General features: G+C 36.7%; 59 protein-coding genes and 1 riboswitch (2 of these 60 cut by a window edge). Of the genes, 12 read left to right on the top strand and 47 right to left on the bottom strand.

The genetic code is table 11. From position 1 onward, the window contains the following. From DF281_RS02010 to DF281_RS02050, 9 genes are all read right to left on the bottom strand, one after another. Nucleotides 1–197, bottom strand: partial view of a methionine ABC transporter ATP-binding protein gene (locus tag DF281_RS02010; RefSeq protein ID WP_109348568.1) — the 5' portion only. Its footprint begins 829 nt before the window's first position; only the first 197 of its 1026 coding nucleotides appear in the window; it begins with the start codon at nucleotides 195–197; its stop codon lies off the left edge, out of view. A gap of 92 nt (nucleotides 198–289) precedes the next feature. Further along, nucleotides 290–396: riboswitch (SAM riboswitch) on the bottom strand. Between the two features lie 57 nt (nucleotides 397–453). Further along, nucleotides 454–762, bottom strand: a complete 309-nt coding sequence (locus DF281_RS02015; RefSeq protein WP_109348569.1) for a thioredoxin family protein — start codon at nucleotides 760–762, stop codon at nucleotides 454–456. A 5-nt stretch (nucleotides 763–767) separates the two neighbouring features. After that, nucleotides 768–1118, bottom strand: coding sequence for a toprim domain-containing protein (locus tag DF281_RS02020; protein WP_109348570.1), 351 nt, complete (start codon nucleotides 1116–1118; stop codon nucleotides 768–770). A gap of 135 nt (nucleotides 1119–1253) precedes the next feature. Further along, complete coding sequence (gcvH, locus tag DF281_RS02025) at nucleotides 1254–1634, bottom strand: glycine cleavage system protein GcvH (protein ID WP_109348571.1); 381 nt, start codon at nucleotides 1632–1634, stop codon at nucleotides 1254–1256. Nucleotides 1635–1713: 79 nt separating this feature from the next. Next, the gene (locus tag DF281_RS02030) at nucleotides 1714–2076 is read right to left on the bottom strand and encodes an arsenate reductase family protein (protein WP_109348572.1); all 363 of its coding nucleotides are present in this window, start codon (nucleotides 2074–2076) and stop codon (nucleotides 1714–1716) included. A gap of 170 nt (nucleotides 2077–2246) precedes the next feature. Then, the gene (locus DF281_RS14935) at nucleotides 2247–3164 is read right to left on the bottom strand and encodes a methyl-accepting chemotaxis protein (protein ID WP_109348573.1); all 918 of its coding nucleotides are present in this window, start codon (nucleotides 3162–3164) and stop codon (nucleotides 2247–2249) included. Between the two features lie 306 nt (nucleotides 3165–3470). After that, nucleotides 3471–5255 (bottom strand): acyl-CoA dehydrogenase family protein, encoded by a 1785-nt coding sequence (locus DF281_RS02040; protein WP_109348574.1) that lies wholly within the window; start codon nucleotides 5253–5255, stop codon nucleotides 3471–3473. Nucleotides 5256–5280: 25 nt separating this feature from the next. Further along, nucleotides 5281–6453, bottom strand: coding sequence for an acetyl-CoA C-acetyltransferase (locus DF281_RS02045; protein WP_109348575.1), 1173 nt, complete (start codon nucleotides 6451–6453; stop codon nucleotides 5281–5283). Nucleotides 6454–6468: 15 nt separating this feature from the next. Then, nucleotides 6469–8859 (bottom strand): 3-hydroxyacyl-CoA dehydrogenase/enoyl-CoA hydratase family protein, encoded by a 2391-nt coding sequence (locus DF281_RS02050; RefSeq protein ID WP_109348576.1) that lies wholly within the window; start codon nucleotides 8857–8859, stop codon nucleotides 6469–6471. A gap of 250 nt (nucleotides 8860–9109) precedes the next feature. Here DF281_RS02050 and DF281_RS02055 point away from each other — a divergent pair, with 250 nt between their 5' ends. From DF281_RS02055 to DF281_RS02075, 5 genes are all read left to right on the top strand, one after another. Continuing rightward, nucleotides 9110–9427 (top strand): thioredoxin family protein, encoded by a 318-nt coding sequence (locus DF281_RS02055; protein ID WP_109348577.1) that lies wholly within the window; start codon nucleotides 9110–9112, stop codon nucleotides 9425–9427. A gap of 88 nt (nucleotides 9428–9515) precedes the next feature. Continuing rightward, nucleotides 9516–9974 carry an STAS domain-containing protein gene (locus DF281_RS02060; protein ID WP_109348578.1) on the top strand — a complete coding sequence of 153 codons (459 nt, stop codon included), beginning with the start codon at nucleotides 9516–9518 and terminating at the stop codon, nucleotides 9972–9974. Next, complete coding sequence (locus DF281_RS02065) at nucleotides 9967–10482, top strand: cysteine peptidase family C39 domain-containing protein (RefSeq protein ID WP_109348579.1); 516 nt, start codon at nucleotides 9967–9969, stop codon at nucleotides 10480–10482. Before DF281_RS02060 ends, DF281_RS02065 begins: the two co-directional genes overlap by 8 nt. A gap of 50 nt (nucleotides 10483–10532) precedes the next feature. Further along, complete coding sequence (locus DF281_RS02070) at nucleotides 10533–10907, top strand: hypothetical protein (RefSeq protein WP_109348580.1); 375 nt, start codon at nucleotides 10533–10535, stop codon at nucleotides 10905–10907. Nucleotides 10908–10990: 83 nt separating this feature from the next. Further along, nucleotides 10991–11326, top strand: coding sequence for a PH domain-containing protein (locus DF281_RS02075; protein WP_109348581.1), 336 nt, complete (start codon nucleotides 10991–10993; stop codon nucleotides 11324–11326). Nucleotides 11327–11377: 51 nt separating this feature from the next. On the opposite strand, the gene DF281_RS02080 is transcribed toward DF281_RS02075, so the two are convergent. The 4 genes from DF281_RS02080 to DF281_RS02095 form a co-directional block, all read right to left on the bottom strand. Then, a complete protein-coding gene (locus DF281_RS02080; RefSeq protein ID WP_109348582.1) occupies nucleotides 11378–11608 on the bottom strand; it encodes a hypothetical protein in 231 nt (76 codons plus the stop codon). An 11-nt stretch (nucleotides 11609–11619) separates the two neighbouring features. After that, on the bottom strand, nucleotides 11620–12498 hold the full coding sequence (locus DF281_RS02085) for a 5'-3' exonuclease (RefSeq protein ID WP_109348583.1): 879 nt from the start codon (nucleotides 12496–12498) through the stop codon (nucleotides 11620–11622). 78 nt (nucleotides 12499–12576) lie between these two features. Then, entirely contained in the window at nucleotides 12577–13017 is a 441-nt protein-coding gene (locus DF281_RS02090; RefSeq protein ID WP_109348584.1) for an OsmC family protein, read from the bottom strand. 11 nt (nucleotides 13018–13028) lie between these two features. Continuing rightward, nucleotides 13029–13499, bottom strand: coding sequence for a hypothetical protein (locus DF281_RS02095; protein ID WP_243735824.1), 471 nt, complete (start codon nucleotides 13497–13499; stop codon nucleotides 13029–13031). A 92-nt stretch (nucleotides 13500–13591) separates the two neighbouring features. On the opposite strand from DF281_RS02095, the gene DF281_RS02100 reads away from it, so the two are divergent. Further along, complete coding sequence (locus tag DF281_RS02100) at nucleotides 13592–14581, top strand: alpha/beta hydrolase (protein WP_109348585.1); 990 nt, start codon at nucleotides 13592–13594, stop codon at nucleotides 14579–14581. Nucleotides 14582–14623: 42 nt separating this feature from the next. Here the strand turns inward: DF281_RS02100 and DF281_RS02105 are convergent, their stop codons facing one another. Then, the gene (locus DF281_RS02105; RefSeq protein ID WP_109348586.1) at nucleotides 14624–15094 is read right to left on the bottom strand and encodes a DinB family protein; all 471 of its coding nucleotides are present in this window, start codon (nucleotides 15092–15094) and stop codon (nucleotides 14624–14626) included. Nucleotides 15095–15275: 181 nt separating this feature from the next. On the opposite strand from DF281_RS02105, the gene DF281_RS02110 reads away from it, so the two are divergent. Both DF281_RS02110 and DF281_RS02115 read left to right on the top strand, forming a co-directional pair. Then, nucleotides 15276–16943: an FAD-dependent oxidoreductase gene (locus DF281_RS02110; protein WP_109348587.1), complete on the top strand. Its 1668-nt coding sequence runs from the start codon at nucleotides 15276–15278 to the stop codon at nucleotides 16941–16943. A gap of 90 nt (nucleotides 16944–17033) precedes the next feature. After that, on the top strand, nucleotides 17034–17339 hold the full coding sequence (locus DF281_RS02115; RefSeq protein ID WP_256595762.1) for a DUF3817 domain-containing protein: 306 nt from the start codon (nucleotides 17034–17036) through the stop codon (nucleotides 17337–17339). A 45-nt stretch (nucleotides 17340–17384) separates the two neighbouring features. On the opposite strand, the gene DF281_RS02120 is transcribed toward DF281_RS02115, so the two are convergent. The 9 genes from DF281_RS02120 to DF281_RS02160 all read right to left on the bottom strand — a co-directional run bounded on the left by DF281_RS02120 (nucleotide 17385) and on the right by DF281_RS02160 (nucleotide 26930). Then, on the bottom strand, nucleotides 17385–18239 hold the full coding sequence (locus DF281_RS02120; protein ID WP_109348588.1) for an alpha/beta hydrolase: 855 nt from the start codon (nucleotides 18237–18239) through the stop codon (nucleotides 17385–17387). Nucleotides 18240–18285: 46 nt separating this feature from the next. Further along, nucleotides 18286–18732 carry a MepB family protein gene (locus DF281_RS02125; protein WP_240605499.1) on the bottom strand — a complete coding sequence of 149 codons (447 nt, stop codon included), beginning with the start codon at nucleotides 18730–18732 and terminating at the stop codon, nucleotides 18286–18288. Beyond that, complete coding sequence (locus tag DF281_RS02130; protein WP_109348589.1) at nucleotides 18716–19306, bottom strand: DUF1643 domain-containing protein; 591 nt, start codon at nucleotides 19304–19306, stop codon at nucleotides 18716–18718. The genes DF281_RS02125 and DF281_RS02130 overlap by 17 nt, the downstream gene beginning before the upstream one ends. A 91-nt stretch (nucleotides 19307–19397) precedes the next feature. Continuing rightward, nucleotides 19398–20033 carry an aggregation-promoting factor gene (gene apf, locus DF281_RS02135; protein WP_109348590.1) on the bottom strand — a complete coding sequence of 212 codons (636 nt, stop codon included), beginning with the start codon at nucleotides 20031–20033 and terminating at the stop codon, nucleotides 19398–19400. Between the two features lie 582 nt (nucleotides 20034–20615). Then, entirely contained in the window at nucleotides 20616–21254 is a 639-nt protein-coding gene (gene apf, locus DF281_RS02140) for an aggregation-promoting factor (protein ID WP_109348591.1), read from the bottom strand. 389 nt (nucleotides 21255–21643) lie between these two features. Then, the gene (locus DF281_RS02145; protein ID WP_109348592.1) at nucleotides 21644–22522 is read right to left on the bottom strand and encodes an HNH endonuclease; all 879 of its coding nucleotides are present in this window, start codon (nucleotides 22520–22522) and stop codon (nucleotides 21644–21646) included. Nucleotides 22523–22627: 105 nt separating this feature from the next. Further along, nucleotides 22628–23896: an imidazolonepropionase gene (gene hutI / locus DF281_RS02150; protein ID WP_109348593.1), complete on the bottom strand. Its 1269-nt coding sequence runs from the start codon at nucleotides 23894–23896 to the stop codon at nucleotides 22628–22630. 11 nt (nucleotides 23897–23907) lie between these two features. Further along, nucleotides 23908–25572 (bottom strand): urocanate hydratase, encoded by a 1665-nt coding sequence (gene hutU / locus DF281_RS02155; protein ID WP_166636052.1) that lies wholly within the window; start codon nucleotides 25570–25572, stop codon nucleotides 23908–23910. An 8-nt stretch (nucleotides 25573–25580) separates the two neighbouring features. After that, nucleotides 25581–26930 carry a YjiH family protein gene (locus DF281_RS02160; RefSeq protein ID WP_109348595.1) on the bottom strand — a complete coding sequence of 450 codons (1350 nt, stop codon included), beginning with the start codon at nucleotides 26928–26930 and terminating at the stop codon, nucleotides 25581–25583. Between the two features lie 155 nt (nucleotides 26931–27085). Here DF281_RS02160 and DF281_RS02165 point away from each other — a divergent pair, with 155 nt between their 5' ends. Beyond that, entirely contained in the window at nucleotides 27086–28537 is a 1452-nt protein-coding gene (locus DF281_RS02165; protein WP_109348596.1) for a helix-turn-helix domain-containing protein, read from the top strand. Between the two features lie 6 nt (nucleotides 28538–28543). Here DF281_RS02165 and DF281_RS02170 read toward each other — a convergent pair whose 3' ends face one another. The 9 genes from DF281_RS02170 to DF281_RS02210 all read right to left on the bottom strand — a co-directional run bounded on the left by DF281_RS02170 (nucleotide 28544) and on the right by DF281_RS02210 (nucleotide 40801). Next, entirely contained in the window at nucleotides 28544–29938 is a 1395-nt protein-coding gene (locus DF281_RS02170) for a right-handed parallel beta-helix repeat-containing protein (protein WP_109348597.1), read from the bottom strand. Nucleotide 29939: 1 nt separating this feature from the next. Then, nucleotides 29940–31373, bottom strand: coding sequence for a transglutaminase domain-containing protein (locus DF281_RS02175; protein WP_109348598.1), 1434 nt, complete (start codon nucleotides 31371–31373; stop codon nucleotides 29940–29942). Nucleotides 31374–31490: 117 nt separating this feature from the next. Beyond that, the gene (locus DF281_RS02180) at nucleotides 31491–32933 is read right to left on the bottom strand and encodes a hypothetical protein (protein ID WP_109348599.1); all 1443 of its coding nucleotides are present in this window, start codon (nucleotides 32931–32933) and stop codon (nucleotides 31491–31493) included. Continuing rightward, nucleotides 32930–33448, bottom strand: coding sequence for a GtrA family protein (locus DF281_RS02185; RefSeq protein ID WP_109348600.1), 519 nt, complete (start codon nucleotides 33446–33448; stop codon nucleotides 32930–32932). Before DF281_RS02185 ends, DF281_RS02180 begins: the two co-directional genes overlap by 4 nt. Nucleotides 33449–33453: 5 nt before the next feature. Beyond that, nucleotides 33454–34446 (bottom strand): glycosyltransferase family 2 protein, encoded by a 993-nt coding sequence (locus DF281_RS02190; protein ID WP_256595763.1) that lies wholly within the window; start codon nucleotides 34444–34446, stop codon nucleotides 33454–33456. A 136-nt stretch (nucleotides 34447–34582) separates the two neighbouring features. Further along, a complete protein-coding gene (locus DF281_RS02195; RefSeq protein ID WP_109348601.1) occupies nucleotides 34583–35647 on the bottom strand; it encodes a DmpA family aminopeptidase in 1065 nt (354 codons plus the stop codon). 67 nt (nucleotides 35648–35714) lie between these two features. Further along, nucleotides 35715–36704, bottom strand: a complete 990-nt coding sequence (locus tag DF281_RS02200) for a DNA/RNA non-specific endonuclease (protein WP_240605500.1) — start codon at nucleotides 36702–36704, stop codon at nucleotides 35715–35717. A gap of 95 nt (nucleotides 36705–36799) precedes the next feature. Beyond that, nucleotides 36800–37768: a DUF1835 domain-containing protein gene (locus tag DF281_RS02205; protein ID WP_109348602.1), complete on the bottom strand. Its 969-nt coding sequence runs from the start codon at nucleotides 37766–37768 to the stop codon at nucleotides 36800–36802. A gap of 15 nt (nucleotides 37769–37783) precedes the next feature. Then, nucleotides 37784–40801, bottom strand: coding sequence for a DEAD/DEAH box helicase (locus tag DF281_RS02210; RefSeq protein ID WP_109348603.1), 3018 nt, complete (start codon nucleotides 40799–40801; stop codon nucleotides 37784–37786). Nucleotides 40802–41018: 217 nt separating this feature from the next. On the opposite strand from DF281_RS02210, the gene DF281_RS02215 reads away from it, so the two are divergent. Genes DF281_RS02215 through DF281_RS14870 form a run of 3 tightly spaced genes read left to right on the top strand, consistent with a single transcriptional unit; the run spans nucleotide 41019 to nucleotide 42226 of the window. Beyond that, nucleotides 41019–41333, top strand: a complete 315-nt coding sequence (locus DF281_RS02215; RefSeq protein WP_109348604.1) for a PadR family transcriptional regulator — start codon at nucleotides 41019–41021, stop codon at nucleotides 41331–41333. Then, complete coding sequence (locus DF281_RS02220; protein ID WP_109348605.1) at nucleotides 41330–42034, top strand: DUF2812 domain-containing protein; 705 nt, start codon at nucleotides 41330–41332, stop codon at nucleotides 42032–42034. The genes DF281_RS02215 and DF281_RS02220 overlap by 4 nt, the downstream gene beginning before the upstream one ends. 15 nt (nucleotides 42035–42049) lie before the next feature. Continuing rightward, on the top strand, nucleotides 42050–42226 hold the full coding sequence (locus DF281_RS14870; RefSeq protein ID WP_109348630.1) for a Fe3+ hydroxamate ABC transporter substrate-binding protein: 177 nt from the start codon (nucleotides 42050–42052) through the stop codon (nucleotides 42224–42226). A gap of 39 nt (nucleotides 42227–42265) precedes the next feature. On the opposite strand, the gene DF281_RS02230 is transcribed toward DF281_RS14870, so the two are convergent. From DF281_RS02230 to DF281_RS02300, 15 genes are all read right to left on the bottom strand, one after another. Next, nucleotides 42266–42742, bottom strand: coding sequence for a hypothetical protein (locus DF281_RS02230; RefSeq protein WP_109348606.1), 477 nt, complete (start codon nucleotides 42740–42742; stop codon nucleotides 42266–42268). Between the two features lie 13 nt (nucleotides 42743–42755). Further along, nucleotides 42756–43037: a hypothetical protein gene (locus tag DF281_RS02235; RefSeq protein WP_109348607.1), complete on the bottom strand. Its 282-nt coding sequence runs from the start codon at nucleotides 43035–43037 to the stop codon at nucleotides 42756–42758. Nucleotides 43038–43052: 15 nt separating this feature from the next. Beyond that, entirely contained in the window at nucleotides 43053–43598 is a 546-nt protein-coding gene (locus DF281_RS02240) for a hypothetical protein (protein ID WP_109348608.1), read from the bottom strand. 3 nt (nucleotides 43599–43601) lie between these two features. Beyond that, complete coding sequence (locus DF281_RS02245; protein WP_109348609.1) at nucleotides 43602–44795, bottom strand: AAA family ATPase; 1194 nt, start codon at nucleotides 44793–44795, stop codon at nucleotides 43602–43604. 111 nt (nucleotides 44796–44906) lie between these two features. Beyond that, nucleotides 44907–46082, bottom strand: a complete 1176-nt coding sequence (locus tag DF281_RS02250; protein WP_109348610.1) for an iron-containing alcohol dehydrogenase — start codon at nucleotides 46080–46082, stop codon at nucleotides 44907–44909. 11 nt (nucleotides 46083–46093) lie between these two features. Next, nucleotides 46094–47515: an aldehyde dehydrogenase family protein gene (locus DF281_RS02255; protein WP_109348611.1), complete on the bottom strand. Its 1422-nt coding sequence runs from the start codon at nucleotides 47513–47515 to the stop codon at nucleotides 46094–46096. Nucleotides 47516–47517: 2 nt separating this feature from the next. Further along, a complete protein-coding gene (locus DF281_RS02260; RefSeq protein WP_109348612.1) occupies nucleotides 47518–48918 on the bottom strand; it encodes a hypothetical protein in 1401 nt (466 codons plus the stop codon). Nucleotides 48919–49055: 137 nt separating this feature from the next. Next, nucleotides 49056–50057 carry a LacI family DNA-binding transcriptional regulator gene (locus DF281_RS02265; protein WP_109348613.1) on the bottom strand — a complete coding sequence of 334 codons (1002 nt, stop codon included), beginning with the start codon at nucleotides 50055–50057 and terminating at the stop codon, nucleotides 49056–49058. Nucleotides 50058–50221: 164 nt separating this feature from the next. Continuing rightward, a complete protein-coding gene (locus DF281_RS02270) occupies nucleotides 50222–51265 on the bottom strand; it encodes an NAD(P)/FAD-dependent oxidoreductase (protein WP_109348614.1) in 1044 nt (347 codons plus the stop codon). A 12-nt stretch (nucleotides 51266–51277) separates the two neighbouring features. Beyond that, nucleotides 51278–52225: an ABC transporter substrate-binding protein gene (locus DF281_RS02275; protein WP_109348615.1), complete on the bottom strand. Its 948-nt coding sequence runs from the start codon at nucleotides 52223–52225 to the stop codon at nucleotides 51278–51280. A 19-nt stretch (nucleotides 52226–52244) separates the two neighbouring features. Next, nucleotides 52245–53171: an ABC transporter substrate-binding protein gene (locus tag DF281_RS02280; RefSeq protein ID WP_240605501.1), complete on the bottom strand. Its 927-nt coding sequence runs from the start codon at nucleotides 53169–53171 to the stop codon at nucleotides 52245–52247. 18 nt (nucleotides 53172–53189) lie between these two features. Next, nucleotides 53190–54113 (bottom strand): ABC transporter substrate-binding protein, encoded by a 924-nt coding sequence (locus DF281_RS02285; protein ID WP_146983578.1) that lies wholly within the window; start codon nucleotides 54111–54113, stop codon nucleotides 53190–53192. Beyond that, complete coding sequence (locus tag DF281_RS02290) at nucleotides 54113–54928, bottom strand: ABC transporter ATP-binding protein (protein WP_109348617.1); 816 nt, start codon at nucleotides 54926–54928, stop codon at nucleotides 54113–54115. The genes DF281_RS02285 and DF281_RS02290 overlap by 1 nt, the downstream gene beginning before the upstream one ends. 11 nt (nucleotides 54929–54939) lie before the next feature. Then, the gene (locus DF281_RS02295) at nucleotides 54940–56655 is read right to left on the bottom strand and encodes an ABC transporter ATP-binding protein (protein WP_109348618.1); all 1716 of its coding nucleotides are present in this window, start codon (nucleotides 56653–56655) and stop codon (nucleotides 54940–54942) included. 22 nt (nucleotides 56656–56677) lie between these two features. After that, nucleotides 56678–57671, bottom strand: the 3' portion of a protein-coding gene (locus DF281_RS02300) for a FecCD family ABC transporter permease (protein WP_109348619.1). It continues 38 nt past the right edge of the window; only the last 994 of its 1032 coding nucleotides appear in the window; its start codon lies off the right edge, out of view; its stop codon occupies nucleotides 56678–56680.

A 57671-nucleotide genomic window follows, 5' to 3' on the forward strand; every position in this document is an offset into this window, starting at 1 on the left:
CCGTTCACAATTACTGAACCTGAAGTTGGTTTTTCTAGTCCGTTGAATAAACGGATCATCGTACTTTTACCTGCTCCACTGTATCCGATAATGCCAAAGATTTCTCCATCTTGGATTTTCAGATTTACCTGATCTACGGCTGTTAGTGGACCATTTGAAGTTTTGTATTGCTTCGTTACATCGTTTAATTGAATCAAAATTATCCCACCTTACCGTATTTTAATAACAAAAAACCCTTCTACAAAGATAAGTAGAAGGGTTTAATCATACACAAATATGCTAAACCGTTCTCTCATCTTTCAAGATATAAAATCTTGAGTGACTTGGCACCATTTCACATACGTGACGGTTGCCGGGCTTCATAGGGCACTATCCCTCCACCTCTCTAAATAAGAGTAACGACATCAGTTCATTTAGTTATTGAAGCAACTTTACCATTGAAGACTTAAACAGTCAATACTTTTTAGATAACTTTTCAAATATATTTGGTACAGATTGGAAAGCATACACTTTTTCAACAACTTCTCCATCTTGTGAGATTAGTAAACACGGTACACTTTCAACTTCATACTCTACCGCTAACTGCTCCATATAATTGAGGTTCGCCTTCCCCATCGGAATATTTGTAACTACTTGTTCCGTCACATCCATCAATCTCGAAGCGACTTGGCAAGTACCGCACATCGGCGTATATAAATAAAATGCAGTTTTGCCATTCGCCGATTTCTGTTCTTCCCATTGTTCTTTTGACCATTCTTGCATTGAACTCATCCTTTACTTAATAAAAATCCACGTTTCACCGCGAAGCCAGCATCTTGTAAAACTCTCGCCAAATGTTTTCTCGGCGTTTGTTCTACACCGCCATATACTGACCGCGTATATAAATGATTTGATTCAGGATAGACACTATTGAAAAGTTTTCGATGTTTTTTCCCCATCTCATCTTCGTCGAAAAAAGCATAAAATTCGCAGCACTCAAATGGTTCAAGCATTTGCTCTATTCTATTTCGACTAAAAGTGCCATTTGTACAAATGATTTCAACATACTCATCTAAAATTGGTTGAAGCTTTAACTTATCTTGCCTACCTTCAACAATAATCACTTGATCCGTTACCATCTGACATCCCTCCAGCAATCATTTATCCCTATCTTATTTATAGCATAATTTGAACAATAGATTAAATGAATCGATTGTAAATTTTTCGCAAATAAAAAAAGCCACTCTTGAAAGAATGACTTTTTCAAAAAGAAATTATTCTCCAATAACTTCTTCGTATTGTTCAGCAGTTAATAATGCTTCTAAGTGTGCTGCATCTGAAGGTTTAACAACAACCATCCAAGCTTTTTCGTATGGTGATTCATTTACGAATTCTGGGCTATCTTCTAAATCTTCGTTTGATTCAACAACAGTACCTGAAAGTGGTGCATATAATTCAGAAACAGTTTTTACTGATTCAACACTACCGAATGGTTGATCAATTGTAATTTCGTCGCCTACAGCTGGTAGTTCAACGAATACGATATCTCCTAATTCAGATTGTGCGAATTCTGTAATACCAATACGAACATTACCGTCTTCTTGTAAAACCCACTCATGCTCTTTTGTGTAACGTAAATTAGTTGGAATACTCATTTTTATTAACCCCTCCATGAATTATGTATAGTAATTTTATCTATATTGTTACATATATTGTGCATAAAAACAAGTCTTTCTAGTCGTTTTTCCAATTTTCTACAAAATCAGATTCTTTAAAGCCAAGTGTGATTTGTTTTCCGTTAAAAGAAATCGGACGCTTAATAAGCATACCATCTGACGCTAAAAGCTCAAATTGTTCGGATTCTGGCATATTTGGTAATGAATCTTTCAATTCTAACTCTCGATACTTCATGCCAGAAGTATTAAATAATTTCTTTAAAGGAATGCCAGTCGCATCTACCATTTCTTTTAATTGAGCTGCGCTAGGTGTTTCTAAAACAATATCCTTCGCCTCAACATCGATTCCTTCATTTTTAAACCAAGCCAATGCTTTTCTACATGACGTGCATTTTGGATAGTGGTAAACCGTAATTGTCATAACCGCGCTCCTCTGCTTATTGATACCTTCATTGTATGAAAAATTTCCACATTAAGCAATTCGTTTCCATTCAAAAAGACAAAAGAAATACCCAGCATATTTCCACTGAAAATACCCGGGTTTCTACCTATTATAATATATGCACTTACGCTGTACTTTTGAGAAAGACGTTAATCCATAAATTGATTGAATAACTTCGTTTGGTCATCAAGATGCTCTGAACATTTCTCAATTGCATTATAATCACCGACTACTTCTTCGATGAATTGTTGGTTTGAATCGACTTTTTCAGAGATGGCATCACCAGCATTTTCAATCACTGTAATCTGTTCAGTAAGATCTTCAATCATCGTGCGGATATCAATAATCGAGTGATCCACATGCTGTGATAAACGTCGCACTTCAGTCGCTACTACATTGAATCCACGCCCGAATTCACCTGCTCTAGCTGCTTCAATACCTGCATTTAGCGCTAATAAATTCGTCTGTTTTGAAATATGACGGATTGTTTTAACAATATCTTGGATCGCATCTGTTTTTTCGATTAATGTGTGAATTGATTTTTGATTCTGACTTGAAATTTCAATTACTTCATGGAAATTAGTATCTAAATTTGCAGCATTCGTCTTACCCATTTTTGAAAGACCATTCAATTCATGTGACATATTTTGTAGTTCATTGGCGATCGAAATCATATCATTATTGCGGTTTGTAATATCAAATGCGATTTTCATCACACCTGTTACAACGCCTCTACCATCACGAATCGGTAAATAGGTTGCTTCTAACCAAATACTACTACCATCCGCATGCTTACGTTCAATTTTATCTTGATAACTATTCCCCAATAATAATTGACGCCAAAACTGTTCATACTCTAAGCTGTTTGCAAAAGCACTGAAGCATAATGCCGCGTGTTTTTTGCCGATCAATTGCGAAGGTGTATAACCTACTGTTTTTGCGAATTGCTCACTTGCATATGTGACAGTACGATTCGTATCAAAACGAATGACTGCTAAATCTTTCTCTAAAGCTTGGATCAATAAATCATTAGAAGTTTTTTCACTTTTTTCTAATACGCCTAACATTTCCTAACTTACCCCCAAAATCGATACTTTTTAACTGTTATATTTATATATTCGGTTCGATTTCGAGATTTTTTAGAACTATATTCCTAAAATTATTTTCCACCATGTAATATCATAAGGTATTTATACCCTTTATTGAATAAAAATCAATGATAAAAGAGTTTTTTGAGTAGAGGGTTTCTATAAAATAGTGAATACTAACTTATTGAATCGCGTAAAAAAGGTAGAAAATCGCATTAAATCACGATTCTCTACCTTTCTTATTCTCTGTCATGAAATTATTAAACTTCTTACGTACTTATGCAATTAAACTGTATATTTTTCTGCAGCAATTAATTGTACAGATGCTTCACGTTTTTTCGCAATAAGATTATATGGATTATTGCGCGTTAATTTACGTAATGCAGATAACATCATACGTTGGTTATCGCCTTCAGCTGCAGCAAGTAATGTATCTTTCGCTTCTTTTTCAATTTCTGCAAATGCTTCTTGAACGAAGATTTCTGTATACAATACTTTTTGCGAAGCTTTATCTAAACCGCTACGCTCGATCGCTTTCTCAGTACGTAATACAACTGATTCCATCGCGAATAATTGGTTAGCAATATTTGCGATGTTTACAAGCACTTCTTGTTCATCTTCAAGTTTCGTGCCATATGTCATCGCGGCTGTCCCTGCTGATAGTAAAGCAATTTTCTTCGCCATCTTCACAAGATATTTCTCTTGCGCTAGTGGCTCAGTCCCGATTTCCTCAGGCATCATCGATAACAACTCACCTTGTAATGCTTGCGCTTGTTGTAATAGCGGTAATTCGCCTTTCATAGCTTTCTTCATAAATGTACCTGGCACGATTAATCGGTTAATTTCATTTGTTCCTTCGAAAATACGGTTAATACGAGAATCGCGGTAAATTCGCTCTACTTCATATTCTTGCATAAAGCCGTAACCACCGTGTAATTGAACCGCTTCATCTACAATGTAATCTAAAGTTTCTGAACCGACAACTTTGTTAATTGAACATTCGATTGCATATTCTGCAATTGATGCTGCAACTGCTTTTCCGTCTTTCGCTTCTTCTGGGCTTAATTGACTTGTACGATCTTCAAAGTAGCCAACTGTACGGTAAATTAATGATTCAGCTGCATATAGACGAGCTGCCATCGTTGATAATTTCTCCTTCGTTAAGTTGAATGAAGAAATCGGTGTGTCAAATTGTTTACGACCATTTGAATATGAAATCGCTAATTCTAATGCACGTTTAGAAGCTCCGACTGTACCTACCCCTAATTTATAACGACCGATATTTAAAATATTGAATGCGATGATATGGCCACGGCCTGCTTCACCTAGAAGGTTTTCTACCGGAACTTTCGCATCTTCTAAAATCAATGTACGCGTTGAAGATGATTTAATCCCCATTTTCTTCTCTTCTGCACCTGTTGATACGCCATCATAGTTGCGTTCTACGATGAATGCTGAGAATTGATCACCATCAATTTTCGCATATACTACGAATACATCCGCAAATGCTGAGTTAGTAATCCACTGTTTTTCACCGTTTAAAATATAGTGCGTACCTTCAGCATTTAATTTCGCTACTGTACGAGCGCCTAATGCATCCGACCCAGAGCCTGGTTCAGTTAATGCGTAGGCAGCTAATAGTTCACCTGACGCTAGTTTTGGAAGGTATTTTGCCTTTTGATCATGATTACCGAATAGTACGATTGGAAGTGAACCAATCCCTACGTGAGCACCGTGAGTGATTGAGAAACCACCTGCTGGTGACATTTTTTCAGCGATTAAAGCTGAAGAAATTTTATCTAAACCAAGACCTTCATATTCTTCCGGAACATCTGCTGCTAATAAGCCTAGTTCCCCTGCTTTTTTCAATAATGTTACTGAGTGTTCAAATTCATGATTTTCTAAGTTTGGCACTAATGGAATTACTTCATTTTGAACATAATCATCCGTTGTTTTTGCGATCATTAACTGCTCATCTGTGAAGTCCTCTGGTGTAAATACATTTTCGAATGCTACATCCTCTGTTAAAAAACTGCCGCCTTTTACTAATTTCACTGTGTTTTCTGTCATGATAATTCCTCCTCAATAATTTTTATTAAAGCATTTCGAATACGCCTGCTGCGCCCATTCCGCCGCCGATACACATCGTTACGACACCATACTTTTTGCCTTGTCTTTTTAATTCATGTAGAAGTTTTAAAGTTAATACTGTTCCTGTTGCGCCAAGTGGATGTCCTAGTGCGATTGCGCCACCATTTACATTCACTTTATTTAGATCGATGCCAAGCTCTTTGACAACTTGAATCGATTGCGATGCGAAAGCTTCATTAATCTCCCATAAATCAATATCTTCAATTGATAAACCAGCAATTTTTAATGCTTTTGGAACAGCTACAATCGGGCCAATCCCCATAATTTCTGGAGGTACGCCACCTACTGCAAATCCTAAGAATTTCGCCATCGGTTTTAACCCTTGTGCTTCGGCTTCTTCTCGGTCCATTACTAATACTGCTGCTGCACCGTCTGAAGTTTGCGAAGCATTACCTGCTGTTACACTACCTTTAACATTAAAGGCTGGACGTAATTTCGCTAATGTTTCGACAGTTGTTCCTACACGAACCCCTTCATCCATTGCGAATGTAGATTTCTTCTCCTGCAGTTGATTTTGATCATCTACGAAGCGATCTACGACTTCAACTGGCACGATTTCATCGACGAACTTACCTTCTTGAATCGCTTTCGCAGCAAGTTCATGTGAGCGAACCGCAAATGCATCTTGCTCTTCACGTGTCACTTCATATTTCACCGCTACTGCTTCAGCTGTATGACCCATTCCGATATAGTACTGCGGCGCTTCTTCTGCTAATTTCGCATTCGGTCGCACGACATTCCCCATCATCGGCACCATACTCATCGACTCGACGCCACCTGCAATAATTGCAGTAGCATGACCTAGCATGATTTTCTCAGCTGCATAGGCAATTGATTGTAAACCTGATGAACAGAATCGATTGACTGTTACTGCTGCAGTTGTATCTGGAAGTCCTGCAATAGCACCGATATTACGTGCCACGTTCAAACCTTGCTCCGCTTCAGGCATTGCGCAACCGATAATTAGATCCTCCACATCACCTGAGTAGTTCGCTCGTTTTAATGTTTCTTTTACTACTAGTCCAGCTAAATCATCTGGACGAACATTTCTTAATGAACCTTTTTTTGCTTTGCCGACAGGCGTTCTCGCACCTGCTACAATAACTGCTTCACGCATGATGTTTCCCCCCTATTAGTTACGCAATGGCTTCCCTTTAACAAGCATATGTTGCATACGCGCTTGTGTATTTGGTTGAGCTACTAATTCTAAAAACGCTTTTCTCTCTAAATCTAATAAATATTGTTCATCAACTAGCGTACCGTACGGAATTTTACCACCTGATAGTACCGTTGCAATTTTCTTCGCAATTTCTACATCGTATGGCGATGCAAATCCTGATTTCATCAAGCCGTCCGCACCTAGTAATAATGCCGCGTAGCCTGGTTCACCTGACATCGGTACTTTTTCACGCATTGGCGCTTTGTACCCTGCATCATGTAAACCGATTACTGCTTGTTTCGCATCATATAATTGGTGATCCGGGTTAACGCTTACGCTATCCGTGAAGTTTAAGAAGTTTAAATCTCTAGCTTCTTCACCAGATGTCGATGTTTGAGCTGTTGCGATTTTTTCGAAAACAGCGATTGCCACTTTGATTAAATCGATTTCGACACCTTTTGGCATACCTTTAAGATGCTTCATATAAAGCTCTTTATTCCCGCCACCACCAGGTAGTAATCCGACACCCGCTTCTACTAATCCCATATACGTTTCAGTAGTTGCTTGAATATGAGCAGCTGGTAAGCAAACTTCTGTCCCGCCACCTAAAGTCATTCCGAATGGTGCTGCTACGACTGGCTTTTGACTATATTTAATACGAAGCATACCTTGTTGGAATTGCTTAATAATATAATCCAGTTCAAAAATATTATCATCCTGCGCTTCCATGAGAATCATCGCTAGATTGGCACCTACAGAGAAGTTCTTCCCTTGGTTTCCGATGACAAGACCTTTATATTCATCTGAAGAATCAATTAAATCTAAGGCATGTGTCAGCATTTGCATAATATCAAGTCCGAGTGCATTTGATTTTGAGTGGAATTCTAATAGTAGAACACCATCACCAAAGTCGATGACACTCGCGCCTGAATTCGACTTCAAGACGCCTTGTTTTTTCTTATATTGTTTTAAGTCGATTTCCTTTTCATTTTTAGGAATCGCTACATAGCCAGTGCCATTGTAGTAAGATGGAACGCCTTCGAATTCTTGATAGAATGAAGTGAAACCTTGATCTAGTAGACCTTGAACGAATGCAGGGATTTCAATTCCTTCTGCTTTCATTCGTTCCACCGATTTCTCTACACCAATCGCATCCCAGATTTCAAATGGCCCTTGTGACCAGCCGAATCCCCAACGCATCGCTTCATCCATCGCTACGATGTCATCCGCAATTTCTCCGTACATTTCAGCTGAATAAACGATTGTTGGAACGAGAATGCTCCATAGCAATTCGCCTACGCGATCATCCGCATATACAAGTGTTTTCACACGATTTGCTAGACCTTTTTGCTGCTTCGCCATTTCCATTGAAGGCGTTTTCAATTTCTTCGTCGGCTCGTATTCAAATGTTTCTAAATTCAACTCAAGAATTTCTTTGCCCTTTTTAACGAAGTATCCTTGACCTGATTTAGCTCCTAGCCAACCTTGATCTACCATCTTTTGCATATGTTCTGGTACTGCAAATACCGCTTGTTCTTCACCAGTTGTTTGGTGATAAACCGTATTCGCTACATGGATGAAAGTATCTAACCCTACTACATCAAGCGTTCTTAATGTCGCTGATTTAGGTCTGCCGATTGCTGGTCCTGTAACAGAATCTACTTCCCCTACAGAGAAACCTTTTTGCTTCATTACTTGCAATGTTTTAAGTAAACCGTAAGTGCCGATTCGATTCGCGATAAAGTTCGGTGTATCCTTTGCAATAACTACGCCTTTACCTAATGAATCTTCACCGAATTGCTTCATGAAAGCTAGCACTTCAGGATTTGTTTTTTCTGATGGAATTACTTCTAGTAACTTCAAGTAACGTGGAGGATTAAAGAAGTGAGTTCCTAAGAAATGCTCTTGGAAATCTTCTGATCGTCCTTCCGCCATTGCATTAATGCTAATGCCTGAAGTGTTCGACGTAATAATTGAACCTTGTTTTCGTACATTGTCTATTTTTTCATATAATGATTTTTTAATCTCAAGATTTTCAGTTACTACTTCAATAATCCAATCTACATCAGATAGTTTTTCTAAATCATCCTCTAAATTACCTGTTTGAATTAAATTAAGACTTCTCTTTGTAGCTAGCGGTGCTGGTTTCTGTTTAAGTAACTTTTGAACTGCACTATTTGCAAATTTATTGCGAATCATCGGATGTTCTATTGATAATCCCTTCGCTTTTTCTGCATCAGTAAGCGTTGGCGGTACAATATCTAATAAATACGTATTAATTCCACAGTTTGCTAAGTGTGCTGCAATTCCTGAACCCATAACGCCCGACCCTAAAACTGCGGCTTTCTGTATATGTCTTACCATGAACAACTCGCCCCTTCCACCTTGAATGAATAATCATTCATTTTTGATTTAAAAAAAATAGCCATTGGCTTATAAACCCATTCTATTCCAATTCAAATATGATTGCAATGAAAAAATACGTTTTTTCTAATAAAAGTATCAATACGCTTACTAATACAGATTTTTTGTTTATCGATTGTTTTCGAATCGTCTTACTACCCCTTTTTATGAAAAGAATGTAAACTGAAGTTATATAGGAGGGATTTCTATTATGAAACCAATTACAACAGTTGAACAATTCAACGAACTTATCTCTACAGATCAAAAAGTATTAGTGAAATTTTACGCAGGATGGTGCCCAGATTGTACACGTATGAACATGTTCATCGATCCAATCATCGAAGAGTACACTCAATTCGATTGGTATGAACTAAATCGTGATGAGCTTCCAGAACTTGCTGAAAAATATGATGTTATGGGGATCCCAAGCTTACTTATTTTCCAAAACGGCGAGAAATTAGCACACTTACACAGTGCAAACGCGAAATCTCCTGAACAAGTTACTGACTTCTTAAAAACACAAATTTAATAGCACTCACAACTTAGAAAAAGCGAAATTCATGCGTGGCATGGTTTCGCTTTTTTAATGAGTAAATTATTTTATTGGAGGTTCGTTTATGGATGAAAAAGATTTATTAATCGCTGAATTAGAGAACAAGCTAAAGTATATGGAAGAAATCATCCGGACGATGGATGTGCCAATTATAGAATCCGTCTTAACGCGGACGATTTTAATGCCGATTACGGGGCACCTATTTCCAACACGAATTGAAATGATTGATCAACATCTCTATAAATATTTAGATGAACATCGATTAGTTCAAATAATCATTATTGATTTCACAGCAATTTCGCAACGCTATATCGCCTTAATTGATGGTGATACACTCTCTGCTGCGTTGGCCAACTTGAATCAAACCCTTCAAGTAATTGGCATTCGAACAATCTACACAGGTTTTCAACCAGAAGTTGCCTACACTTTTATTAATTCTGGATTTTCTCAAAAACTCGAAACTTATCCAACGTATCGCAACGCAGTTCTGAAGTTAGTAGCCGAGGGTCAAGGCATTGAGTGAATTGCGATTAACCGCAAGAAATCAGCATGATTCAACAGTACGCCAAAGTTACAGAGCTTCTGCTTGTGGCCCGACAGCTGTGGCAACGATCCTTGATTACTATGAAATCCAAAACATCTCCATTAATCAGTTATACAATGAATTACACTGTACGTCCATTGGACTTCCAAGTCGTTTTCTAATTCATTTTTCAAAAAGGATTTTAGGATTTCCATGGCAAATTCAGCGCATCAAATTATTTCAAGCCTTACATGAAATACAATGTAAACGCCCAGTACTGCTGAAGTTCGATCGCTATTTCACGTTCAAATTTTGGCGAAAGTCCTATTTTTCATATCATTGGACTGTTCTCGTTGGCTATGAATGGCAGCGGGACTCCCTACATTTAATTGTGGAGGATTTAGGTACACCATCCAGAGCGAGTCGCCGCCACATAATCCCTTATAAACCGCATGAGCATGCACTTACTTTTGTACAATTCACACCTCTCCTAGTTTCAAAAAAGTGATTTTTAGGTATATTACTTAAAAAAATTTTTAATTAGGAGAGGTGTTCCCTATGGGTTCCATGCAGGATGCCGAGAGGGCGATTTTACTGGAGTTTCCTCAAGAAGAATTGCTACAACAAACACTGTACGATCTTCATATGAATGACCATACGACAAATGTTTTCAAATCTGAAACGATGTTTGCCTTAACGAATCTACACTTGTATATTTGTACAATTGAAGATGAAAAGACCGTGATTGAATCATTTCCATTCAATGAAATTCAAGCTGTATTTCGAAGAACACGTATTTTGAGTGGTGAAGAAATCATTTTCTTTACGGATCAAGGCCGTCAATCGCTTTCGCATATTGAGGAAGGTTGCCCGATTTCCTTTATGCATGCTGTTCAGCAAAAGCTTGGTCGTTCATTTTCTTCGCCAGCATAATTTACTTTTTCTCATAAAAATGTTTACTTATGTCATTTTAAAGGTATATGAATATACAAAACAAAACGACGAGGTGAACATCTATGGAAAATTTAAAAATTGCGTTAGACCGAATGAATCCCTATTTGAACAGGGGTGAACGTATTCAAAGTAGCTTATTAGGCATGTTTAATTTTGCTACTTCAACTCCACAAAAAGGTATTCTCTACGCTACAAATGAACGAATTTGCTTATTCTCTGAGGAGAATTTTTCTGTACTCGATTACTACAAAATTGACGCCATTGAATCCGACGAAATGATTTCAAATGAATTAACACTTCATTACGGCGGTCAAATTCATAAAATTTCATTGATTGAAGAAGGCGATACTTTAGCTTTCAACCACTTTGTACTAGATCGTATGGAAATTAAATCATAAGAAAAACTGTTCTCCTTCAAATCAAAACTTTGAGGAAGAACAGTTTTTTTGTTATAGAAATACGCCAATTGCAGTGAAAATAGCAATGATGACTGCTGCAAAAACGAGGATTAGTACATTCGTTTTATCTTTCTTCAATTTATATTCTCTATAAGCAATCAGTAAGAAAGCGACGCACATAATAATATTAATAATCGGTAATAGTTCAAACTGCTTTGTAACTAATGTGTAGACACTTAATAGCGCACTAATTACACATAATCCAATGTATGTGGCTTTCATGTTGCCCCTCCTTATTTCATCAACGAGGTAGCGTGGCGAACAACTAATGAATACTCCTGTTCTGTTAATCTGTTTAAACACGCATGATCCCAAGTAGGTAATGCTAAATCTGAAATTTCCGTATCAATTTCGATATCTGTTTTAATACGTGCTAACTCTAAAGATAGTTTCAACATTTCATAATCTGTTTCGATTTTTTTACGTTGACCAGCAGTTAAAAGTTCAATTGATTCTACAACACCTTGTACAGTTCCGTATTTTTGGATTAACTGTAGTGCCGTTTTTTCTCCGATTCCTTTTACCCCAGGGTAGCCATCGCTCGAATCACCCATGAATGCTTTTACATCCGCAAAACGTGAAGGTTCAATGCCGTATTCTTCTGTAAATCGCTCCACCGTATACGGATTGTATTCTGAATAACCTTTTTTCGTAAGCGCGATTGTTGTATTCGGATTTAATAATTGAAGCAAGTCACGATCTCCACTAATGACAGTGATTTTCGCTTCATCCTTCCACTTCTCTACTAATGAACCGATTGTGTCATCCGCTTCCATGCCTACTTGGCCAAAGTTTTTCCAGCCAATCATTTCCGAAATCTCTCTCGCCAAATCGAATTGCGGCTTCATCTCTTCTGGTGGCTCTGGTCGATTTGCTTTATAGCCATCGTACAATTCATTTCTAAAAGTTTGTGAGCCCATATCCCAGCAAACGGCTAAGTGAGTTGGCTTCATGATCGATTGCGCACTTAATACGTGACGCGCGAATCCTTGTACACCATTCGTCGGCGTTCCGTCTGATTTTCTGAAAAATTGATTAAATACTGCTGTCGCATGGTATGAACGGAATAAAAGCGCCATGCCATCAACAAGCATAATATGTGGTTGTGTCATTGTAATCTCCTCAAGTCTTTTTCTATAGTATAGCAAATATAAAACAGGATGCCCCATTAAGTGAGTCACCCTGTCGATTTAATAAATAGTTGTTTGTAATTCAATTTCAACATTGCCACGAATCGCCTTAGAAATCATACACGTTTTTTCTGCTTTTTGTGCTAACTTTTCAGCCATCGCAAATTCACGTTCTGTAGCTTCTTTGGACAATTCAATTTCAGGTTGATGAATGATTTTTTCGTACGTGAAAACACCATTCGTCACATCGACAATCCCTTGAGATTTCAGTGAAAGTTGAGCAGGAATTATTTTTGCTCGCTCCAACATTGCTGCTAGTGAGATTAAATAACACGTCGCTGCTGCTCCAAGTAACATCTCATCTGGATTCGTCCCAATTCCAGGACCATCCATCTCTTTCGGAATCGAAATTTCAGTTTTCAACTGCCCTGCATCAATTGTCCCAACTGTATTTCTTCCTCCTGGCCAAGTTGCTGATAAATTAAAAATATGCGCTGTCATAAGTTTGCTCCTTAATTTGAGAATGGATAGTATCTTTGATTTTCGGGATCAAAAGCATAGCGATACGTTTTATTTCCTTTTTCCAAAGCGACTAAATAAACTTCCTTCCCTTCATACGTACGAATCATCGAATCATAATCGCGATCTTTAATGACTTTTCCACCTTCAGTTCGAATAATTAATTTTTGAGCATCCTCATATTTTGTACTTGGGATTTTACTATGGAAAACAAATGGTGCTGCCACTAATAATATGAATCCAATAATAATTATTGCATATTTTTTTCTAAAATTACTTGATTCAAGTAACACAAAATACGCGATAAAAAATGCGATATTGCCAATAATAATGTATTGAATTAGATCATCCAGTCCATTGATATAATTATATGGTTTCCCCATAAAGTAAAAATAAATAATTTCGATTAATGAAAGTAAGATGATGCCAAGTAATAATTTATTCCTCTTAGTCAAATTCTTCACCTCTACAGTTTTTTGCAAAATTCTAATTCGCTCCTCTAATAGAATTATGTCATAATAAAACAAACAATCCAATTATAGAGAGTTGGTTTTACATGAACATATTCAAAAAAATAATAATTGTTATAGCAATCTGTTTAGTAATTGGTAGTGGGTATATTTATTTTTCACCAGTTCCAACAGCAGCACTCGTTCATCAACTATTTAAAAATGGTGTTGCCGTCCCTCCAAAACATTATACTTCAATTGAAGCCCAAACAAAGCGATTTAATCATATTGATTACGCGTCTGAATATGATGACGGTCAACTCGACATAGTTGTTCCCAAAAACGTTGATACGCCTTTACCTACAATTTTATGGGTGCATGGTGGCGCATATGTTGGTGGTGACAAAAAGGATGTTACCGAATATGCTGTGCAACTCGCGGCAAAAGGTTATGCTGTCATCAATATGAACTATGAATTAGCGCCATCTGCTAAGTACCCTACTCCTCTCAAACAGATGGATGAGGTATATGCATTTTTAATTGCTAATAGTCAGAAGTACAATTTGGATTTGAACAATTTATTCATTGCAGGTGATTCTGCAGGCGCTCAAATTGCGAGTCAGTATATTAATATTCAAGTGGATCACGACTACGCCAAAAAAGTAGGATTCCAACAAGTGATTGAGCCTTCGACAATCCGAGGAGCTTTACTATTTTGTGGCCCTTATGATTTAGCCGCTTTTGCAAATACGGGCAGTAGTAAGACATTAAATTTCATTTTTGACCGGATCGCATGGGCTTATATTGGTGAAAAAGATTGGCGAAATGCCGAAGCTACAAAGCTCGCTTCATTGACAGATACCGTTTCAAAAAATTATGTACCTTCTTTTATTACGGATGGCAATAGTGGCTCATTTGAAGATCATGGTAAAAAACTTGGAGCGATTTTAAAATCTTATGCGATTCCAGTTGAAGAAGTTTACTATCCATTGGATGAAGCAAAATTGGAGCATGAATATCAATTTAAGATGGATACGAAGCAAGCACAAGCTACTTTTGATTCCTTACTAAAATTCACGAAAGAACAATCATCATAATAAAAAGCTGCAACTCATTAAGAGTTTGCAGCTTGTTTTTTGTTAGCTCATTTCTTTCGTTGGGCCCATTACTGGCGGAACTGGTAATGCCGCTTGACGAATCAACACAGTCATTTGACCTCGGTGATGTGTTTGATGGTCAATCATATTACGTAAAATACTGCCGATTGCTTCAGGACCTACGAAGCCATCTACTACTTTTTCTAAATCTGCATCTGTTAATTTTGTCGCTTGTTCAGCTACACCTGCCGCACATTTCTCATATGCCGCTTTTAATTCCGCTACTGTTTTAGGCGCAGCATCGTGCTGACCTGGAGCTGGAAGTGAAAAACCTACTAAATGGCCATAAGCACCCATTGCTCCTACTAAATGCCATGATAACCAACCTAACGTATTATGACCTTCAACGATTGCTTGATCCAACTTCTCATCTTTCAAAGACTCGATTACCTTCATAGTCCCAGCTGATGATACGTTCCAATCCTTAATAAAATCATCTACTTTACGATACATAGTTGCTCACTCCTTCTCATTTCTACTATCTATTCTACCGAAAAATGAATGAAAAATCGACTTTTATCATCTTGACAAAATATTTTTTTGGAGGCGTTTACATTTTAAGGATTGTCTAGTAGATTTTTTCAATAATTAGGGTATTATTTTATATAACGTAAAATAGAAGGGGTGTTCAAATATGACAAATTGGGATTTTGAATATGATGTAATTGTCGTTGGTTCGGGAGCTTCTGGCTTTGCTGCAGCCATTACTGCAAAAAATGAAGGACTGAAAACATTATTAATCGAGAAAGAGAAAGTTTTCGGCGGTGCATCTGCTCTTTCTGGTGGTGGCGTATGGGTGCCGAATAACCGCTACTTACAAGAAGCTGGTGTGGCAGATTCATATGAAGAAGCGAAAACTTATTTGGATTCAACTGTTGGTGATCGCGTTTCAGATGAGATGAAAGAAACCTATTTAAAACGCGGCATTGAAATGCTCGATTACTTACATGGCGCAAGCAAACATTTGCGCTATTCCTATGCGAATAACTATTCCGATTACTATCCACATCGCGATGGCGGTAAAGGTCACGGCCGATCAATTGAACCACTTATTTTCGATTTGAATGAATTGAAAGATTGGAAAATGATTATGCGCCCTCCTGCAATGGATACAAAAGGCTTTGTCATGAACGGCCAAGATTTCCATAAAGTCAATATGATTACACGTACTTGGGCTGGTAAATTCCGCTCACTAACACTCGGTTGGCGTTTAATTCAACATAAGGTTTTCAAAAAAGAATTAGCGGCACTTGGCCAAGCATTGATCGGGCGACTTGCGCTTGCATATAAGGAGCTTGATGGAGAACTTTGGGTAAATTCCGCATTCAAAGATTTCATTTATGAAAATGATCGCGTAATCGGTATTATGATTGAAAAACATGGCAAACCATTTACTATTAAGGCGAATCGCGGTGTCATTTTAGGATCTGGTGGCTTCTCTCGCAATCAACAATTCCGCGAGCGTTTCCTACCTGCTCCGACAAAAATGGAATGGTCTTCTTCTCCAGAAGGTCAAACAGGTGATATTATTACACCCGCAGAAAAACTTGGCGCTAAATTTGATTTAATGAATCGCGTTTGGGGCGCCCCTTCATTCTTAGATCACAATGGGAATCCGTTCTTCTTAGTAGCAGACCGTGGGATTCCAAGCATGATCATCGTCGATCAAGAAGGAAATCGTTTCGTAGATGAGCCGACTCCTTACCATGAATTTGTCGATGTCATGTATGAGCATAATGCCGAAAAACCTGGAAAAGCAATTCATTCATGGCTGATTCTCGATAAACGTACGAAGAAACGCTATATTTTTGCTGGCCAATTCCCTGGTCAAGATTTCCCGAAAGAATACTATGATGCTGGTGTTGTGTTGGCTGGCGATTCGATTGCAGAACTTGAGAAGAAGATGGACGTCCCAGTAGGGAATCTAACCGCAACAGTGGATCGATTCAACGGATTTGCTCGTGAAGGTGTCGATTTAGACTTTGGGCGAGGCGAGAATGCGCATGACCGCTACTATGGTGACCCCACTTTGAAAAATCCGAACTTGGATACAATCGAGCATGGTCCTTACTATGCTGTGCGTGTATTCCCTGGCGATATCGGTACGAAAGGCGGCGTAGTTATTGATCGATTCGGTCGTATTATGAAAGAAGACGATACACCAATTGCTGGAGTTTATGCGATTGGTAACTGCTCTGCTTCTGTAATGGGCGAATCTTATCCTGGCCCTGGCGCTACATTAGGCCCTGGTATGACGTTCGGGTACATTGCTGCGAAACATTGTTTAGAACAAATTAATTAACTTCCATTAATTTCATAATTCTGTTCATATTCAGTTCACAAACCTCCTTCATAATAGGAGTAGTCTTATTTTGAAAGGGGTTTGTTTTTCTTGAAATCAAAAGAACTTAAGTTTTTACATATCATGGGTATATTAGATGGTATTTCACTATTAGTATTATTAGGCCTTGCAATGCCATTAAAATATTTTGCTGATTTTCCAATTGCAGTACGTATTACAGGTAGTATCCACGGTGCGATTTTCGTCACTTACTGTGTAGCCATTTTAATCGTTCAATTAAAAATTCGTTGGAAATTCCGTTATAGTTTAATTTCCGGTGCAATTGCATTCATTCCTTTTGGAAACTTTGTATTTGACCGCTTCATTAAACAATACGACCGCGATTTACAAAAATAAATATGAAAAGCTGAAGCTATGATTTTACTCGTAGCTTCAGCTTTTTTAGTTATACTTCTTTAAAAACGATGCGACTTTCCCTGTCAGTTGCTGTGCTTCCACTTGTTTTGTCGTTCCAATCAATTTCGTTAAATCGGTATGCGACAAGGTTGACGCAGAAAATAACTCTACTTCATTCCCAGCACTCTCCACTTCATTCATAAACGAAGTAGTTGATTCATCTGGGCGTGTAATAAATAACATCGGGGGCATTTTTTTATTTTGAATATAGTGAGAAGGTGAAGCCAGTTTCCACTTCTCCTTATTTCGACTAAATACTGTTTTATACATTTTATTTTCTTGAACAAATTGAGGTATATTCAATGGTCCTTCGATTTCAATGATCGAATGAATATCTTTTAACTCAAGATTTTCTTTTTCTAAATAGCTTTCATCTGAAGCAATTAAAGTCACGAGATGCCCTCCAGCTGAATGGCCCATTAAAGTGATTTTTTCAGCGTCGAACTGATATTCATCAGCATAGTCTTTCACCCATTTTAGCGCTGCGGCAATATCTTCTCCCATATCACGATAATTGGCTTTCGGGGCAAGGCGATAGTTTACAGAAATAAATGTATAGCCCATATCATTGAAAAATTTCGGCTTATCTGCCACATTTTCTTTATCTCCAGCCATCCAGCTTCCACCATGAACATACAAAATAACAGGTGTTTGATCACCCTTTTTAATGGATGGCTTATATACTTCTAAGTTTTGTTTTGACTGTGGTCCATATTGAAAAGTTGTCTGCTCTGCTGCTTTTGGCTTGTTTGGTAATACTAAATAATAATACATTGCACCACTACCAATTGTAATAACTCCTAAAATCGATACGACTTTTCTCCAAAGCTTTTTCTTCATAGATGCACCTCACAAATTAGTCTCCTCAAAACTATTCCCCATTAAATCAATTTAAGTCATAAAAATATTCATTCTGCCATTTCTGTGTTTTTGTAGCTGTTGGATTCAGCTCAGATTCCCAACTTGGGTAGACCCGAATAGCCATTTTCCCTTTTTGAACATCATTTCTTAAAATACCTTGTTTTTCTAGTCGTGCAATCGGAAAAACAAACATGCCTTTCTTTCCTTCATCATCGACAAAAATCAAATAATGCTGTGGTTCATCGTCAACATGAAATGCCTGATTTTTATTGTGAGCATCTTTCTCCCAAAATGCGACGAAATAGCCCTTTTTCTTAGGTGTTTTCTTTGCTAACCTCGAACGTAAAACACCTTCATTACTTTTGATTAGTAATCCTTCATATTCTTCATTTTGAATTTCTTCTTTTAAGACTGTATATGTTGCGAATGTAAATTGCTTCATCAGTTCAATGGATTTATACAAAAAGCTCACCTAATTCTTCCTTTGTTAATATGCGAGATTTTTGATCAATATATTTTTTATAATGCCCTTTCACTCGTGGAATCGGCACATATGTAAAATTAATTTTGGGTTCTTTAATCACTTCGTAAGCCATTAATTTTTCTTTATTTTTCAGTAGCGTCTCTTTTAGTTCAGGCATCTGTTGTGCTGCGAGCTGTCCCTGTTGTCCCCATCCTAAAAAGATCATGTCACTATTATTAATTGCGGTTTCGATAAACGTTCGATTTCTTCCTTGATATGATTTATTCGCATTCGTAAAATCATCTTCAATAATACTTGAAAGGTTAATAACATGTAATGCATCACAGTCATGCAATTTCGCAAGTTCAATTAATTGGGTAACTGTTCGATCTGTTGCGATATGTGAAGCTTTGCTTGGTGCTTGTAAAAATGCGAGCAAAGTCTTTTCGCCTCTTGCCCATCTTTTTTCTAACATATAGCGCTCATTTTTTTCTTCATTGAAAACAGCTAAACCTGCAACACTATTGTAAGCGCCTAGCTCAACTTGCAAACCGAATTCTTCTGCTAATTGATCAATCCACATATTAACCCCTCCTATTTCGTTCTTATTCTTATTTTAGCACAGAAAAAAAGACGAGGACTAATCCCCGCCTTGATCTTTTAACTATTTAAGCTTAGTACCAGCCTTTTTGTTGCCAAGCTGATTTAGCGTTATCCCATGAACCGTAACGATCTTTAACATATTTATCAGCTACGCGTTCTTGGTTTGCTGGCGAGTAGTCACCGTTTAAATAAGAGCGGTCTAATTGGTATTTACCAATGTATTTACCTGTTGCGCTACGTGCATTGTAGTTATTCGTTGATTCTTTGTGTGCGATCCAGCTTTTTGCTGAAGATGAAGAACCTTGATAATTTGAAGAAGTCGAAGCTTTCTTCACTGGTGCTTTGTAAACCGGTTGTTGTTTCACTGGAGCTTGTTGTACCGGTGCTACTTGTTTTTGCTGTACTGGAGCTGGTGCTTTATACGTTGTTTGAGTTTGAACTTGTTTCACTGGCGCTTGGTAAACTGGCTTTTGTTGAATTGGAGCTACGCCGTTTCCGCCTACTTCTAATAATTCACCTGCATATATTAAGTCTGTTGATAGACCGTTTAGTTGTTTTAAGTTTGATACGGTTGTACCGTGTGTTGCTGCTAATTTTGATAGAGTATCACCTGATTGGATTTTCACTTCTTTTGCTGAAGCTGAACCTGCGAATGCGACTGTTGAAAGTGCGACTGCACCTGTAATTGCGATTAGTTGGTTTTTCATAATGTTGAATTTCCTCCTCGGTTTTTCTAACTGACACAACTATACCAAGGCCAAATTTCACTTCAATGACAAAACGATTGCTCGAATGTTACAGCAGTATTACAAGAGGGTGGAAAATCCTACTAAACTGAGCGTTTCATTTCGAGGTAAAAACAGAAAAACCTCTACGACGGGTTATAATGGAAGGATGATTTTTCCAAAAAATCGACTGAAATTGAAATTTCAACGCTCAATTTTCATCAAAATTCTTCATTTTTTCTTTAAAACCTTCGAATATACCCCTTATTTTTATCTTTAAACCCCTCGAATATTACAAAGCACATCCATTTAATTGTTTATTCAACCTTTTATTTCCTGAAAAACGCGGTTAATTCACATCAAACTAAATAGAACTAGCCAGCGTTTCTCTAGGAAATCTAAAATCGATCTAATTTTCTTCTTTCTTGAAATCAAACTTACGATTAAATCACTAATATTAATTCCACTTTTATCATTCTCATTTTTAAGCTTAGAAGAAACTCAAAAAATCGCACAAAAAAAGACGAGGAAGATCCTCGTCTTAAATTTCTAACTATTTAAATCTTAGTACCAACCTTTTTGCATCCAAGCTGTTTTCGCATTTTCCCATGAACCGTAACGTTCTTTAACGTATTTGTCAGCTACGCGCTCTTGGTTTGCTGGTGAATAGTCACCGTTTAAATAAGAACGGTCTAATTGATATTTACCAATGTATTTACCTGTTGCACTACGTGCATTATAGTTGTTTGTTGATTCTTTCATTGCGATCCAGCTTTTTGCTGAAGATGAAGAACCTTGGTAGTTTGATGATGTTGAAGCTTTTTTCACTGGTGCTTGTTTAACAGGCGCTTGTTGTACTGGTGCTGCTTTTTGTACTGGAGCCGCTTGTTTTTGTTGTACTGGAGCTTTATAAGTTGTTTGAGTTTGAACTTGTTTTACTGGTGCTTGGTAAGTTGTGTTTTGAACAGGAGCTTGTGTCACTACGCCGTTTCCGCCAACTTCTAGTTGTGCACCTGCAAAGATTAGGTCAGATGTAAGACCGTTTAATTGTTGTAAAGTTGATACTGTTGTGTTGTGCGTTAATGCTAATTCAGATAAAGTATCACCTGATTGAATTGTAATTTCTTTTGCAGAAGCAGCTCCTGCGAATGCTGTAGTTGAAAGTGCTAATGCACCTGTAATTGCGATTAATTGCTTTTTCATAATGTTGAATTTCCTCCTCGGTTTTTCTAACTGCACTAACTATACCAAGGGAAAATATCAAATCCGTGACAAAGTAATTGCCCATTTGTTACAGCGATATTACAAGCGCTGTCAAATATAGGGATAATGTTGTCGCATTTTCTTTAATTGTGTCGAAAACGCACTCAATTCAAGGTTTACAACAACCATTTATTAACAGTTTCGTCATCATTTTTTGGTGTAATACCCGATAAAAAACTTCTTAAACATCGAAAAAACCATTTAAAAAGAATTAATTTCATGTTTTTTAAGGGTGATTTTACTCGTTATGTTACAAACGACTTCTTTTTATTTCCTTTTATACTATTTTACTGGAATTAATTATTCAACATGCTCAACCATATGGAAAATTATCGGAAAATATTCTTGCGATGCCATCTAAAGTATTTTTTATTCGCTTCTTTACGTAGTACTTTCATTTTTACATGAACATCATATTTACCGTAATCAATAGATTGAATACGCTCTGAAATAATAATTGCACCGGTTCCATCAAATGCAATATACCCTTTCTTATATAGCGTCGCATGATTTTTACATAGAATTAATCCATTATATGCATCCATTCTTTCATCTAATGTGCATTCATGCCACGGTTTTGAGTGAGCTGCTTCTAATAACTCAGGTAATTCAATTCCACAAAGTGCGCATTGTTCATCCCATAATGGTGCAACATGTCGCTTGAAATTTTCAGCAGATTGTCTAATTTTCGTTCGTAAATCCATTTCCATCTCTGCCATCATCGGCGTTAATAGATCTTGTTCCTTGTGAATGACTGTTTCAATCGCCAATTGCAATTGCTCTTGACCAACTGATTCAATATTATTAATTTGAATCAAACTAAGTAGCATTAAAGCTAATTGTTCATTACAAGGAAATAGATAGCCTTGGTTACCATCTCCATTTTTTCGGAATGGTGAGTATTTAATAGGAAGAAACACTGAAATTTGATCAATGACGTCTTTAATTACAAGAGGTTTAGGTAATTCAAAATAATTCAGTTTTACAAAATATCGGTCGCCCGCTTTAATATAATTCTCATCTGCCACACTGATGGCTAAAATCTCGCCATGCACACAGTGGAAAATTTGATCACCTTTTTGGACTTCTTCGATTCGTTTCCATGAATGTGGTGTTTTGCCACCTCGATCTTTTTGGTCAGTCCAAATCATCCCTGCTTCTCGATCTTCTTCATATGTATTTCCTTGCATCACAATATATTGATTCATACACGATTGCCCCTTTTAAATGTTTCATTAGATCCAGTATATCGCTTTTTCATTAAAATAGAAAAACTGACTCAAATGAATGAGTCAGTTTTTGAGTTTCTTCTATTATATAAGCGTTCCGTCTTTTACGACTACTTTACCATTTTTCACGACAGTATTTGTATGATTCATTCCATAGAAATATTGTAGTTGTTTAAAGTTCGGTACATTTAATAGAAGTAAGTCTGCCTTTTTCCCAACTTCAATCGTTCCAATCGAGTCTTGACGATTGATTGCATAGGCTGCATTGATTGTTGTGGCACAAAGCACTTCTTCCATCGTCATCCCCATATTCATACATGCTAGATTTTGAATAAAAGGAAGACTGATTGTTGGCGAAGATCCTGGATTAAAGTCTGTTGAAATCGCGACTGGTACACCTCGATCAACCATCAAACGTCCTCTTGCATAAGGTGCTTTCAAGAAAAATGCAGTGCCTGGTAGTAATACTGCGATTGTGCCGCTTTTTGCCATTGCATCAATTCCTTCATCTGAAGCTACTAATAAATGCTCTGCTGAAATAGCCCCTACTTTTGCAGCTAACTCTGCCCCTTCATAAGGTTCAATTTCGTCCGCATGAATTTTTGGTATTAAACCATATTTCTTTCCAGCTTCTAAAATCTTTTCAGATTGCGCAGGTGTGAATACGCCCTTCTCACAAAAAACATCATTGAATTCAGCAAGGTTTTCAGCCGCAACTTGCGGAAGCATCTCATTAATTACAAGGTCGACGAATGCATCTTCATTGCCCTTATATTCTTTTGGAACAGCATGCGCACCCATGAAAGTTGATACAAGATCCACTGCATGATGCTCTTGTAATAGCTTGACAACTTCTAATTGCTTCTTCTCTGTTGCCCAATCTAGCCCATAGCCCGACTTTGCTTCTACAGTCGTAATTCCGTGTAATAGAAAATCATTTAGATGTTCATATGTTTTGGCAAAAAGATGTTCTGCTGATGATTCTTTTGTTTTCGTCGTCGTATAGTGAATGCCACCACCAGCGTTCATGATTTCCATATAGGATTTACCGTTTAGCCGCATATTCAACTCATGTTCACGCGTTCCACCGTGGACTAAATGCGTATGACAGTCAACCAACCCAGGCATCATAATCTTACCAGTAGCATCAATTACTTCTGCTCGCTCAACTAATTGCGGGAAAGCCGCTTGAATTTCTTCAAACGGAGCAACCATTTTAATGACATCCCCCTCAATCAAAACATCCACATTTGTTTGAACAGCCAATTCACCCATTGCTTCACGCATTCTTGGCCCTTCTACTTCACTTGCTAAAGTAATGACTTCATTAGCGTTTCGAATTAATAGTGGCAATTTGATCTCTCCTAATCTTTTAACATTGGCATATTAATGCCTTTTTCTTTTGCAGTTTTAATCGCGATTTCGTAACCTGCATCTGCATGGCGAACAACACCCATACCTGGATCAGATACTAATACACGTGCGATTTTTTCAGCAGCTAAATCTGTTCCGTCTGCTACTAACACTTGACCTGCGTGTTGTGAATAGCCCATACCAACACCGCCACCGTGATGAATACTTACCCAGCTTGCGCCACCTGCTGTATTTACTAGTGCATTTAATAATGGCCAATCTGATACTGCATCCGAACCATCCTTCATACTCTCTGTTTCACGGTTTGGTGAAGCTACTGAACCTGAATCTAGGTGATCACGCCCAAATACGATTGGTGCGCTTAACTCTCCATTAGCAACCATTTCATTTACTTTTAATGCAAAACGGTGACGATCACCATATCCTAACCAGCAAATACGGGCAGGTAACCCTTGGAATTTCACCATCTCTTGCGCCATATTAATCCAGTTCACAAGCCCTTCATCATGAGCAAACATCTCTTTTGCGACTGCATCAATTTTATAAATATCTTCAGGATTACCAGACAATGCTGCCCAACGGAATGGTCCTTTTCCTTCGCAGAATAACGGACGAATATAAGCAGGAACAAATCCTGGGAAATCAAATGCGTTCTCTACACCCATCTCTTGCGCATAGGCACGAATATTATTACCGTAATCGAATGTTTCAGAGCCTTTTTCTTGGAATTCAAGCATCGTGCGAACATGCTCTGCCATTGTTTCCTTCGCTTTTCTTTCGTATGTTTTTACATCTGATTTTCTTAATTCCAATGCTTCTTCAAAAGTCATGCCATTTGGAACATAACCATTGATTGGATCATGTGCCGAAGTTTGGTCTGTCACTAAATCTGGAATCATTCCGCGATTTAGTAATTCACGATTGACGTCAGCACAGTTGCCAACTAGTCCGATTGATGATGCTGTTTTAGAAGCAGTAAGTTTTTCTACAAGTTCAATTGCTTCGTCTACTGTTTCAACTAAATAGTCACAGTAACCTTCTTTAATTTTTCTTTCGATTCTTGCTTTTTCAACTTCTACTACTAAAATTACTGCACCAGCCATTTTCCCTGCTAATGGTTGCGCGCCACTCATGCCACCCATACCACCAGTTAAAATCCATTTACCGAATAAATCTGGTGTGCCGAATTTCTTCTTCGCAGCTTCTACAAAACTTAAATACGTACCTTGTAAAATACCTTGCGCACCAATATAAATCCAAGAACCTGCTGTCATTTGACCGTACATCATTAAATTACGTTCTTCTAATTCATAGAAATGATCCCAATTTGCCCATGCTGGAACAATATTCGAATTCGCAATTAAGACACGTGGCGCATTTTCATGTGTTCTAAATACTGCGACTGGCTTACCTGATTGAACTAGCATCGTTTCATCATCTTCTAATTGTTGAAGTGTTGAGATGATTTTCTCATAGCTTTCCCAATCTCTTGCGGCTTTACCAATACCACCATAGACCACTAGCTCATCTGGGTTCTCTGCTACTTCTGGATCTAAGTTGTTCATTAACATACGCATAGCTGCTTCCTGCGTCCAACCTTTACAAGTTAGTTCATTACCTCTAGGTGCTCGAATATTTGTTTTCATCATCTGAATCTCTCCTTTTAAAATAATAAGTATGCAATTGGTGTGACAATAATCATCGTAAGGACGACTCTTTCAAACCAAATAATAATCATTTGTCTAATTGTAAGTGGGATACTTGTTGATAAAATAACTGGAATTACTGCCGAGAAGAATAAAATCGACGAGATCGACACTACAGCAATAATGAATTTCGTAATTAATGCACTTTGTGTCACAAGCATTGCTGGTAAGAACATTTCCGCAATTGATAGCGATACTGCCTTAGCTGCAAGCATTGGCTCCGGTATTTGCAATAAGTATGTGAAAGGAGCAAATAAATATGCAACCCAATCGAAAATTGGCGTATACGTCGCTAGTAGTAACCCTAATAGTCCGATTGAAAGAATCGAAGGTATTACGCCCATCGCCATGATGAAACCGTCTTTTAAATGAATTAGTAGATTTTTCGGAAGTGACGGATTCGACTTTGTCGCCATCACCGCTTCAGTCCAAGCCGCTTTGAAACGACCTTTTTTGACGATTTTCTCTGGTTGCGGTGTAGTGCCTTCCGCATATTCATCTTTGATTCGATTCAATGGATAAATTCGCGCCGTAATCGCTGTAACCGCGAAAGTTACGACAAGTGCTACCCAGAAGAATGCATTCCAATGTTCCATAAGACCAAGTGTTTTTGCGACAATTAACATGAAAGTTGCGGATACTGTAGAAAATCCAGTTGCGATAATCGCTGCTTCCTTCGCCGTGTATTTACCTTCTTTATACACACGGTTCGTTAGCATAAGTCCTACTGAATAACTTCCTACGAATGAAGCAACTGCATCTACTGCCGAACGACCTGGTGTTTTGAAGATTGGCTTCATGATTGGTTGCATGAAAATCCCGATGAACTCCAGTAAGCCGTAACATACGAGTAAAGCCAAAAATACTGATCCGATTGGGATAACTAACCCTACTGGCTTAATTAATTTCTCCATTAGGAATGGACCAATTTCAGGATTGAATAAAAATGCTGGACCAAAATTAAAAATAAGCATGATTCCTACAGCAAGTCCAACAACTTTAAACAATGACAGCACCGTATTGACAGTCGATTTATTCCAAGTTTTCGTAATGAATGGATATGCAGCCCCTAGCACTAATAGTACTAATACATAGCCATTTACAAGCATTGGCGTAAAACTGATTAAAGCGCTTACAAGATGATCTAATAAGATCGAGGATTTTCCATTCCATTCGAATGTAATGAAGAAACTCACAATCCCAATCAAACTGCAGACGATCATTTTCAAGAAAATACTCCACTCGAACTTCGCTACAGTTTGTTGTGACTCATTGACAATCACCTCGGTCGATCTTTGTAATTCCATTTTCAACACCCCTTTGTGTATATAACTGTAAACTTTTCCAAGAAAGATTTTAATAGATTAAAAACTCTGATTATAGTAATATTTAATTAAAAATAACTTATTTTAAACATAAAATAGAATTAATATACTTTTTAGAATTATTAAGGGGTGTTTATTTGAAAATCTTGATGATGGAAAGAGATTTAGCAGAATTAAAAGGGATCGAGTGGTTTCTTAAAAACTATTTATCGCATGATTTAGAGTTTTTAGCGATTACGGATGCCCAATCTTTAATTGAGGAAATCGACCTTTTTAAACCAGATGTACTCTTACTTGAGATGGAACTACTGCCAGCACAACTTGACCAAGCACTTACACAGTATAAAATACCAATTATCGCTTTAACTGCCGAACCATTATTCCAACAAGCGATGAAAGCGATCCGCATACGGGCGATGAATCTTTTTGTAAAACCAATTCCATTGGAACAGCTGAAAACCGCATTGATGAGCATTCAACCTCAAGCTGAAAATGATGTTGTCGTCATTCAAAATAGTAGTTTGTATGATGATTTATTTTTACAAAGCGAACGTCGTTTTTCATTAGATCATCAAAGTTTTTTCTTAATTGAATGCGCCCAATTTCAAAATAACTTAAAGCTCTATGAATGGTTGAGTGACCTCCCTATTTTTGATAATTTAACTTTATTACCGCTGCAAAATCGGATTATTGGGATTGCACAAATTGAAGATGATTTACAACTATCAAAACAGCTTCGACTCATCATGCTAGAATCGAGAAAATCCTTTGAAGATGAAATAAATATTGCGCTATATACTGGATTTGAAGCAAATTTATTAACGATGTATCAAAGTTGTAAGGAAGCTTTATCAAGACGTTTCTATGAAGGGTACTCGCATATTTTAAAAAGTTCAGATTCCTTACAAATAGTAAGATTAGATCCTTTATTAACACCCGATGAGCAGCAATTATGGATTGATAGTTTAGAGGATGGCGATTTAGCGACTGTTAAAACGCTACTCTACCGCCTAACTAAATCCACGACGCACTATAATCAAGACGATGTGCGCATTCATTTAACGAGTATCATTGCACAAATTAGGCGGTATATGATGAAATATCAGCTGCAACAACTTTCCCATTTTGAAGTAAAATATCGAAATCTCTTTCATTTAATATTAGAGCATCCAATTTTATACGCGATTGTCCAAGAATTCGTATTGTTCATCCAACAATTAATGGACCATATTCAAAATGCGCAAAAGCAAAGTAAGGCAGACTATGCGGAATTAGCTGTTACTTATATTGAGCAACATTTTCAAGATCCCGAACTTTGTTTGCCAGTTGTCGCAGAACAGTTAAATATTAGCGCTAATTATTTAAGCAACTTCTTCTCAAGAAAACGAGGCATTCCATTCAAAAAATTTGTGCAGCAATATCGACTACAAAGGGCTGCGGAACTACTAATGACGACTGATCACGCCATCTCTACGATTTCTGAACTGGTTGGATTTACGGATCACAACTACTTCACGAAAGTTTTCCGAGCATATTTCCAATCGACACCTTATAAATATAAAATGAAAAAAGTAGGACTCGCTAAATAGCGAATCCTACTTCGTAATTAGATATGCTTTCGACCCTTTTTGAAGTCGATAATCCCCACTTTTCTCATCTCGATAGTGAGGATCTATGAATTTCGTATCGGCATCACTCTTAGATACTTTTTTAAATACTTCAAAACTCGAATACTCTCTTTTTTTCCATACCCAAGTTGTTTTTTTGCCTAATTCTTTATGGAAAATGTTTTTAGAAAAATTATTCAGCACATTTGATTTGAAATAATTAGCGACCATAATACCTGAAGAACTAGCTGTCATAACATTCTTCTCAACCTTATTATGCTCAACATCATGTTGAAGTAATAGCTGTCCTCCGCCTAGTTTCTTCGTATCATTTCGGTAAAGGACATTTTTAGAAACCTCGCTATTGCGCGTGCCACCGCGTTTTACATCATAACCACCAATCGAAATCCCGGTGAAATAATTTTTCTCTACTACATTATTTCGAATCGTAATACGATCTGCATATTTCCCTTTATGCTCTGAAGTAGCTTCAATGCCAATATCACTGTATGAAATATGATTATCTTCTACAATAATATTTTTTCCACCATCAATGTAGATGCCGCCCGCTCCATAGTTTTTACCATAGGCAGGGTTGCCGTAAGCCGACACCTTCGTCACTTTATTATCATTTACAATGCCGTCTCGCACATAGTCATTTTTACGATTTTTCGCGACACCTTCAAAGCCAATTAAATCAATACCGATATTATCAGAATTACGAATATTATTGCCGATAATTTTAAATTGCGAAATATCGCCATTTAATACAAGCGTCTCACTCGCACCAAGTTTCATATTTTCTAATGTATTATCAATAACGCGAATATTTTTCATCGGTTCCGACCCATAAAAGGCAATCCCATGCGCATTACCTTCTTTGGCTAACGTTTTAATATTTCTCACATGATTATTTTTCAGTAAAATATTTTCACCCTTACCTGAAATATAGAAGCCCATAATCGTTGCGTCATTATGCTTCGTTCTCATATCTTGTACAGTTAGACCTTCGATTATTACATTACTTTTATTATGCATGGACACCATAGCGCGTTCTTGATTCGTATCCTTCATCTTCTTACCAGATAAAATGACCTTTTCAGAATTATGCGCTTTAAAAATAACTGGTTCTTTTTTTGTGCCACTATTTTTCACGATTAATTTCTCGTCATAAGTTCCTTTTCGAATATAGACGATTGTTCCCGCCTTTGCTACAGATGATGCTTTTTTCAATGTTTTATAAGGTGCATCTTCCGTACCCTTCGCTTGATCATTGCCATCCGTTGCCACGTAGATTGATTTTGCTTCTGCATCGCTTTTGCCACAACCTGCAACAACTGCGATTATAGTAAATAATGATAAAATCATGAATATCTTTTTCATATTACTCCCTACTTTCAAGAATCGTATCTTTCTTAATTTCGATTGTTTCCATCCCAAATTGTTCGGCAATGGGTTTAGGAAATTTAATTATTACTGGTTTTTTCGCATTTAACGATTTTTTATCTGTCGTAATTGAAATTTCTAGTTGATTTGTGACTAGTATGTCTACGGATAGTTGCTTATGTGCATCTTGAATCAATAATTCCATACCATCCTCACAAACAAATCGAATTGGCTCTGCCTTCCCCTTATATGTGCCGAACCAACTACTTCCAAAGCCTGATAACTCAACTGTTTTCGCTTCAATTACAGGCATGGCTTCCGGTTCGACCTCGATCAAATATTCAATCAGTTCACCTTCATTAAATTGAATCGCTATTTTATTTAGTAACTTTTTAATACCCGTCACTTTTCTTTCATCTAATTGAGTGATTTTTCCGGATTCACAATTATATTTAAAAAGCGTCCATTGTTGATCAACATTACTAAAATAGATTTCATTTTCAAATTCCGTACAAAACTGCACACGCTCTTTTAAAAGAATATGCTTTTTTCTCGTATCGGATTCCATCTCAACTAAAAATGCGGATTTCGGATGTGGAAAATACAGTTTTTCAGCAGTGTATGTGACATCATATACATTTGATAATCCTTTATACACTTCACTCAAACATTGAGGATAATGGGCTGAATTCCAATAATGATCCTGTTTCATAAAATCGTCCGAACGGAGAAAATAACGGTATCGAATCTCATGATTTTTCAATTTCGAACCAATATCATTCCAAGTTGAGTCAATATGATACCACTCACCATTTAACTGAACCATATTCCAGCCATGCCCTAAATCACTTTCTCCATCTGCATCACCAATCACATACAGACAAGGTATCTGCAGCTCGCTCATCATCTTTTCAAAAAGTAAGGCATATGCCATACATACCCCTTGTTTTTCATGCATAAAAGTATAGACGGTAAACGGCGAACCTGTCGTATTCATCTCATACTGATGATTGCGTACAATGTAGTCATGCACCGCAATAATCTTTTGTAAATCACTCATTTGCGGTTGAATAATTTGGTTGAGAATGGACTGAATTTCTTGAATCACCCAACTTTGCTCATCGCGTGACATTCGGTATTTCATTACAAAATCAATTTTGATTTTACTTTTCGATATATTTTTATAACTACTTTCCTGTCTCGCACAATGTTGCGTATAAAAAGGAAGTTGTAGATGAAGTAATTGAAAAGCCTCTTGCAGTAGTTCACCTAATGGCTTCGGTAAACGCCCATTCAAATAGAGCGAAAACTGGCGATCGCCTCGCTTCATATGTGTCACCATCGCTGGTAGTAATTGCTTCGCTGTAATCGTCGACAGCTTCAAGCCACCATTGTTTTGGAATTCCTCAATTGACTCAAAATAATTTGTCATGTATTTCCCTACTATCTAAAAATTTTCTTCTCCCTATAGTATACGGGATAAGTCATGTCACTTGTGGTGGTATTTTAAAAAAACCTTCACCTACTAAGAGGTGAAGGTTGTAAATTACTATCTTAAATACTTCGGTTCGATTGGGCCATATGGTGGTTCTGGCTCAATATGCACATAATTTGATAATCGAATTCGAATATCTGATGGTAAGTTATAATATTCAATTTGTCGTTGTCTTTGAAGGTTATCAAATCTCGGCGTTAAATCATGGCCAAGTTTTTCAAAAGGTAATCTCGTCAATGTTGAATACTTCGCTCCCGCTTCATATTCCTCGATTAATTGATCATATCGATTTTGATCTTCTAATTTATTTGCGCCATGCATAATTAGGAAAGTTGCACATAATCCGATGGCAGCTAGTGCGATTGGATTTTTCCCTTTCGCTAACCATCCTTCGATTTTTTCATCACAAATTAATAGTAAACAAATTACTAATAATATGTATGTTAGTAACATATTTCGTGGACCGAATGGCGTGATTAATAAGAAAGGACCTAGTAAAATGATTGCGTATAAGAAATACGTATAGAAATAGCGTTTATTTTCATTTTTTACTTTTGATTTTCCTACTATTATTAATAGCGCAATCAAATAAATACACATTAAAATAAATTCCACTACTAATAAGTAATACGGCAATGATGTTGAACTTAAACCAACTAGATTTCTAATAATGAAATACATCGCGATTACGACGACAGAGCCTACTAAATACTTTTGCCCTTTGCCGATGATTGCTAATACGATCGTAAACAATACGATGAGAATTAAATTATCTTTAAAATAAAATTCACTCCAGCTCGTGATCATCGTTGTGAATAGTACTGTGAAGTCTAATCCGCCAACTTCACGCATATTCCCTTCCGTATGGTAAGCGGTGTTAGAGAACATAATATATGCGCCGACCGCTGCACCAATTAGCCACATAATAAAGACGACTTTCTTTTCTTTATAGAACATTGCCAGTAGTAGTCCGATCACTGCCATCACAATGCTCGCGACAGAAACGTTTTCGACGAAAAACTGTCCTAAAAACGCGACAATTAATACTAAAAACAGTTCAATAATTTTCGGTTGTTTTTTCTTTGCTACATATAAAATATAGAGGATTGCCAGTAATGACGTATTGTAGTTCGCGAAACCTGCTAACCAACCATATGTCTCAGCATAAATTGCGATTGGCATAGACACAACGAGTGCTAGAATTAATGGTACGCTATACTTCCTATTTAATAAAACCCAAGTCATATACACAATCCCTGTATTTATTAACGCATAAATTGCGATTCTAAATAGTAGAGAGCGCGTAATGAATATTTCAATTACATTCCCTAAATAGCGTCCATTATAATAATCGAAGCCATTTTCAAGTCTTGACCATCCTTCTTTTGAACCCCATGCCCAATCATCACCTGAAAGTAATAATAATGAGGCAATCAATGCATAAAATGCACAGATTGATAGCCAAATGTAACTTTTCTTAAAAGTTGTAGTAATCAATGCAACTGCTCCTTATTCACTCTTTCCGCTTTGAAGACGGCTTTTTTTGAAATAATGTAATTAATGATGACTGCTAACACTTGTACAACAAAAACAAAAATAAATTCATTTAATAATGCTGGTGTTCCTATAAAACCTTTTGTTATAGAAGATGAGAACAGAATAAAATCATAATTAATTAAATTTAATCCTAAGAAATGGATGATTTCTTTTGAGTATGCTACGACCGCAACATAGGTAATTGCCAAATCTAATGCAAAAACAAATGCTCGACCTGCGATAAATCCTGATAGTTGTTTTAATAAATCGAAAGGCTTCCATTTACGATCTTTGAAAACAAAGATTTTATTCGTAAAGTATGCAAATAGGATTGCTGAAACCTGCGCTGTAATTACTGCCCACATTGAGTTTCCAGTAATATTTACAATTAAAAACCTCGTTAAAAAATAGACTGCTGTAGTACCAATTCCAAATATTAAATAGAGTATTTTTTCATTTTTAAGTAATCGATTCATTCGTTTTATACACTTTCTGTTTTCGCAAATCTTTGCGGCACTTGAATTTTTTCGAGTTCAATTGTTTCACCTGTGTATTCTTGAACGAAATAAAGCGGTCTATTTTTAGTTTCGTGGAAGATTTTCCCTAAGTATTCACCCATGATTCCTAGTGAAATTAGTTGGAAACCACCCAGCAGTAAAATCAATGTTACGAGCGTTGGGTAGCCTGGTACACTCGTTCCGTAAATTAATGTCGAAATCAATATATACACCATATAGAGTATCGAACTTACTGAGAGAATGCCGCCTAAAATACCTGCGATTTTGAGTGGGAATGTCGTGTTTGATGTTAAGCCATCAATACCGAGCTTTAATAAATCCATGAACTTCCACTTAGTTTCTCCAGCAAATCGTTCTTCTGCATCGAAGTGGACTTCTTTTTTACGGAAACCAATCCACATATACAGACCTTTTGTATACCTTTGCGTTTCTTTAATGCGGATAATACTATCAATGCATACACGATCTAATAATCTGTAATCGCCTACACCTGGTAATACTTCCACTTTAGAAAATTTGATTAATAATTTATAATACATTTCGGACATTTTCTTTTTTATAAAACTTTCGCCTTTTCGCTCATTCCTTTTGCCGTATACATCAAGATACCCGGCCTCCCAATGTTCGACCATTTCAAGAATCACTTTAGGCGGATGTTGAAGATCTGCATCCATCGTAATCACTGCATCACCTTGGCAATAGTCAAAACCAGCAGCCATCGCAACTTCCTTGCCATAGTTTCTAGATAAGTCTAATAATTTTACGCTCGAATCTACTTGAGCTAAGGCTTTTACCTTATTAACACTGTCATCTAAACTTCCGTCATTAATAAAAAGGAACTCAAAATCATACTTTTGAGTTAGAGGTTTAATCGTTGTTGTTAGTTGCTTATAAAATGCATCGATGTTTTCAGATTCGTTGTACATCGGCACACATATTGAAATAAGCTTTTTCAATACTTACACCCTTCCATATATTGCTATATTTTGATTTTGTAACAATTTTAACATAAATTTATTATGAATTGTTATTTTTTCATTATTTAATAAAATCTATGCATAAAACGCTAATTTGCCCTATAAATAAGTAAATTTACAGTAAGCTAATATTACATTTCTCTAATAAATCTTTCAATGCTGGTCTCGAATTTCCATCTCGACCTACGATTTCATGTGCTGTAATCATCGAGTTCAATACCGCTTCCTCCGTCGCTTCACCTACTGCTCGAAAAGCGACATCGATCACTTCTTCTGGAATTTGAGGAATCGCTATTAATTTCGTTTTTTCATCATGCGGAATTTTTGTCGCTGTCGAAAATCCGATAACAACTTCTCCGCTACCTGTTGTTATAATCGAGCCTGTTCGTGATAGCCCTGTCACCGTTCTTTTTAAAATCCTTTGAAGTTGTCTTTCCGAAACCGGTAAATCGGTCGCAACAATTGTCATGATCGAGCCTTTATCTTCTTCCTTATACACTTCATCGAGTTTTTGCTTCAATTGCTGACCAACTGGATTCCCTTGAATCATAAAGTCTTTTAATATGCCAAAGTTCGTCAAAACGAGTACACCTAATGTATACGAGCCAAATTCGAAGTCCATTATTCTCGAAGCGGAGCCGATTCCTCCTTTTAATGAATAGCAAAGCATACCCGTTCCTGCGCCGACTGCTCCTTCTTCAAATACTTCATGGCAGTTAATCAGTGCTTCTCGTATATGCTCGGGTTTAACATATTTACCGCGGATATCGTTGATGATCATATCATTACATTCACCAATTACTGAATTCACCGTACCTGTCGTTCGCCCAATTTCAGGATTCTGTTCTAACATATAGTCAATTAAAGTATCTGCTGCAACACCCGTACTTAAAGTATTCGTCAAAATAATCGGTGTTTCAATCGTCCCAAGCTCCGCCAATTGAACCGTCCCCATTGACTTACCAAAACCATTGATGACATGGCTTGAAGCGACTAATTTTTCTTTAAATACATTGCCACTATGAGGGAGGATTGCCGTGACACCCGTCTGCATATCCCCTTCACTCAAAGTGACATGCCCTACTTTTACCCCTTCGACATCTGTAATCGCATTTAAACGCCCCTTCTTCATTTCCCCAATCTCAATTCCATAATCTCGAATTTTTTTCTTATTATGCATTTAAAGCACCCCTTTATTTTATGTAAAAAAAGTTACACCTTTATCGCTAAAGATGTAACTCTCTGTTCTATTCCCCTACCATGCCATCATTATCATTATCACGCATGTATTGATATAACCAATGATCTCTTGTTATCGGCATTTTATAGCCCGCTGCTTTAGCTTCAGCAATCGTTACTTCACCATTCCCATTCGTATCAACTGAAGCTAAATTACCACTAGCTGCTGGCGCATTTTGCTTCGGTGCTGTTGGTTTTGAAGCAGCTGGTTTTTGTGTTGTTAATCCTTGTTTTGCATTTTCTTGATCAGGGTTTTTATTGTCAAATTCATCGACAATTTTTTCACCACGTAAAGTGTACGTATATTTGTATCTAGAAGGGATTTGCGTTGTCGTATTCGGATACGTAATAATCGCTTCGAAATTCGTCGCTCCACCTGCATCACGCATTACTCGCTCCATATAAGCTTGATCACCATGACGATTTAATGTACTATCTTGTGGCGTAATATTGTACGCATTTGAAACGCCACCTAATGAATCCGCAATAATATGCCCTTCATCAAGGTCTGAACGCTCCACTCCTGGAACTTTCGCTTCATCAGAATAGTAACGACCTGTTGATTTTACTGGCTCTGTCGCATCATCCTGCACAGTAATTCGATCCGCAATTACGCGCACTAATTGACCATGTTCATTCGTAAATGCCCAATATTTACGATCACCAAAACCAATATCTACGACTACTTTCGACTGTCTAGTTCCCGATAAATCGCCACCATCCACTACAATTAAAGTGTAGCCTGCAAACTGATCTTTCTTCGGTTTTGGTTTTGGCTTTGGTTTTTCTTCTTTTTTCTCTTCTACTGGTTCTTTCTTTTCAACAACTGGCTCTTCTTTTTCCTCTTTAACCGGCTCAGCCTTTTCTTCTTTCTCCACTGGCGTAACTACTTCGGCTTCAGCTTTCGAATCCGTTACCGCAGCTTCTTCTTCATTCGAGCAACCTACTAGTAAAACTGCCATAAAAGCAGCTACTAAAAAACTCATATTCTTTTTCAATTTAAACGCTCCTATATCTCTAAATATTATTGTATAGGTACATTTTAACAGAAAGAAAGTTAAAAAACGTCCAAATTCCAAATATATGGGTTTTTTTATTTAGTTTTCACTTTAAAGTAGCGCATTCCTTTTGGTACACCTTGCAAAGCGAGTTTACCGGATAGAGCTAATTGAATGATGCGGTACTCAATAAATCGATCACCAATATATTGTTCTAAGTTACCGATGACCTCTCCAACTGCTCTTGCAGCTAGTATAAAATCACCTTCTCCGCCAGCTTCTTTCACCATTTCTAAAATAAATTCATCGAAATAGGACACTTGCACAGTTTTAACTTTGCCATCTTCCCAAATTCTAAGCATACTTTCATTTTCTGTTAATTTTTCCCATTGTTTTTCGAATTCATGAAGTACATCTTTCGAAAGTAATGTTTGCGAATTTTCATCTTTTAGCAGCGTATTTAATTGCTCACTATACACTTCTCCAGTGTAACGAACATCATATAATTTATTCGGATTGACCCAAATAATTTCATTCGAATGATGCTTTAATTGATCCAGTATAAACATTAACGCTGTCTGCTCATGCGCATTCTCTCCAGCCCAAATATAAATTGGGTGAGTTGCAGGAATCGTAGAAAGTTTTTCAATATTATTCATACAATTCTTCTCGTATGAAAAACTCTCTTCATCTTCCATATTCAAATGACCATCGAGCCACTCATGACGCTTCGCAATCCCTTTTGCCTCATGTAACTCAGTGATTGGTGCAATTGAAAAAATATCATCAAAACAAATAACATTTTCTTGAATCGCCATCTTCAAACTGCCACTAGTTGAAACTCCAAAGACGATATGTGTAGATGAACATTCAGTCGCCTCTATTTGTTGAGATTCCACTGATCGAATTAAATCACCGTATGTTTCTTTCACGTCTTCAAAAAAAGCACTCGCATCTATTTTATTCTCCTCAACCGATTTCATCTCCATGAAAATATATTGAAGTAACACTTTTGCATCTTTCTCACTAATCGAATTTAAGATTGAACGAATTTCTGTAAACATTGTAAAACCTCCAAATTATTTATTATAAGCTTCAATTATTTTCATTGTATTATTTGCTACTGAACTACCTAAGGATGAATAGAGCTTTTTATCCCCAATAATATAAAGTTCCTTTTTCGCTCTCGTCGCCGCAACATTAATAATATTTGGTTGTTCTACTGCCCAATTAGCTGCGCCTTTGCTACTCATATCTGCGCCTAACACAAGAAAAACTATATCCGCTTCTTTTCCTTGGAATGTATGAACAGTTCCAATATTAACAACTTTGTTATTTTCTTTGATTGGGAAGTCGATTTCTTCTAATGTTTTCACAAGTTTCTGAGCAACATTTTTAAACGGCGTTATAACATAGATATTTGATTTCTTAAGAGGATTATTTTCGATAATTCCTTTAATCTCTTCTTTTAATTTTTCTCCTTGTTCATGCACATATTTTTCTTTTGCTACACCAGTAATGTCATACCATTTAGAAATACCCGACGATTTTTTCTTTGGTGGTAACACCATTAAACCGTTATAAGAAATTTTATTCGAAATACTGAACATTGGGTTATCACAACGTCTATGAACCCAAAGTGGAATACCAATCCAATCATCTTCCTTATAAAAGCCAAACTGACTTGTATCATCAACAATTGTTTGTGTAGAAGCACTTTCTGAAATAAATTTCTCATCTACGTTATACTTCTTAGCAATAATATTTAATACTTTTGGATCAAGCGGCAATACTGGTTTGATTTGTTCAGGATCTCCTACCACTACAACTTTATTACTTCTAAATATTCCACCAATACTTGATTGTGGTAATGCTTGTCCAGCTTCGTCAATAAAGAGATGTCCAATACTATTTTCATTCATATATTTAAACATCTTACTCAAACTTGCGAATGTAGTACCTATTACAGGAATAGCAAAGTTAATCCAATGCCATGATTCATTTATTAATTCATAGCCATTATCCTTAGACAATTGTTGTTCTTGGTTTTTCCAAACCAATACAGCAGCCTTAAGACTTTTATAATTTTCATATAAAAACTGTTTTCTTACTTTTAGTGCAGCCATAAATAACTGCATTTGTAATTCCCTAAATTCATCTCCATACCAGGGATTAGAATTTTGAAGTTCTTCATAACTAACCGAAAGGTCTATCACTTCAATGCCCGATGACTGCAATTCATTTGTAATTGAAGTAATTTGATTATCAATTTTATTAAGCAATCGGATTTGCTGAGTTTCCCACTTTTCAAATTTAGCAATTAACTCTTTTTTTGTAGTATTTAGCTTATTAAGCGTTTTTTCACATGTTAATAATTCTTTATTTCTTTCCCTTTTACTATTTTTAATGTCATGAATTAGTTTAGTTTCATGAGCAACTAATTCCAACTGCTCGCTTACACTATTTAGGTAATTACGAATTATTTTCCTTGAAAAAATTTTTTTGAATGCATAAAAACTTGGCTTATTCGTCTCTAGTAACATCAATTTCTTTTTGGATAAATCATTTAATTCTAATTGATTTTGTTCCTCGATTTCTAAATCACCAATCATTAAATCTATGTCATTAATTTTATTTTCATTTTTTATTTCTTCGTAATTAATATGTTCTAAATCGGAAGTCAATTTATCTTCTAGATTATGTTTTTCTTCATTAAATTTCTTTTCTCGTTCAGAATAATCTCTTTTCAGCTCTCCTAATTTAATATTTTTTTCAAACAGCCCTTGCATATTTTCCTTATAACGCTCAACTTTAAATAGTATTTCATTAAACTCTTCATAAACATTTCCATCATTAATATAATTATCTTTTAATTCCAATACCATCATTTCAATTGTCGACATAAGTTTTTTAATATTTGAGTTCTTCCCACCTTCAAGTGAGAAAACGCCCCAATTCAATTTACTTTTTTCACTTTCTTCGTTCGCGATTTCGGTAAAATAATCTACATTTAATATTTCTTCGCTCACTTCATTACTTAAACCTTTTAGTTTAGGCAGATCATCAACAATGTTTTGTACAGCACCATTGTTCGAACTTGCAACTACAATATTTTTTTCAGAAATTACATTTGGTAAGAAACCAAATTTACCACTCTTAAAATATACAACGTCCCTTTCTATTTCTTTTGACTTCATTTTTGTTATATCAATCGCTTGTTTAACGATCAGGTCCGCAAAAATTTCTTTTAATAAGGTTGTCTTACCTGTTCCTGGAGGACCATTGACACTCATGATATTATTCGAATCGTTTAAAGAAAGATTAATTGCGACTTGTTGCATAAACGATGACTTATGTTCAACATCTCCTAGAAATCTACCTAATGGATATAACTTTGGTTGCAAGACGCCTTCTTCAAAAATTCTCGGATTAAAATTTGAAGAGTTTTTATTACTATCAAGATTAATTCTGTTTCCTGAAAACCCTCTTAAATATCGATTTAAATTATCTTGGTTAATTTTTTTAGCTTTTGTAAGATCTTCAATAAAAAATGAATGCAGATTTGCATCCATATTTTCAATATCGCTTAAATATTTATATCTAAAAGCCTTTAAACTTCCATACTTCAACATTAATTCATTGAAAGCTTTATTAAAATCTGTATTAAATTTAATAGCTAATTGATCTTTCACTTCATTTTCAATTTTTGTGAAATCCATTGGGAATACCTTATGTTCTTTAATATATCCACTTATTGTTAAAAATAATTTTTCTACTTCTATATTCATGTAATCATCAAAATAAATTGCAATTGAAAATTTTTCAGAGTTTGTTACATTTTCATCATTTAATTGTATTTTATATGTTGTACAAAAATATTCTATAACTTCTTTAAACTCAAAAATCCCAAAGTAAAATACAATACCTGGATTTTTTCCATAAGAACCTTGTTTTTTTATGTAATTCAAAAAGTAACTTTTCCAATCTTGCTCCTTTTTAAACAACTGTTGAATAGCTCGATCTTTCTTATTGATTGTTCCTTCAGTAAACTGCTCTATTGTAATCCACGAATCTAAAATATCACCATACTTATTCACTAATATTTCCACCTCGACTAAAATTTTCATTTTATTATTAAGCCTAACATAATATGTTCCTATGTCGTTTAACAATTGATTAATTTAGATAAAAAGACTTATAAATATTCACTATACTTCTCTTATTTATTTAAAAGCTAAGTGTAGACAACTATATCACATTGTGATACATTGAAAATACAATATATCATAATGTGATATATCAGGAGATGATACTTTGAAAAATAATGATCAATTAACAGACTCAATGTTCCATATCATGTCAGCATTGGCAAAGCCAAGACATGGTTATGCTGTGATGAGCTTAATAGAAGAAGCCTCACATGGACTGATTAAAATTGGCCCCGCTTCTATGTACACAATTATTAAAAAGCTACTGCAAAATGAATGGATTTTCTTATATGACGATTCCGATTCGAGAAGAAAGATTTATACATTAACAGATTTAGGTCGTAGCATCTTATTGAAGGATGTTGAATTAAGAAAAAGAATGATTTCTTTAGCAGAAAAAGAAATGGAGGAATTAGAATGAAGAAGAAGTATCTTATGTCTGGTGGATTGGCTTTTTCAGAGCAAAAAGATATGGATAAACTTAATAAGCTTGCAGCGAAAGGATGGCATGTTGAAAAATTTGCGCCCTTAGGTTATTCATTACAAAAGGGTGAGCCAACTAATCATATTTACTGTATTGATTATCATAAATTAAATACTGATTCAGAAGAATATTTCGAGCTTTTCCAACAATCTGGTTGGTCTCATATTGATTCGCAATCTGATTTACATTTATTCACTGCACCACCTGAAACTACGCCAATCTATACAGATCAAGAAACGAAAATAACGAAATATGAAAACTCTACAAAATCTTTAAAAACCATTTCACTAGCACTTATTCTTTTAACTTTTACTGCATGGTTTATTCATAGCCAATTAGCAAGTTCCTTACAGACAATCTCATTTACGATTGCTTCTTTACTTACGCTATTATCAATTCCATTATTACTAACAACACTTGCTTCATTCGGTAATAAATGGCGTACCGAAAATAAAGCTTTCAAGTATTTTTTAAGTAAAGCTGTACCGATTACATGTTTAATACTCGGGATCTCATCACTTTTCTTTTTGTATTCAAGCGCATGGCTAATAATTGTTTCTGCCATTATAGGTGGAATTGCAGGCGTTTTAATACTTCAATTCATTATTAAATTCTTTCTCTCAATGAAAAATGCCTAATAAGGAGGCTATCTTATTTTACTCATTACACCAACATGTATTTCATGTAAAAAAACCATTCAAAATGATGAAGAAGTTTATGTAAAATTACGCTACCCAAAAAGAAAAGGAATTACTGAAATTAAAGCATTTTTAAACCTCGAAGGAACGTTCATTTGTGAAGAATGTTCAAAGGAAAAATTCGAGAAATAAATAAAAAATGAACCTATTCATAATGAGTAGGTTCATTTTTTATATTCTAATCTGTACTAGTTTTTGTAAGTTCGCCTCTAAATCATCCGTATATTCCCCATTGGTTACGATGTTTCTAAATGTCATAAATTCTCCAGCAGCTTCGCAAAAAGCAGTAATAAAGGTCGTCACTTCACTTGTTAATGATTGATCATCCACTGTTAATTTCAAATAATGTTTTCCCTTTTTCTCAAATTTCACTTCGATTGGCGCGTTTGGAAAATAGATTTCACCATAGCCCGATTCCATACATTCAAGCAATGTTTGCGCATAGTAATTCCATAGAGGATCAATCTCATCCGATTGATCAAAATCTACTATTTGATAGCCTTCAAAGACAATTTTTCCATCCAAATTCGTAAAACCATCTGTTAAAAAATCATCTTTTCGCATGGTAAATTCTCGAATTGAGCCCATTTGTGAAATTGGCATAAATTCATCTGTATCCTCTATATAAATACTCGTTCTAATTTCCAACTTTACGCGCACCTCACTTAAAAAATTTCTTATACGCTTCAATAAATCGCTCCGGTGATTGCTTCACTTGATACATGAATACGCCACGCATCGTGTGTAAATAAAGTAAGCCACCTTCATTGGCAATCGCTTTGTACGAAATGTCAGTCACAATATTAATTGGGAATTCTCGATATGCGGTAACGACACGATCCTCATATAAATAAATGATGCGATTATGTTCAATCTGATTTTGTTCGAGCCCCGTCACTTGTCGCTCTAATTTTATATATTCATGTTGTGCGATTAATTTCATTTTTTCACCTACTATTTACTTTAATAAACTATAAATCGTGTCTTCAGATTTTACTGGTCTTTTTTGATGATACAGTTGTAAAGCATTTAGTAAGTCTGCCATTTCACTAAAATAATTTTTCATAAACCCTTTCTGCTTAATACCCTTTCCAAGCTTTAAATCTTCTGTACAGTATGAACTTGGTTTCTTATTACTTCTTTGATAGTTTTCGTACTTTCCTTCATTTAAAATAATTAGCATTTCAATCTCAGGGCTCGTATAACAGTTAATGACTTCACCTTCCAAAATATTTTTGAAAGCACCCTTAATCTGATACTTTTCCGTTCTAGAATCAATCACTCTAATAATTTCAATCTTTTGATTCGGTTCATATATTTGAGTTAAATATCGTGTTTCTAAATTTTTCGGTTTTCTCATTAGTCTCGTAAATAACTGTCCATCTAATAAATCACCCGACTGGAATTTCAATACGTTTTGTTCCAATAACATTTCGATAATTTCTAGTTCAGCATTTCCTTCACAAATACAGGCTACTAAATTATTCGGAATATGATTGAACATCTATTATTCCTCACTCATTGCACTCATTAATTCTTTTTTCAGCGCAACATATCCTTTATATTTTGGTGCTGTTCCCATTAAACCGCTTAAATATATATTACTTTTCTTTTTATCTGCTCTTGTCGAAAAAGTTGATAGATTTGTAAGTTCAATTGCTCCATTTTCTTTCGTGCTGAAATAAATACTATCGCTTCGGTCAATGTCGTCTAATATTTCACTGTAATGCGTTGAAAAAATAAGCGTCGCATTATTTTTATTCACTTCACTTTTAAACAGATTAATTAAAGTAATAACGACAGTTTTATTTAAATGATTTTCCATTTCATCAATTAAAATATAGCCACCTGTTTTTAATACATTTTCAATCGTAATCAAAAGATTTAATCCTTTGATTGTACCTGAAGATAGATACTTCCATAAATCGATTGCCGGTATTTCACGAATTTCTTCATTTGAAAATTTAACCTTTACAATCATTTTTGAAAAATGCATTGATTGCTCTGGGTTAATAAATTCAATTTCTTCAATCGTTGGATCTAAATATTGAATATATGCAGCTGGAATATTTCGCATCGTGCCAAATACGTTAATATTTGTAAAACCTGTCATATCATAAACATAACGTTTACCGCTTAACATACTTGCTTCAAGTAACACTTGCATAAAAATACTTGAATCTGAACGTAAATAACCTCTTGCCACTTTCTCAATATCTTCTCTCGTTCGATCTGGTTGTAGATCATCGAATTTCAAAAGCTTCTCTTTACTAATATTTCCTCGTGCTTTTTTAATTTTTAATGTTTCCGCTACAAATATATATTTCCCATTTTCATTTCTTTCTATAGTAGAACTTAACTCAAATAGCTGTTCATTCCAATAGAAAACATTCTCAAAAGTACATTGATTATTAAAATGTTCGAAAACTTCTCCATTCGAAACTTGATCTAATGATTTATTTTGAATAAATAATTCTAACATCATCGTTAAGATTTTCAATGTAGTCGTTTTACCAGACGCGTTGATTCCTGCGAATGCTAATACATTTTGTTTATATATACTTCCAAAAAGATGTTCTACAACATTTCCTTCTACCTCTTCAAAATTCACTTTTTTTGTCGTAATCATATTAATTTCAATTTTTTCATCTTTAAAAAGCTTTAGTCCACGAACCGATGACTTTATTAATTTTATATCCAAATGAATCACCTCTAAATCTAGTATAATTGAATTTTATATTTCATGCGAATTTTACGTACATAATATAAAACAAAAAAACTCCCTAAATTTCTTTAGGGAGTTCACAATTCACTATTTTTCTACAATAACACCATCAAATGCTGATTTGTAGATTGCAAAAATATCTTCTTTTTCTAATGTTAAAGGACTTCTTGCTAAAATACGTGTTTGTTTCGTAGCGTCTTCTGTTAAACCTTCTAACGCTTCTTCACCGATATTAAATCCTTTTAAAGTAGAAGGAATATTTACATCTGAAACTAATCGTTTCAACTCATCGACACATTTATATGAAGCTTCTTCTTGTGAAAGATTCATCGAGCTGAAGCCCATTGCATCGTAAATATCTTTCATACGTTTTTCACAGCTTTGGCGAATATAGCCCATGACATAAGGAAGTAATACAGCATTTGAATCACCATGAGCGATATGGAATTGGCCACCTAATGGATATGCTAATGCGTGAACACCTGCTACACCAGCGTTGAAGAACGCTAATCCCGCTAAATAACTTCCGTAGCTCATATCCGTACGAGCTTGTTTATTCGAACCTTCGAATACAGCTGTGCGTAGTGAATTACTAATTAAGCGAATTGCTTGTAATGCTAGTGCATCTGAAACAGGACTGGCATTTTTCGAAATATATGCTTCAACCGCATGTGTTAATGCATCAATTCCTGTTGCTGCTGTTACTTTTGCAGGCAATGAAAGTGTTAATTCTGGATCAATAATTGCGACATCCGCTAATAAATAATCATGCGCTACAACGTCTTTTGTCGTTTCTAATGACAGCACAGAAATATTCGTAATTTCTGAACCTGTACCAGAAGTTGTCGTAATTAAAATCGTTGGTAATCCTTTTTTGCTAACTTTTTTTGAACCTGTTAAGTTCAAGTAATCCGCAACTTTACCGTCATGAACTGCTAATGCGCCCGCTAATTTTGCTAAATCAAGTGCGCTACCGCCACCTAATCCAATGACTAAGTCGAAAGCATGTTCACGCGTGTAAGCAACTAACTTTTCGCCAACTGCAAGTGGTGGTTCAGGAACAACTTCCGTATAAAGTTCCGTCGTAATACCTAATGCTGCAAGTGGTTCTTCTACGCGATATGTTAAACCCAAATCTTTTAAAAATGGATCTGTAATAATTAATACTTTTTGTGCGCCGAAACGTTGTACTTCTTCTGTTAAATAACTAAGTGAACCCCAACCAGTATAACTAATTGGTGCGAATGTAATTTTCTCTGTCATGTTAAATCCCCCTACTCTTGATTCCATACGATTAATTTTGTTTCTGTCATTTCATGAATCGCATATTTCAAGCCTTCTTTACCAGTACCGCTTTCTTTCACGCCACCGTATGGCATTTGGTCGACACGGTAAGTCGGAATATCATTGATCATCACGCCACCAACTTCTAATTTCTTAGAAGCGTTGAACGCTGTCTTAATATCATTTGTGAAAATACCAGCCTGCAAACCGTAGTTTGAATCGTTAATTTGCTTGATTCCCTCTTCAATAGAAGAAATACGATTAATACTGACGATTGGCGCAAATACTTCTTGGCAACTAACTTTCATTTGCGCTTCAACATTAGATAAAATTGTCGGTTCAAATACATCATCTGAAATAACGCCACCTGATAATAGTTGAGCGCCATGACCGATTGCTTCATCAATCCAGTTTTTCGCACGAACTTGTTCATCTGCATGAATCATTGCTGCTACATCAGTCGTTGGATCAAGTGGATTCCCGACAACTAATTTCTTCGTCGCTGCTACGAATTTTTCGATGAACTCATCTGCAACACTATCCATTACATATACTCGTTGTAATGAAATACAAACTTGCCCTTGGTTTGAAAATGCGCCTACAACACATTTCGCAACAATTTTATCAAGATCCGTATTTCGGTCGATTATTAACCCCGCATTTGAGCCAAGTTCTAAAGCAACTTTTTTCAATCCTGCTTTATTACGAATACCAATTCCGACTGCTGGACTACCTGTGAATGTAATCATTTTCACTTTGTCGCTACCTACAAGTGCATCACCAACGACACGTCCGCCACCAGTGACAACATTGAATGCGCCTTTTGGTAAGTTCGTTTGCGCGATTAATTCCGCTAAAAATAATGCTGAAAGTGGAGTTTGTGAAGCTGGTTTTAACACGACTGTATTCCCTGCTGCAATTGCTGGGCCGACTTTATGTGCGACTAAGTTTTGTGGGAAGTTAAATGGAGTAATAGCTCCAATAACACCAATTGGTTGCTCAATTGTGTAGCCGAAACGATTCGCTCCACCTTTTGCCGCATCCATTGGAATTAATTCCCCAGTTAAGCGTTTTGCTTCTTCAGCCGCAAATTTATATGTTTCGACAGTACGATCAATTTCACCAAGTGCGAATTTAATTGGTTTCGCACCTTCTAGTGAAATGATTTCTGCCGCTTGTTGACGATTGTCTTGGAATAATTGTGCGATCTGCTCTAAAATTTCTGCTCTTTCAAGTGCAGTTAAATTCGCCATTTGTTCGCGTGCATCATGCGCTGCATCAATTGCCACTTCTACTTGTTGTGCAGTAGCTTGTGGAATTTCTGCGATAACCTCTTTCGTATGTGGTGATTGTAATGTCGCAAATTCTGAATTCGCAACCCATTCTCCATTTATATAAAATTTCTTTTGCATGATTACGCCTCCTCATTAGCTTTCTTGTTCTCATACTCTCGTTGATTCTTTGTGAACGTGCCATCCACTTCACCGCGGAAGAAATGACGTCCGTAAATTAATAGACACAATAGAATACCTACTGCGAAGCCCCATGCCGCACCTTTAATACAAAGGATTGCTGCAATGACACCACCGATTCCTAAATCCGTTTGACTACGTGCTTCTAAAATACCTACTTTCACACTTACATAACCTTGAATTAACATCGTTAACGCAAGCGCTACACCTAAAATCGGCTCTACTAAACTTACGATTGGTAGTAATAATAAACCTGTGTTCGTACCCCAGCGGAATGAACCGACACCGCCGAATAATGAATCCATCGCTTTACGCCCTTTTTTGTAACGTTCGATCATGACTACTTGCATTGCTGACCAAGTAGGACCTGACATCGTTACATCCGGACCAATAATACTCATTACTGCGTTACGAATACCGATAATCCAGTGCGCACGGCTTGGTGAGTATTCAACTTTTTCATCTGGACGAGCTTCTGCACCGTCTTCTACTAAAACTTTATTTTGAATCACATCACCGAATAAGACGATGTATGCTGCGAACACTGTCGGAATCGCCGTAATGAACATCATTAATGGAGGCATACCAATACCGAATACTGTGTATTCATTCCATAATGTTGCGAAGTCAGGAGATGAAATTCCCCATTGAATTGAAGGCCATTTTGCTTCTCCAAAAATAGGTGCAATAACGATTGCGATAATAATAACTGGAAGCACACCTAATTTTGCGATTGTTCCCCAAAACTTATTACGTTTTTGGAATGCCACGAAATGTTTCGAAAACATTAAGTAAAAACCAATCCCTACTGCAATTGAAATTGTCCAAGGGAATACTTCAAATTTCCCGCCTAATTGGAATACTGAGATGACTGCGGCAAGACCTGCACCCATAATAATCCCTGTTTTAATAGCTGGTGGAATAATACTAACTACTCGTGACGCCAATCCGGTCGCCCCAAGTATCAAACAGAGTATCCCGAGGGTTAATTGGAACGCGATCAACGAGTGAATTCGTTCTGGCCCTTCTGGGAACTGTTGACAATATAATGTGATCAATGGGATCGCGGGTGTAATCCATCCTGGAACAGCCGGATCACCTAGTAAGTGATGTAATAAATAAAATACGCCGTTTAACATAACGATTGCTAAAGCGACTTCAAATGGCATCCCCAATAAAGCCATAAGTAACGGAATTGCTGATAAATCGACGGCGCACATTAATAACCCCTGTACGTAGTCTGGCCATTCGAATCGATAGTGAACGAATGGAATACGAATCTTGAATGGTCCAGCTGCAATATGCGGCGACTCTTCGCCATACTTTCTATTTTTCCAAAGCATTTCTTTTCCCCCAGTCCTCTTTGTGAAGCGATACGAGAAAGCGTTGTCATTTTAAATGGTTACGTATTCATTTCGAATAAAAAATAAAAAGCACTCAAAATGGTTACGTATTCATTTACGTTTAAATAAAACAAAATCTAACTTTGTTCTATTCGTTTCGTCGTACCTCTTTCAAAAACTTTAACAGATTCCGTAATATTTATGCAAGGATTATTTTTATTTTCGATATTCTTGATCAGTTGTTCGATTGCTAAAAGACCGAGATTTCTTTCAGAAACACTGCCAATTGTAGACAATTGAATCATGCCATGTTGACTCATTTCAACATTATCAATCCCAACAATACTAAGCTCTTCAGGGATCTTTACACCATTCGTAGTCGCAGAATTTAATAAGTTCAATGCGATTGAATCCGAACCTGAACAAATGGCAGTCGGTTTGTTTTTTAAATCAAGTAAAGTCATGAGTGCTGCTTCACAAGATTCCTTCGAAGTATCCGTTTGTAAAATATGCGCACCGTCTATGTCCAATTGGAAATCTTCACATGCTTGTAAAAAACCTTCATAACGATGTTTGAATGTACTCACCGATAAAGGCCCGCCAACCCAGCTAATTTTTTTATGATTCAAATCAACTAAATGTTTCACAGATAAATAACCCGCTTCAAAATTATCGATTTCTACGAAGTGGTCGTTATTTTTATGTTTACGATTGTATGTAATGAACGGAATATTCATCTTTTTCATACGGTCAAAAAATGGATCATCAAATAAAATACATGACAGAATCACGCCATCTATTTTCGTACCGATCGCAGTTTCATATGCTTCATTTAAATTCTCATCATTGACGAACTGAACATTCACTTTGTAGCCGAATTCATTCGCATAATTAACAATCGCCGTAGTTGTATCGACGAAAAATGGATTATGTAACGGCCCTGAAAGTAATGCAATTGTATTTGAATTTTGCCCAACAAGTGAGCGTGCATTGGCATCTGGTACATAATTTAATTCACGAATTGCATTTAAAACTTTATCTAACGTCGGCTTCTTTACACGATCCGGCGCGTTTAATACACGAGATACTGTCGTCTGAGACACACCCGCTAACTTTGCTACATCCTTTGAAGACACCATATGCCCCACCCCAATCTATATAATGATTTACGCAAAAATGAAGATATAGCAATCTCGAATTCCTATACCTTCACGCATAATTTATATACTATTCTATTATTATAATGGCAAGGGTGGAATTAAGCAAAAACACCTCCAATCACTTGGAGGTGTTCTTCACTCAGCTATCCGTAATATTCCGAATCGTCCAATCCGAGTTCTTTGTTTTTCTCTTTGAACTTCGCATTATGGGATGATACCATCGCGACTTCGCGTGCGTCAGGTGTAATATACACTTTAGCATTGTTTAAAGCGAGTACGGCATCAGCAAATGCACCTGCGATCAGGCGTACTTTTGAATCGTATGTTGTAAAATCTCCTGCACCGTAAATGCCCGGAATACTCGTCGCACATTTATGATCGACGACCGCACAACCATTGTCTAACTCTAGTCCCCATTCTTCTAACTTGCCACTATCATATTTGAAGCCATGATTGATAATGACTGCATCCACTGGAATCGAGCGTTCTTCTGCAGTTTCCGTATGTTCAATGATGACTTCATTAATCGCCTCGCCATTTTCACTTTGAAGGCTTTTAATTGTAAAGGGTGTAAGTACATTTGCTTTAGAATTTTTCATATTCACGACGTTGCGCTCATGACCACCGAATTCATCACGACGATGGACAACCGTTACTTGCTCAGCGATTTGTACGAGTTCATTTGCCCAATCGACAGCCGAATCGCCACCTCCAGAGATGAGTACATGCTTCCCTCTGAACTGCTCCAATTCTTGCACTGTGTAATGAAGATTCGTAATTTCGAAACGATCGGCACCTTCAATTTCAAGCTTTTGAAGTGATAGCATGCCATAGCCAATCGCTAAAATGACTGTTCTTGATAAATGCTGTTTCCCATCATGCGTCGTGATGAGGAAATTGCCATCGACTAATTTTTCATAATCGGTTACTTCTGAATTTAAAATAATCGTCGGTTCAAAAGTATTCGCTTGATCGATTAGTTGATCAATAATATCGCGGCATAAAGTCGGTCTTGAACCACCAATATCCCAAATCATTTTCTCTTGATAAATGCGCATACGCCCACCAAGCTCTGAACCCGAATCGATTAGCTTCGTTTTTAAATCACGCATTCCACTATAAAATGCCGTAAATAATCCAGCTGGTCCGCCACCGACAATCGTTACATCATACAATTCTAAAGACATGTTGACACCTCATTATTTTTTAATTTGTTTTTCGATAGCATCTGCTAAATCATCAAGTTGAAGCATTGCTGTGTATGCATCACTCATGAAATAAGAATGAACATCCACATCTACAACATGGCCGTTTTTCACTGCATCTAATGTATTCCAAATTGCAGGCTGTTTTTGATTTTTCGCAGCTGGATTCGAGATTTTCACGATATAATCACCCGCGTAATCGCCGACTTTTTCCCATGAAACATCAAGACGATCGCCATCTTTATCGATAATATCTGATTGCACACGTTTTGGCGCTTTCATCTCTAGTAATTCATAAAGCGTATCACCCGCACGCTCACCCGTTTTACCTACTACAAGTGTTGATTTTGTCGTACCTACGTCAATAATTGAAATCGTCTTATCTTCTGGAATGATTTTGCCGATACGTTCTTTCGTAGCTGCTACTTTTTCATCTAATTTCTTATTAAATTCCTTCGCTTCTTCTTGTTGATTTAAAATTTCACCCATACCAATTACTTTTTCTTGAATCGTGTCATACTGTGATACGTCATATACTACAGTTGGAGCGATTTTCTTATATTTTTCTACTGCTTCTTTATCATACGTAATAATTAAATCTGGTTTTAAAGCTAATATTTTTTCCATTGAAACTTGACCATCTACACCAATATCCTGTGTTTTTTCAGTAACATATGGTTTTAATAAAACACCGAAATCTAAAATTGTTTTAGAAGTACCAACTGGCTCGATTCCTACTGCCATTACTTCACCTAAATTCCAGTCAACTACGACACGTTGTGGATCAGATGGTACGGTTACTTTACCCATCACTGTATCGATTTCGCGCGTTGTTTCTTCCTTACTAGCATTCGCTTTGCCATCCTTCTCCTTGTCGCTTGAACAAGCAGCTAAAACTAAAATCAAACTCATCATACAAAAAAGTGTTATTAATTTCTTCATTATAAAATCCCCCGATTCTTTATTTAGTTAGATTGCCTACGATTTCTTCAATTTGTTGATCTAATGAGATTGGATCACTGAAAAATGCGTCAGTTGAATCAATTTCGAATACTTTCTTATTTTTCACAGCCGGTAGTGATTTCCAAAGGCCAGTTTCCTTCGTTTTCGAATACGTATCGCCACCAGATTCTACGAATAAATAATCTCCCGCAAAGTCAGGGAGTTTCTCGATTGAGAATGATGCGTAACCTGTACCTTTTGGTGTTTGTTTTTTAACAAGCTTTGGCATCTCTAAATCGAATTCACCGTAGATGATTTCGCCTCCACGACCGAAGTTATTGCCATATGCGTATGCCTCTTTATCACCAACGCCAAGAATAGCGACTGTTTGATCTCCAACTGCTTTTTGAACTTGTGGTTTGTATTTCGCTACTTTTTTATCCCACTCTGAAATCCATTGCGCTGCTTCTGCTTCCTTATTGAAAATCGTACCGAATTCCGTCATTTCTTCTTTAAATGATTTTTCTTTCGGTAAAATCGCTACTGTTGGCGCAATCTTCTCTAGCTTGTCTAAGTTTTCAGATTGTGCAAAAGTAATGATTAAATCTGGTTTTAGCGACATAATTTTCTCTGGCGATTCCTCAGCCCCGATGTCTTCAATACCTTCGATTCGGTCTCCAAAATACTTATTGCTTAATGCAAAGCTTGAAAGCCCTACTGGTTTAATACCAAGTTGCAGTGCATAACCTGCGAAACTATCCGCTGTAATCACGACACGTTTTGGATTTTTCGGAATCGAAATTGTTCCGTTTTTCGCTTTATAATCAACCATCTCAACTTTATCTGTTGATGATTTTTCTTCTTCTTTTTTATTGCCACATGCTGCAAGCGCAAAAATTGCCACCATTAACAACGCTAACCAACTGAATTTTTTACGAGTAATCACAGAAATACACGCTCCTCATTATTTTGTGAAAAGATCTACGATTTCTTCTAATTGTTGATCTAGTGAAATAGGATCACTGAAATACGAATCTGTTTCATCGATTTCAAATACTTTATTATTTTTTACAGCCGGTAGTGATTTCCAAAGACCTGTTTCCTTTGTTTTTGAAAATTTCTCATCTCCTGATTCTGCAAAAATATAATCTCCCGCAAAGTCAGGTAATTTTTCTACTGAAAATGATCCGTAGCCTTTTCCTTTTGAAGTTTCTTTTTTCACTATTTCTGGCATAGCTAAATCGAATTCACCGTAGATGATTTCGCCTCCACGACTGAAGTTATCCCCATATACGTATGCATCCTTACCATAAACACCTAAAATAGAGATGGTTTGATCACCTACTGCTTTTTGAACTTGTGGTTTATATTTCGCTACTTTTTTATCCCATTCTGAAATCCATTGTGCTGCTTCATCTTCCTTATTGAAAATCGTACCGAATTCCTTCATTTCTTCTTTAAATGTCTTTTCTTTCGGTAAAATCGCAATTGTTGGAGCGATTTTCTGTAGTTTTTCCAAGTTTTCCGATTGTGCAAATGAAATGATTAAATCTGGTTTTAGCGACATAATTTTCTCTGCAGATTCTTCTCCACCGATGTCCGCAATCCCATCAATGCGGTTCTCAAAATATTTATTACTTAGCGCAAAGCTCGGAAGCCCCACTGGTTTAATACCAAGTTGTAATGCGTATCCTGCGAAACTATCCGCTGTAATCACGACACGTTTCGGATTTTTCGGAATCGAAATCGTTCCATTTTTTGCTGTATAATCAACCATCTCCACTTTGTCTGAAGATGATTTTTCCTCTTCTTTTTTATTGCCACATGCTGCAAGTGCAAAAATTGCCACCATTAACACCGCTAACCAACTGAATTTCTTACGACTCATCAAACCAATACACGCTCCTCAACTTTTTCTTCTGCTAATTCGTACGGTAGACAGAGTGGTTTGCCTGTGCGCGGATCCTCGATAATATCGGCTTCAATATTGAATACTTCTCGCAGCACTTCCTTCGTCACAACCTCTTTCGGATCACCACTACTTACGACAGTCCCCTTTTTAATCGCAATGACATTATGCGCATATTTCGTCGCATGGTTGAGGTCATGGACAACCATGATGATTGTACGCCCTTCCACCTCATTCAAATGCTCGAGTAGTTTTAACACTTCAAGCTGATGCGCCATATCTAAAAATGTCGTCGGCTCATCTAAGAATAAGATGTCCGTCTGTTGCGCCAACGCCATGGCAATCCATGCACGCTGTCGCTGTCCCCCTGATAATTGGTCAACCCCACGATTGTAGAATTCACCCATTCCTGTAACATCTATTGCCCAATGAATAATTTTTCGATCCTCTTTCGTTAATGACCCCATCCCTTTATGATGTGGAAAACGGCCATAACTAATTAATTCATACACCGTTAAACCATCTGGAGCGCTCGGATTCTGTGGCAAAATCGCTAATTCCTTCGCCACTTCTTTCGTAGATTTTTCATGAATCATTTTGCCATCAAGTGATACCCCGCCTGACTTCGGCTTCATTAGTCGAGCCATCGTTTTTAAAATAGTCGATTTCCCCGAACCATTCGCCCCTACAAGCGCTGTAATTTTCCCTTGTGGAATTTCAATATTAAGATCATTTACGATAATATGGTCATCGTATCCGATCGTTAATTCATTTGTTTTTAAACGCGTTTCCATTTTGACTCCTCCTAGAGTTGGAATTGTGCTTCGTACAGTCGGCTATAATTCCCGCCAGCTTGTAGAAGTTCCTCATGAGTCCCTTGTTCTTCTATGCCGTCCTTCGTCACAACGATGATGCGATCGACATCACGAATCGTAGCCAATCGATGTGCGATGACGAATGTCGTACGCCCTTGTGATAGCTTACTTAACGCAAGTTGGATTGCCGCTTCCGTCTCGGTATCAAGTGCAGAAGTCGCCTCATCTAAAATTAAAATAGGTGGATTTTTCAAGAACATACGTGCAATCGACAGTCGTTGTTTTTGACCACCTGATAATTTTACGCCTCGCTCGCCAATCATTGTCTGCATGCCTTCTGGTTGTGCATGAATTAATTCTTCCAACTGCGCCTGTCTTGCAGCTTCCCAAATTTCCTCATCCGTCGCATCTAATTTGCCGTATGCGATATTATCTCGAATCGTGCCATCAAATAAGAAGACATCTTGTTGTACAATACCAATTTGATTGCGCAATGATTCCTGTGTCATCTGGCGAATGTCGATGCCATCAATGGTAATCGAACCACCAGTGACATCATAAAATCTCGGTAGTAAACTACAAATCGTTGTTTTACCGCCACCTGAAGGACCGACAAATGCGACCGATTCACCTTTACGTACATTGAAATTTACTTGATTTAAAATCAGTTTATCTTCGGTATAACCGAAACTCACATTGTTATAAGCGATTTCGCCTTCTACTTTATCAATCGTCACGGCATCTTTCGTATCTTCAATTTCCTCCGGTGTGTCCAATAATTCCATAAATCGTTTGAAGCCTGCGATTCCTTTTGGATACGTCTCAATAACGGAATTGATCTGATTAATTGGCCCAATGAAAATATTTGAAAGTAAGATGAATGCCATAAATTCACCGAAAGTCATTTTATTATTAATTACGAACCATGTGCCGCAAGCTAGGACGAAGATTGACACACCTTTAATTAAGAAATGACTGATCGACGCATTCCACGCCATCACTTTGTACGCGATTAATTTCGTCGTTCTAAAACGTTCGTTATTCACTGCGAATTGAGCGATTTCATGATCTTCGTTTGCGAATGCTTTCACAACACGAATACCACTTACATTGTTTTCAACACGTGCGTTGAAATCTGCAATATCACGGAAGAAACGGTCGAAAGTTTTCGCCATCTTTTTACTGAAGTAAATTGATAGAATCAGTAAGAATGGAATGACGATGAATGTTAGAATCGCTAATTGTGGATTGATCATCATCATCAAGCTGAATGCGCCAATAAGCGTCATAAAGGCGATGAATAAATCTTCTGGACCATGGTGAGCGATTTCTCCAATATCCATTAAGTCATTCGTCATACGTGATACGAGATGACCTGTTTTATTATTATCGAAGAAGCGGTTTGGTAACTTCTGCACTTTATTAAATGCTTGCTTACGCATATCCGATTCGATATTGATGCCGAGCTTATGCCCCCAATACGTCACGATATAGTGGAAGAATGCACTCAATAAGAAAATGCCCATTAATACTAGACATGCCGATAAAATGGTTGACCAATTGCCTGCTGGTAAGTAGTCATCAATGACACGATTTACTGCCAATGGAAAGGCAAGTTCGACAAGCGCTGCTAAAATCGCACATGTGAAATCCGCAATGAATAGCCATTTATACGGTTTATAAAAAGCAAAGAATCTATTTAACATTTCTATTTCCTTTCAATTCTTATTATTTCGATTTAGCTAGTAGGTATAAGAAGTAAGGTGCGCCGATACAAGCGACTACTATGCCCGCTGGAATTTCAGATGGTTGGATGATCCATCTGCCAAGTGTATCTGCCATCAATACTAATAATCCGCCTGCCAATGCTGCGCCAGGGATTAAAAACTGATGTTGCGGCCCGATTAATCGACGCACTAAATGAGGTGCGATTAACCCGACGAAACCAATTCCCCCACTAATCGATACAGAAGATGCTGCAAGTCCAACTGCTGCCGCTAATAATAAACGACGCTCTCTTTCCACATTAATACCAAGTCCGAATGAAATATGGTCCCCCATATTCAAAACATTTAACACTTTTGCCTTGTACATGACATATGGTAATAAGATGAGGAAGAATGGTAGAACCGACATGACATACTTCCAATTTGAACCCCAAATACTGCCCGCCATCCACTTCGCGACGAAACTATATTGTTCTGGTGATAGTTTTAAAGTTAGGACGATCATCGCCGCACTAATCGCTGCAGCAATGGCAATCCCCGTCAGCAATAGTCTCGTCGGTGATAGACCGTCTCCTTTTTTGAATGCCAACATATAAATAATTGTTGCCGTTACACCCGCACCAACCCAAGCCAATAACGGTAGTAACATAACTGAAGATGTCGTCTCAATCGGCACGAAAGCGATATACAGTACGACTGCCAACCCTGCACCCGCATTGATGCCTAAAATCCCTGGATCTGCTAATGCATTTCTTGAGAAACCTTGCATCACACATCCTGATACAGCCAATGAAGCTCCGACTAGAATCGAAATGACAATACGAGGTAAACGGAATTCGAATAAAATTAAATCTTGTTGCGCTGTACCATTACCGAATAAAGTTTGAATCAACTCACCCGGTGATAATCGGATAAAACCTGTATTCATACTAATGATGAATGTTATTAAAATAAGTGCCGCAAAAACAAGGAGAGTCAGCGTCGCCTTTTTCTTA

The sequence above is a fragment of the Kurthia zopfii genome (assembly GCF_003143955.1).
Taxonomy (GTDB): domain Bacteria; phylum Bacillota; class Bacilli; order Bacillales_A; family Planococcaceae; genus Kurthia; species Kurthia zopfii.

What these genes read in the sequence shown, in the direction of transcription:
- DF281_RS02040 (WP_109348574.1), bottom strand. Translation starts at nt 5,255, where the DNA reads ATGACAGAAAACACAGTGAAATTAGTAAAAGGCGGCAGTTTTTTAACA.
- DF281_RS02285 (WP_146983578.1), bottom strand. Translation starts at nt 54,113, where the DNA reads ATGAGTCGTAAGAAATTCAGTTGGTTAGCGGTGTTAATGGTGGCAATT.
- DF281_RS02195 (WP_109348601.1), bottom strand. Translation starts at nt 35,647, where the DNA reads ATGCATAATAAGAAAAAAATTCGAGATTATGGAATTGAGATTGGGGAA.
- apf (WP_109348591.1), bottom strand. Translation starts at nt 21,254, where the DNA reads ATGAAAAAGCAATTAATCGCAATTACAGGTGCATTAGCACTTTCAACT.
- DF281_RS02055 (WP_109348577.1), top strand. Translation starts at nt 9,110, where the DNA reads ATGAAACCAATTACAACAGTTGAACAATTCAACGAACTTATCTCTACA.
- DF281_RS02050 (WP_109348576.1), bottom strand. Translation starts at nt 8,859, where the DNA reads ATGGTAAGACATATACAGAAAGCCGCAGTTTTAGGGTCGGGCGTTATG.
- DF281_RS02060 (WP_109348578.1), top strand. Translation starts at nt 9,516, where the DNA reads ATGGATGAAAAAGATTTATTAATCGCTGAATTAGAGAACAAGCTAAAG.
- DF281_RS02255 (WP_109348611.1), bottom strand. Translation starts at nt 47,515, where the DNA reads ATGCAAAAGAAATTTTATATAAATGGAGAATGGGTTGCGAATTCAGAA.
- DF281_RS02235 (WP_109348607.1), bottom strand. Translation starts at nt 43,037, where the DNA reads ATGAAATTAATCGCACAACATGAATATATAAAATTAGAGCGACAAGTG.
- gcvH (WP_109348571.1), bottom strand. Translation starts at nt 1,634, where the DNA reads ATGAGTATTCCAACTAATTTACGTTACACAAAAGAGCATGAGTGGGTT.
- DF281_RS02090 (WP_109348584.1), bottom strand. Translation starts at nt 13,017, where the DNA reads ATGACAGCGCATATTTTTAATTTATCAGCAACTTGGCCAGGAGGAAGA.
- DF281_RS02240 (WP_109348608.1), bottom strand. Translation starts at nt 43,598, where the DNA reads ATGTTCAATCATATTCCGAATAATTTAGTAGCCTGTATTTGTGAAGGA.
- DF281_RS02105 (WP_109348586.1), bottom strand. Translation starts at nt 15,094, where the DNA reads ATGTATCGTAAAGTAGATGATTTTATTAAGGATTGGAACGTATCATCA.
- DF281_RS02270 (WP_109348614.1), bottom strand. Translation starts at nt 51,265, where the DNA reads ATGTCTTTAGAATTGTATGATGTAACGATTGTCGGTGGCGGACCAGCT.
- DF281_RS02290 (WP_109348617.1), bottom strand. Translation starts at nt 54,928, where the DNA reads ATGGAAACGCGTTTAAAAACAAATGAATTAACGATCGGATACGATGAC.
- apf (WP_109348590.1), bottom strand. Translation starts at nt 20,033, where the DNA reads ATGAAAAACCAACTAATCGCAATTACAGGTGCAGTCGCACTTTCAACA.
- DF281_RS02160 (WP_109348595.1), bottom strand. Translation starts at nt 26,930, where the DNA reads ATGGAATTACAAAGATCGACCGAGGTGATTGTCAATGAGTCACAACAA.
- DF281_RS02275 (WP_109348615.1), bottom strand. Translation starts at nt 52,225, where the DNA reads ATGAAGAAATTAATAACACTTTTTTGTATGATGAGTTTGATTTTAGTT.
- DF281_RS02250 (WP_109348610.1), bottom strand. Translation starts at nt 46,082, where the DNA reads ATGACAGAGAAAATTACATTCGCACCAATTAGTTATACTGGTTGGGGT.
- DF281_RS02100 (WP_109348585.1), top strand. Translation starts at nt 13,592, where the DNA reads ATGAACATATTCAAAAAAATAATAATTGTTATAGCAATCTGTTTAGTA.
- DF281_RS02075 (WP_109348581.1), top strand. Translation starts at nt 10,991, where the DNA reads ATGGAAAATTTAAAAATTGCGTTAGACCGAATGAATCCCTATTTGAAC.
- DF281_RS02295 (WP_109348618.1), bottom strand. Translation starts at nt 56,655, where the DNA reads ATGTTAAATAGATTCTTTGCTTTTTATAAACCGTATAAATGGCTATTC.
- DF281_RS02205 (WP_109348602.1), bottom strand. Translation starts at nt 37,768, where the DNA reads ATGTTTACAGAAATTCGTTCAATCTTAAATTCGATTAGTGAGAAAGAT.
- DF281_RS02080 (WP_109348582.1), bottom strand. Translation starts at nt 11,608, where the DNA reads ATGAAAGCCACATACATTGGATTATGTGTAATTAGTGCGCTATTAAGT.
- DF281_RS02070 (WP_109348580.1), top strand. Translation starts at nt 10,533, where the DNA reads ATGGGTTCCATGCAGGATGCCGAGAGGGCGATTTTACTGGAGTTTCCT.
- DF281_RS02020 (WP_109348570.1), bottom strand. Translation starts at nt 1,118, where the DNA reads ATGGTAACGGATCAAGTGATTATTGTTGAAGGTAGGCAAGATAAGTTA.
- DF281_RS02015 (WP_109348569.1), bottom strand. Translation starts at nt 762, where the DNA reads ATGCAAGAATGGTCAAAAGAACAATGGGAAGAACAGAAATCGGCGAAT.
- DF281_RS02045 (WP_109348575.1), bottom strand. Translation starts at nt 6,453, where the DNA reads ATGCGTGAAGCAGTTATTGTAGCAGGTGCGAGAACGCCTGTCGGCAAA.
- DF281_RS02260 (WP_109348612.1), bottom strand. Translation starts at nt 48,918, where the DNA reads ATGCTTTGGAAAAATAGAAAGTATGGCGAAGAGTCGCCGCATATTGCA.
- DF281_RS02030 (WP_109348572.1), bottom strand. Translation starts at nt 2,076, where the DNA reads ATGACAATTACGGTTTACCACTATCCAAAATGCACGTCATGTAGAAAA.
- DF281_RS14935 (WP_109348573.1), bottom strand. Translation starts at nt 3,164, where the DNA reads ATGTTAGGCGTATTAGAAAAAAGTGAAAAAACTTCTAATGATTTATTG.
- DF281_RS02265 (WP_109348613.1), bottom strand. Translation starts at nt 50,057, where the DNA reads ATGGTGTCTTCAAAGGATGTAGCAAAGTTAGCGGGTGTGTCTCAGACG.
- DF281_RS02185 (WP_109348600.1), bottom strand. Translation starts at nt 33,448, where the DNA reads ATGAATCGATTACTTAAAAATGAAAAAATACTCTATTTAATATTTGGA.
- DF281_RS02120 (WP_109348588.1), bottom strand. Translation starts at nt 18,239, where the DNA reads ATGAAGAAAAAGCTTTGGAGAAAAGTCGTATCGATTTTAGGAGTTATT.
- DF281_RS02110 (WP_109348587.1), top strand. Translation starts at nt 15,276, where the DNA reads ATGACAAATTGGGATTTTGAATATGATGTAATTGTCGTTGGTTCGGGA.
- DF281_RS02220 (WP_109348605.1), top strand. Translation starts at nt 41,330, where the DNA reads ATGAAGAAGAAGTATCTTATGTCTGGTGGATTGGCTTTTTCAGAGCAA.
- DF281_RS02130 (WP_109348589.1), bottom strand. Translation starts at nt 19,306, where the DNA reads ATGTGGATTGATCAATTAGCAGAAGAATTCGGTTTGCAAGTTGAGCTA.
- DF281_RS02145 (WP_109348592.1), bottom strand. Translation starts at nt 22,522, where the DNA reads ATGAATCAATATATTGTGATGCAAGGAAATACATATGAAGAAGATCGA.
- DF281_RS02170 (WP_109348597.1), bottom strand. Translation starts at nt 29,938, where the DNA reads ATGAAAAAGATATTCATGATTTTATCATTATTTACTATAATCGCAGTT.
- DF281_RS02085 (WP_109348583.1), bottom strand. Translation starts at nt 12,498, where the DNA reads ATGACACAACCACATATTATGCTTGTTGATGGCATGGCGCTTTTATTC.
- DF281_RS02175 (WP_109348598.1), bottom strand. Translation starts at nt 31,373, where the DNA reads ATGACAAATTATTTTGAGTCAATTGAGGAATTCCAAAACAATGGTGGC.